Origin of the sequence: Serratia sp. root2 (assembly GCF_031931805.1) — a bacterium.
GTDB classification, from domain to species: Bacteria; Pseudomonadota; Gammaproteobacteria; order Enterobacterales; family Enterobacteriaceae; genus Serratia; species Serratia inhibens.
Genome location: NZ_JAUJXB010000009.1, coordinates 56,961 through 113,709, shown reverse-complemented (window position 1 = coordinate 113,709; position 56,749 = coordinate 56,961). Strand labels below are relative to the sequence as shown.

Here is a 56,749-nt window from a genome sequence, read left to right as displayed (position 1 = left end):
CCTGAATCAGCACTTCCTGTCCGGCGGCCATCACGGTCAACCAGCGACAGGTATTTTCCAACTGACGCACGTTCCCTGGCCATGGCAGGCGGGTCAGTGCGGTTTCGGTTTCCGGATGCAGATTCTTCGCTTCAACGCCCAGCTCTTTTGCCGCCACCTGTAGGAAGTAGCGCGCCAGACGCGGGATATCCTCACGGCGCTCGCGCAGAGGCGGCAGGTGCACGCGGATCACATTCAGGCGATGGAACAAGTCCTCGCGGAATTTGCCTTCCTGGACCCGCAGTTCCAGGTTCTGGTGCGTGGCGGCGATGATACGCACGTCCACCTTCACCGGCGCATAACCGCCGACCCGATAGAATTGACCGTCTGCCAGCACGCGCAGTAAGCGGGTTTGAACGTCCAGCGGCATATCGCCGATTTCGTCCAGGAACAGCGTGCCGCCGTCGGCCTGCTCAAAACGGCCCTGGCGGATCTGATTGGCGCCGGTAAAGGCCCCTTTCTCATGGCCGAACAGTTCGGATTCGATCAGGTCTTTGGGGATCGCCGCCATGTTCAGCGCGATAAAAGGCGATTTGGCGCGCGGGCTGTGGCGATGCAAGGCATGGGCCACCAACTCTTTACCGGTCCCTGATTCACCGTTGATCAGCACGCTGATCGACGAACGCGACAGGCGGCCGATGATGCGGAAAACATCCTGCATCGCCGGCGCCTCGCCGATAATGTCCGCCGCCGGATCGTTGGCAGGCTGGCTGCGCGCCGGCTGTTGCTGTTCCTGATAGTGGCTGATGGCGCGTTCTACCAGCGCCACCGCTTCATCGATATCAAAGGGTTTGGGCAGATAATCGAACGCCCCTTGTTGATAGGCGCTGACGGCGGCGTCCAGATCCGAATGTGCGGTCATTATGATGACCGGCAACATAGGGTGGCGCTGTTTGATCTGCTTGAGTAACGCTAAACCATCCATACCCGGCATGCGGATGTCAGACAGCAACACGTCGGGAGTTTGCGTGGCCAATGCTTCCAGCACTGCATTGCCACTGTCGAAGGTGGCGCAGCTCACACCCGCTCCAGTGAGCGCGCGTTCAAGCACCCAGCGGATGGAGCTATCGTCATCGACGATCCAGACTATCCCTCGTTGCATAGAAAACCTCACTGGCGAATAGGCAGGTAAACCGAGAATTCGGTATGTCCTGGCCAACTGTTAAATTCAATTTTTCCGCAATGTTGATCGATAAGATTACGGGCGATGGATAAACCCAGGCCGGTACCGCCTTCGCGGCCGCTGACCATCGGGTAGAACAGGGTGTCCTGTAACTGCGCCGGTACGCCGGGGCCGTCATCTTCTATATCGATACGTGCCGCCAATCGGTAGCGAGTGCCGTGCAGGGTTATCTGGAACGCGGTGCGGGTGCGCAGCGTGATAGTGCCACCTTCATCGCCCAGCGCCTGTAGAGCATTGCGGGTAATGTTCAGTAATACCTGTTCGATCTGGTCCGGATCGTGCGCCATTTCCGGCAGGCTGGGGTCATAGTCGCGCACCAGCGTCACGTTGTCCGGTTTCTCAAGCGACACCAACTGGCATACTCGTTCCGCCACTTGATGAATGCTCTGGGTAATGTGCTGGCCTGGCCGTTGCGGCCCCAGCAAACGATCGACCAGATTGCGCAGGCGGTCGGCCTGTTCAATGATCACTTTGGTGTATTCGGTCAGCGCCGGGTCGGGGAGTGCTTTGGCCAGCAATTGTGCCGCGCCGCGCAGGCCGCCAAGCGGATTTTTGATTTCGTGCGCCAGGCCGCGTACCAGATCGCGGGCCGCCACCTGCTGGGCGTGTTGCAATTGTTCCTGGCTCAGACGCCGTTGGTTATCCATTGGTGCCAGCTCAACCAGAATAAAGCCTTCAGGCAGCGCCTGAGCGGTCAGGGAGAGGATATGCGCACGGCCGTCAACCACCAGGGTTACTTCGCTATCGGTAAAGCCCTGACCGGCACGCAGGCTCTCACGCATCAGATCGACGTTCAGTGAGAAATAACCTAGCAGGTCGGGTAATGGTGTACCGAAAAGTTTACGGGAACTTTGCGCCAGCAGTTGTTGTGCCGCCGGATTGGCGTAATGAACCGCCAGATCATCATCCAACAGCAGGATGCTGTTGATGAGAGAATTGAGGATCTGCCCAGCATCGGGCAGCTTGCCAGTTGCCATACAGCAGACTCCTGCACCTTTTTAGTGCATCTATGCTACCCCATCTGCGATGCGTGCGGTATGGAATAGTTTTGCAGAAAATACGGTGGAGAAAAAAACCCATCCGAAGATGGGCTGAAAGTTTCCACGGCAACAAAAAAACGACAACTAAAATGTGGTGCGCCATCCGCAGATGGCGCGGTAAGGCTTAAACGCTGTAGTACAGTTCGAACTCGACCGGATGCGGCGTCATGCGAACGCGGTCCATTTCTTCTTTGCGCAGGTCTATGTAAGCGTCGATTGCGTCGTCGGTGAATACGCCACCACGGGTCAGGAACTCGCGGTCTTCGCTCAGTGCAGCCAACGCTTCGTCCAGGGAGCCTGCAACTTTTGGAATTTCAGCTTCTTCTTCCGGCGGCAGGTCATACAGGTTTTTGTCCATCGCATCGCCAGGGTGGATTTTGTTAATCACGCCATCCAGGCCTGCCATCAGCAGAGCCGCGAAGCACAGGTATGGGTTAGCCGCTGGATCCGGGAAACGGGCTTCGATACGGCGCGCTTTCGGGCTGGCAACCACTGGGATACGGATGGAAGCGGAACGGTTACGGGCTGAATAAGCCAGCATGACCGGCGCTTCGTAGCCTGGGACCAGACGCTTGTAAGAGTTGGTGGTCGGGTTGGCCAGGGCATTGATAGCTTTAGCGTGCTTGATGATACCGCCGATGTAGAACAGGGCAGTTTCAGACAGGCCGCCGTATTTGTCGCCTGCGAACAGGTTAGTGCCGTTCTTGGACAGCGACATGTGGCAGTGCATACCTGAACCGTTATCACCGAACATAGGTTTCGGCATGAAGGTCGCGGTTTTGCCAAATGCGTGAGCCACGTTGTGAACCACGTACTTGTAGATTTGGATTTCGTCGGCTTTCTTGGTCATGGTGTTGAAGCGGGTTGCCACTTCGTTCTGACCCGCAGTTGCCACTTCGTGGTGGTGCGCTTCAACCACCAGACCCATTTCTTCCATGGTCAGACACATGGTTGAACGGATGTCCTGTGAGGAATCGACCGGAGGAACCGGGAAGTAACCGCCTTTTACTGCCGGACGGTGGCCTTTGTTGCCGCCATCGTATTTGGTGCCGGAGTTCCATGCGCCTTCGACATCGTCGATAGCCACGTGAGAACCACGGATGCTGCTGCCGAAACGGATATCGTCGAACAGGAAGAATTCAGGCTCTGGCCCGAACAGCACGGTGTCCGCGATGCCTGAAGAGCGCAGGAAGTCTTCTGCACGCTTGGAAATTGAGCGCGGGTCACGGTCGTAGCCCTGCATGGTGCCTGGCTCGAGAATATCGCAGCGAATAATCAGGGTGGATTCTTCGAAGAACGGATCCAGCACCGCAGTGCTGGCGTCTGGCATCAGCACCATGTCAGATTCGTTGATGCCTTTCCAACCGCCGATCGAGGAGCCGTCAAACATTTTACCTTCTTCGAAGAAGTCGGCATTCACCTGGTGAGCAGGGATGGTGACGTGTTGTTCTTTACCCTTGGTGTCAGTGAAACGCAGGTCTACGAATTTCACTTCATGCTCATTCAGCATCGTCAAAACGTGTTCAGCGGACATACTTAACTCTCCCGGATTTATCATTGTCGTCGTCGTGGAACGAATCTGTGGAACTGGCTGTTTTTGCCTTGAATAGACTAAAGCGAAAACTGTGCCAACTTTGCAAAAGCGCTTTAATCGCCTTCCTGCGCGGGTTTTGCACAGAATCAGTATGCACCATTAGTGATGCATTGCACTTAAATGGTGCAATTCGGGCGATGTGGGGCACTGTAATGGTGCAAAAGTGCACCAACTGCTGCTTTTTGCACCGTGAAAGGGATCACAAACTGACCTGTACACAGTTGTTTATAAGAGACTGTTGTGATCTTGTTTAGTACCTCGCTTAATACGTGTACAATAGCGCGCTATTTCTAATGCCTGAGGCAAAGCTGTGATCGAAAATTTGCGTAACATCGCCATTATTGCCCACGTTGACCATGGTAAAACCACCCTGGTTGATAAGCTGCTGCAACAATCCGGTACTTTCGGAGAGCGTGTAGAAGCCACCGAACGCGTAATGGACTCCAACGATTTGGAGAAAGAGCGTGGGATTACCATCCTCGCAAAAAACACCGCCATTAATTGGAAAGACTACCGCATCAACATCGTGGATACCCCAGGACACGCCGACTTCGGCGGTGAGGTTGAGCGTGTGATGTCAATGGTTGACTCGGTGCTGCTGGTTGTGGATGCAATGGATGGCCCAATGCCGCAAACCCGCTTCGTGACCAAAAAAGCCTTCGCTAATGGTCTGAAGCCGATCGTGGTAATCAACAAGGTTGACCGTCCGGGCGCACGTCCTGACTGGGTTGTTGATCAGGTCTTCGACCTGTTCGTTAACCTCGACGCGACTGATGAGCAGCTCGACTTCCCAATCATCTATGCTTCTGCATTGATGGGTATCGCGGGCACCGACCACAACGAGATGGCGGAAGACATGACTCCGCTGTATCAGGCGATCGTAGACCACGTGTCTGCGCCGCAGGTTGAGCTCGAAGCGCCGTTCCAGATGCAGATCTCTCAGCTGGACTACAACAACTACGTTGGCGTTATCGGTATCGGCCGTATCAAGCGCGGTAAGGTCAAACCTAACCAGCAGATCACTATCATTGATAGCGAAGGCAAAACCCGTAACGGTAAAGTCGCAAAAGTTCTGACCCACATGGGTCTGGAGCGTATCGAAGCGGCCGTGGCTGAAGCTGGCGACATCATCGCTATCACCGGTCTGGGCGAGTTGAACATCTCCGACACCATCTGTGACACCACTGCGGTTGAAGCGCTGCCGGCACTGTCTGTTGATGAACCGACCGTAACCATGTACTTCAACGTCAACACCTCTCCGTTCTGTGGTAAAGAAGGCAAGTACGTGACTTCACGTCAGATCCTCGACCGCCTGAACAAAGAGCTGGTGCACAACGTTGCGCTGCGCGTTGAAGAAACCGAAGATGCTGACGCGTTCCGCGTATCGGGCCGTGGTGAACTTCACCTGTCGGTTCTGATCGAAAACATGCGTCGTGAAGGTTTCGAGCTGGCGGTTTCCCGTCCTAAAGTTATCAACCGTAAAATCGATGGCCGCATGCAAGAGCCATTCGAGAACGTGACGCTGGATATCGAAGAACAGCACCAGGGTTCAGTCATGCAAGCCATGGGTGAGCGCAAAGGTGACGTTAAGGACATGATCCCAGACGGCAAAGGTCGTATTCGCCTGGATTACCTGATCCCTGCGCGTGGCCTGATCGGCTTCCGTACCGAGTTCATGACCATGACTTCCGGTACCGGTCTGCTGTACTCCACCTTCAGCCACTACGACGATGTACGCCAGGGCGAAATCGGCCAGCGTCAGAACGGCGTGCTGATCTCCAACGGCCAGGGTAAAGCGGTAGCGTTCGCCCTGTTCGGTCTGCAAGATCGCGGCAAGCTGTTCCTGGGCCACGGTGCGGAAGTGTATGAAGGCCAGATCATCGGTATTCACTCACGCTCCAACGACCTGACCGTAAACTGCCTGACCGGTAAGAAGCTGACCAACATGCGTGCTTCCGGTACTGACGAAGCCACGACTCTGGTTCCGGCTATCAAGATGTCTCTGGAGCAAGCTCTGGAATTCATCGATGATGACGAACTGGTAGAAGTAACGCCAACGTCCGTACGTATTCGTAAACGTCACCTGACGGAAAACGATCGTAAGCGTGCAAGCCGCGGTCCTAAAGACGCTTAATCGCTGATTTAGTGTCCCATGCTTAGGGCGCAGTTCATTCTTGCGCCCTGAGTTTTTTCCTCTACCTTTCCCCATTTCTGCCGCGCGCTATGCGCTTTTCCATCTGCTCTCTGTTCAGCTCCTTCTTTTCCCGCTACAGTGAAATCTCGCCGGCCCATCAGGAGAGGACTATGCTGTATATCTTTGATTTAGGTAATGTGATTGTCGATATCGATTTCAAACGTGTACTGGGTGTATGGAGCAATTTGAGTGGCACGCCGCTGGCGGTACTGTCCGAGCGTTTCGCCATGGGCGAGCTGTTCCAGCAGCATGAGCGCGGTGAAATCAGCGACGAAGATTTTGCCGAACGGCTGAGTGATGAAATGGGGGTCGCCCTCAGTTTTGAGCAGTTCGCCACTGGCTGGCAGGCGGTGTTTGTCGCCCTGCGCCCAGAGGTGATCGACATCATGAAACGCCTGCGCAGCGAAGGTCACCGGGTGGTGGTGTTGTCGAATACCAATCGTCTGCACTGCAACTATTGGCCACAACACTATCCCGAAGTGGCCGAGGCCGCCGATCATCTGTACCTGTCTCAGGACATCGGCATGCGCAAGCCGGACGCCAACATCTATCTGCACGTTTTAAACGCCGAAAATACGTCGCCGGAAGCCGCAGTGTTCTTTGACGATCATCCGGCCAACGTCGCCGCTGCACAGGCGCTGGGCATCAAAACGGTACATGTGACCGATCGTGACGTAGTGCCGGCTTATTTTGCCCAATGACCGCGAAGAGTTAAGCTTAAGGCGTACAAACTGACATCAAGGAGTGACCATGTCGTTTTTCCGCCGTAAAAAGCTGCCTTCTGCGATCAAGCCCGGCGTCACCTTCGGGCGATTGCTGTTCAAACGCGTCGACAGCGACGGCCTGACCATGCTGGCGGGCCATTTGGCCTATGTTTCCCTGCTGTCGCTGGTGCCGTTGATTACCGTAGTGTTCGCGTTGTTTGCCGCGTTCCCGATGTTTTCCGACATCAGCGTTCAGTTGAAAAGTTTTATCTTCTCTAATTTCATGCCGGCCGCCGGCAACGTGATCCAAAGCTATCTGGAACAGTTTGTCGCCAACTCCAACAAGATGACCGCCGTCGGGACCTGCGGGCTGATTGTCACCGCGTTGCTGCTGATTTCCTCGGTCGATAGCGTGCTGAACACCATCTGGCGCAGCAAGAACAAACGGCCAATCGTATTCTCGTTTGCGGTGTATTGGATGGTGCTGACTCTGGGGCCGCTGTTGGTGGGCGCCAGCATGGCTATCAGCTCTTACCTGCTGTCGCTCAACTGGCTGGCGCAGGCTGGCGTGAACAGCCTGGTGGATCAAGTACTGCGAATTTTCCCGCTGATCCTGTCCTGGATATCGTTCTGGCTGCTGTATTGCATCGTGCCGACGGTTCGCGTACCGCCTAAAGATGCGCTGATCGGTGCGTTGGTGGCCGGGGTGTTATTCGAACTCGGCAAGAAGGGTTTTGCGCTGTATATCACCATGTTCCCGTCTTATCAGCTGATTTACGGCGTGCTGGCGGTGATCCCGATTTTATTCCTGTGGGTCTACTGGAGCTGGTGTATCGTGTTACTCGGCGCGGAAATCACCGTTACCCTGGGGGAATATCGTGACTACCGCCGGCAAAAGACGGAGCAAGAGGATCAGACACAAGAAGGGCAGTTATGATTGCGTTAATTCAACGGGTGCTAAACGCCAGCGTCACGGTCAAGGGAGAGACGGTAGGCAAGATTGGCCCAGGTTTGTTAGTGTTATTGGGCGTGGAGCAGGACGATAACGAGCAAAAAGCCGTGCGCCTGTGTGAGCGTGTACTGGGGTACCGCATCTTTGGCGACGAGAACGACAAGATGAATCTCAATGTCCGGCAGGCGGGAGGCAGCCTGTTGGTGGTTTCGCAGTTCACGCTGGTGGCCGATACCCAAAAAGGCATGCGCCCAAGTTTCTCACGCGGTGCAGTACCGCAGGAAGCCGATCGGTTGTATCAATATTTTGTTGGTCAGTGCCGCGAACGCGGCGTAGAAACCCAGACCGGCGAGTTCGCCGCCGACATGCAAGTGGCGCTGGTGAACGACGGGCCGGTGACGTTTTGGCTTCAAGTCTAAGTATTTTGAGAGAGAAGGCGTCTATGTATCACCTACGAGTACCCGTAACAGAACAAGAGCTGAAGGATTATTACCAGTTTCGTTGGGAAATGCTGCGCAAGCCATTGCACCAACCGGTGGGTTCGGAAAAGGATGCCTACGACGCCATGGCGCACCATCAGATGGTGGTGGATGAGGGCGGTAAAATCGTCGCTATCGGGCGACTGTATATTAATGCCGACAACGAGGCGGCGATCCGCTTTATGGCGGTAGACCCTACGGTGCAGGACAAAGGCCTTGGCACGCTGGTGGCGATGACGCTGGAGTCCGTGGCACGCCAGGAAGGGGTAAAACGGGTAGTGTGTAGCGCCCGTGAGGATGCGGTGGCGTTCTTTGCCAAGCTTGGTTTCGTTAATCAGGGCGAGATCACCGCGCCGCAAACCACCCCGATCCGCCACTTCCTGATGATTAAACCGGTGGCGACGCTGGACGATATTTTGCATCGCCCCGACTGGTGCGGCCAATTGCAGCAGGCTTGGTACGATCATATCCCGCTCAGCGAGAAAATGGGGGTGCGCATCAGCCAGTATACCGGCCAGCGTTTCGTCACCACCATGCCGGAGATTGGCAATCAGAATCCGCACCATACGCTGTTTGCCGGCAGCCTGTTCTCTCTGGCCACGCTGACCGCCTGGGGACTTATCTGGCTATTGCTGCGTGAGCGCCATCTGGGCGGCACCATTATTCTTGCAGATGCGCATATCCGCTACAGCAAACCGATCACCGGCAGACCGCGGGCGGTGGCGGATCTCAGCTCGTTGAGCGGCGATCTGGCTCGTCTGGCGCGGGGCCGCCGTGCACGCGTGCAGGCTGAGGTGCATTTGTTCGGTGACGACGATAAAGGCGCGGTATTTGAAGGCACTTATATGGTGCTGCCTGCCGAGTCGGACGTGCCGCTGGATCAGGGCGGCTCTGAGGCGATAGAAAGCTGAGTCATCGGCCCTCTTCCCCGGGAAGAGGGCTTGAAAGACTAGGGGAACTGTTGGTTGACCGTGCGGCCATCACCGGCGGTGGCCTGCAGTTCGCCCTTAAGTGAAGATTTAAACGGCCCATCGCTGTTCAGCAACCCTTTCAATTGCAACTGCAGATTCCCGTCGCCTTCTAGCGGAACCTGCTGCCATCCCCATTGCTGCAAGGTATTCACCGGCACCGAGCGCCCGTTCAACGACAGCGCAAACGGCTTGCCCGGCAACTGATTGACCGTGACTTTGGCTTCCAGTAATCCCTTTGGCATAAAGGCGCTTAGCTCGGTGACGTTGATCTGCCCGTCATTGGCGTTTAGCGCTAACGATGGGCGCCGAACGTCGATTTTGTTGAAGGTGGCTTCGCTGCCATTCAGGTTCAGCGTGCCGGACCAAATACCCCACTGGTGGTCGCGCGCCAACAGCAGATTGCCGCCGTAGCCGTCCAGCGCGGTGATCTGGAACGGGAAGTCCGGATTAATGTCGATGATCAGGTTGCGATTGGTGGTCAGTTTGTTGACGTACACCTCCGCCAACCAGTGCGGCAGCGGTTGCAGCCACAACGCGCGCCAGTCTTGCGGCAAGGTGTATTCGAGTGCGGCGATGGCCACTTCGTCCAGTTGCAGGCGGTTGTTGGTGCGCAGCCAGCTGCCGGAGGTACGCAGCAGCCCGCCTTCCCAGCGGGTGGTGAACTGTTGAATGGCGATACCGGCCGGTGAAAGCCGCATATTCATGATCGGATCGATCAGGTGGAAGCCGCCGTTGATCAGATCGCTGGCGTTGAAGTTCAGCGATCCGTCCTCGCTGCTCCAGTCTCCCTGCTGGAAGGTAACGTTCTGCAGCGACAGATCGAGATCGTTGAACGCCCACTCTTTGCCTTCCAGCCGCGCGTCGATCAGATCAAAACGTTTGAGAGTGACCGGCGGCAGGGCCGTAAAGCGTTGCCAAAACTCAGCCAGCGTCAGCGGGGTTTGCATGCGTACGCCACTCAGCCGCAGGCGTTCCACCTGCCAGCTACCGTCGGCGGCGCGGCTGGCTACCCCGGTCAGGTCGCCCTGCGCCAGATCGGCGCCGAAGTTGTTGAGCTTCAGCTGGTTTTGTTTAAGCTCACCCTGTACCAGCACCTGCGAAGCCGGGATGCCATTCAGCGTCATCGAGCCGGCACTGAACTGGAACTGATTATTTTCTCCCAGCAGATGTCCGGCTTTGGGCTGCCAGGGCGTAATGCCGGCATTGACTTGCTGCGCGTTGAGCTGCCAGGTTTCATCGTTGGATTGCAGCGCCATATTGCTCAACTGCAGCACATCGGCCTGCACCGGCAGTGTCGCGGCTTGCGGTTGAACGGTAAGCGTACCGTCGCGCAGCGTTACGTTGTGAAAATAGCGCGGTTCGGTGATTTGGCGCAGGCTAAGGCCGAGATCGACCCGTTTGGCGACCAACGCCTGCGGCTGATTCTTTTTGGCCAGTTGGACGTCTTCCAGGCTGATTTGGCCCGGCTGATTCCATGAGTGCGAGATTTTTGCCACCGACAGGCGGTATTCACTGTTATCGCTGATCCAACGACTTAACCAGCCCGCTGCCCAGCCGGTTTGCCCAACGACGTACAACAGCACAATGGCAAGCACTACCAGCAGCAGCAACGTCAGCAACAGTTTTCCGATAAATTTCATCGTTTACCTCCGCGTCGGTCAAAAAAGATACCCTGTTTATGCCGCAATTGGCCGGGCATCTCAAGTGCAATGGTCTGATAGGCAATAAAAAACGGCCGCAGGCGGCCGTTTGAGGTTGATGACAACGTTGCCTTTGAGCCCGAGATACCCGGGCCTAGCGCACCGAGGGGCGCTCCGGCGGCAAGCCGCTACGACCCTTTCGGCACGCTCTCCCTAATAACAGGCTTTGTCAGCAGTCTGAAACGGCCGCAAGCGGCCGTTTGTGGCAGGCAGCGCGGCGGATTATGGCTTCTCGTGTTCGTGTGGGAACACCAGGTTAAGCACGATGGCGGTGATGCCGCCGGCGGCAATGCCGGAAGAGAGCAGGGTTTTCAGCCAGTCGGGCGCGAACTGCAGGATCAGCGGTTGCTGGGATACGCCCATGCCGACGGCCAGCGACAGTGCCATGATCATGATCGCGCGGCGGTTCAGCCTTTCGCGTGACACGATGCGCACGCCGGAGGCGGCTATGGTGCCGAACATTACCAGGGTAGCGCCGCCAAGCACGGGTTCAGGAATATGTTGCACGAAACCGGCCACCGCCGGGAACAAGCCCAGCGCGATCAGCATCAGCGCCACCACAAAGCCGACGTAACGGCTGGCAACCCCGGTCAGTTGGATCACGCCGTTGTTCTGACCAAAGCAGGAGTTGGGGAAGGTGTTGAACACCGCCGACAGCATCGAGTTCAGGCCGTTGGCCAGCACGCCACCCTTCAGGCGCTTCATATACAGCGGGCCGCTGACCGGCTGTTCCGACACGTCTGAGGTGGCGGTGATGTCGCCGATGGTTTCCAGCGAGGTCACCATAAAGATCAGCATCAGCGGCAGCAGCAGGTTCCAGTCAAAGCCCAGGCCGTAATACAGCGGAGTGGGGAGAGTGATCGCCGCCGTATGGGGAACCGGTTGGCTTGCCGGCAGCATGTCCATCGCCCAGGCCAGCAGGTAGCCGACCGCCATGGCGATCACCAGCGAGGCGACGCGCAGGTACGGGTTGCGCTGGCGGTTAAGCAGAATAATCACCGCCAGCACCGCGCCGGCCAACAGCAGATTTTTCGGCGCGCCGAAGCTGCCCCCGTTCATCGCGGCATAACCGCCGCCGATGGAGGTCAGCCCGACCTGAATCAACGACAAACCGATAATCATCACCACAATGCCGGAGACCAGCGGGGTGATGATACGCCGCGCCAGGTGCAGCACGCGCGACAGGAGGATTTCGGTGCAGGAGGCGACCATCAGCGTACCGAACAGGGCAGCCATCATGGTGGGAACGTCGGCACCGCCGTTTTTCAGCGCCATCCCGCCCATAATCAGCGGTGAAACAAAGTTAAAACTGGTGCCCTGAATCGACAGCAGGCCCGAACCGACCGGCCCCCAGGTTTTAATTTGCAGAATAGAGGCCAGGCCGGAGGCAAACAGCGACATGCTGATAATGTGCTGAGTATCCTGCGCCGGCAGACCGAGCGCCTGACAGATCAACAGAGCCGGGGTGATTACCGCCACGAACATCGCCAGCAAATGCTGACCGGCGGCAAACAGCGTTTGCGGCAGCGGCGGGCGGTCTTCCAGGCGATAAATCAGCTCGCTGGTGTGGGAAGTGACGGAGGCTTTTTGCACTGCATCAAGCTCGGTGGATGGCATGGTCATGATGTGGCATTTCCAGAAACGGCAAAGCAGGCATTTTAATGATCCACCCCGCAAAAGCAAACGGTTGCGCTCAGAGATTACGCCAGGGATATCCAAGCTTATGTCGCATTTTCGTTCATTTTTTCTTGTCTTATCAGCATTTTTTACTTCTAATCCCGCACTCATCAAGTTTTAAAAACTAAGTGGTTTTCTATAACTTATTATTTCTTATTGGATCTTTTCCATTACAGGGAGTACCTGGATGTTTCATCTCGATACTTATGGCACGTTAGTCGCGGCAACGCTGGTTTTGCTCCTTGGGGGCAAATGCGTCAGAAGCATTCCGCTGTTGCGAAAATACACTATTCCCGCACCTGTCGCCGGAGGTTTGCTGGTGGCGCTCCTGTTGTTAGCCTTGAAAAAGTTTGCTAACTGGGAAATCAGCTTCGATATGTCGCTGAAAGACCCGCTGATGCTGGCCTTCTTTGCCACCATAGGTCTGAACGCCAACCTGGCGCGGTTGCGCGCGGGCGGCAAGGCGCTGATGGTATTCCTGTTTGTGGTGCTGGGCCTGTTGGTGGTGCAGAACGCCATCGGCATCGGCATGGCGAAAATGTTGGGCCTGGATCCGTTGATGGGCCTGATCGCCGGTTCAATTACGTTATCCGGTGGTCACGGTACCGGCGCAGCCTGGAGCAAGCTGTTCATCGAGCGTTATGGGTTTGAAAACGCCACTGAAGTCGCGATGGCTTGCGCGACTTTCGGCCTGGTGCTGGGCGGTCTGATCGGCGGCCCGGTGGCACGTTACCTGGTAAAACACTCCTCCACACCGGAAGGCACGCCGGAAGATAGCGTGCAACCGAGCGGTTTTGAAAAGCCGGAGAGCGGCCGGCTGATCACCTCGCTGGTGATGATCGAAACTATCGCGATGATCGCCATCTGTTTGAGCCTGGGGCAGTTTATTGCTGGCCTGTTGAATGGCACGGTGTTTGAATTGCCAAACTTTGTCTGTGTGCTGTTTGTCGGGGTGATCCTCAGCAATACGCTGGCGTTCAGCGGTTTTTATACCGTATTCGAGCGGGCGGTATCGGTGCTGGGCAACGTCAGCCTGTCGCTGTTCCTGGCGATGGCGCTGATGAGCTTGCGCCTGTGGGAACTGGCGTCGCTGGCGCTGCCGATGTTGGCGATTCTGGCGGTGCAGACGTTGGTGATGGCGCTGTATGCGATTTTCGTCACTTACCGGGTGATGGGCAAAAACTACGATGCGGCGGTACTGGCGGCGGGCCACTGTGGTTTTGGCATGGGCGCTACGCCAACGGCGATCGCCAATATGCAGGCGATTACCGATCGCTTCGGTCCATCGCACCTGGCGTTTCTGGTGGTGCCGATGGTGGGGGCGTTCTTTATCGATATCGCCAACGCGATCGTGATTAAGCTGTATCTGCTGTTGCCGGTGTTCCCGGCTGTGGGCTGAATAACGTTCAAGATATAAAGCAAGGGCGCCATTGGCGCCCTTGTTTCTGGCAGAGGGTCAGGCGTTGGAGTAGCGCGCTTTCTCCGGTAGCCAGCGTTCAATCAGGGCGCGGGCATGTTCCGGGTACTGCTGATGAATATGGCGGGCGACGCGTTGCACTTCCGGTATCATCGCCTGGTCGCGCAGCAAATCGGCCACCTTGAATTCCGCACTGCCAGTCTGGCGCGTGCCGAGCAGCTCGCCTGGGCCTCGAATTTCCAGATCGCGCTGGGCAATCACAAAACCGTCATTGCTGTCGCGCAGCACCTGCAGACGTTTCTGCGCCGTTTTACTCAGCGGGGTTTTGTACAGCAGCACGCAATGTGACGCCACGGCGCCACGGCCAACGCGACCGCGCAACTGATGCAGCTGCGCCAACCCAAGTCGCTCCGGGTTTTCGATGATCATCAGGCTGGCGTTCGGTACGTCGACACCTACTTCGATCACCGTGGTTGCCACCAACAGCTGTAACTCACCCTGTTTAAAGGCCTGCATTACCGCCTGCTTTTCCTGCGCTTTCATGCGGCCGTGAACCAGCGCGACTTTCAACTCGGGTAGCGCAGTTTTCAACTCTTCCCAGGTAGCTTCCGCCGCCTGCGCTTCCAACAGCTCCGACTCTTCGATCAGCGTACAGACCCAGTACGCCTGCCGGCCTTCTTCCATACAGGCGCTTTTCACCCGTTGGATAATATCGGCACGCCGGGTGTCTGGAATGGCGACGGTGGTGACCGGCGTCCTGCCTGGCGGCAGCTCGTCGATTACCGAAGTATCGAGATCGGCATAGGCGGTCATTGCCAGCGTGCGTGGGATTGGCGTGGCGGTCATGATCAGCTGGTGGGCATGGAAGCCTTGCTCCTCGCCCTTTTCCCACAGAGCAAGCCGCTGGTGCACGCCAAACCGGTGTTGTTCGTCGATGATCACCAGCGCCAGTCCGGAAAACTGCACCTGTTCCTGGAAGATGGCGTGCGTACCGACCACCATCGACACTTTTCCGCTGGCGATCGCTTCCTGTTGCGCAGCACGAGCCTTGCCTTTTTGCTTGCCGGCCAGCCAGCCGACTTCAAGCCCCAGCGGTTCAAACCACTGGCGGAAGTTATTGGCATGTTGTTCGGCCAGCAGCTCGGTGGGCGCCATCAATGCCACCTGTTTGCCGTGGGCGATGGCGCGTAGCGCCGCCAGTGCCGCCACCAGCGTTTTGCCTGAGCCGACATCACCTTGAACCAGCCGCATCATCGGGAAGCCTTTTTGCATATCGGCTTCGATATCGGCCACCACGCGATCTTGCGCGCCGGTCGGTGCGAATGGCAATTCGGCAAGAAACCGTTTTTTCAGACGGTCATCCGGCATCAGCGGCAGCGCCTGATAACTTTGCGCCCCGGCGCGCACCGCCAACATGCTGAGGTTATGCGCCAGCAGTTCTTCCAGGATCAGGCGTTTTTGCGCCGGATGCTTGCCCTGCTCCAAATCTTCCAGCTGGATATCCGGCGGTGGGCGGTGCAGGGTGTGCAGCGCCTGCGGTAGGCTCATCAGCCCGCCACTGAGTTCCGGTGGCAGCAGTTCGGCGATGGCGCAGGTGTCCAGCAGCTCCAGAGCCTGATCGGTCAGCTTGCGCAGCGTGGCCTGCCTGATGCCTTCGGTGGTCGGATAAACCGGCGTCAGTGATTCCTGCAGCTCAACCTCGCTGCTTTCCCCCTGAATGCGGTATTCCGGGTGGATGATTTCTGCGCCGTGGTTGCCGCGTTTGATCTCACCGTAAGCGGTGACGCGCCGGCCTGCGGCCAGGCTGTTTTTCATCGCCGCGTTGAAGTTAAAGAAACGCATGGTGAGCAGGCCGGTGCCGTCGCTGATCTGGCAGGTCAGCATACGCCGACGACCAAAACTGATATCACTGCGCAGTACTTCGCCTTCCACCGTGGCAAAAATGCCCGGCAGCAGGTCGTTGATCGGATAGAGACGGGTGCGGTCTTCATAACGCAGCGGGAGGTGCAGCAGCAGGTCCTGAATGGTTTCCAGGCCAATTTTTGCCAGTTTTCCCGCCTGGCTGGCTCCAACCCCGGAAAGCGTGGTGAGAGGGACGGCGTCCAGCAGGCGGCCTTTCATCGGCGTACCGTTGCCTGCATGGTTGCCCACCATTCGGCGTTGGCGACCACCTGACCCTGTTGGTCAATCTGCGGACGCGGCAGCCCTTTGCGCTTGGCGACGTTGGCCAGCACCGGGTAACCGCCCTCGAACAGCAGGCGTTGCTGTTCTTCTTCGTCCAGCGCGCTGTGGGTGCGCAGGTACATGCCGGCGTTGTGGCGTTGGCGCTGCGCTTCGTACAGGATCAAGGCGGAGGCGACCGACACGTTGAGGGATTGCACCATGCCGATCATCGGAATGATGATGTCCTGGTCGGCCAGGGCCAGCGCTTCTTCGGTGATACCGGTTTTTTCCTGACCTAGTAGCACGCAGGTTGGGCGGGTGTAATCCACCTCGCGGAAATCAACCGCGCGGGCGGAAAGGTGGGTCGCCAGAATCTGCATACCTTGATCTTTCAGGTGGGTCACAGCGTCAGAGATGGTGCGGTGGGTTTTTACATTGACCCAGCTGTTGCTGCCGGCCGCGGAGGAAACCAGGGTACGCATGCGTGAGGTCGGCCACACGGCATGCACCTGATGCACGCCGACGGCGTCGGCGGTGCGGATAATGGCGGAGACGTTATGCGGTTTGTGTACCTGTTCCAGGCAAACCGTCAGATCCGGCTGCCGGGTTGCCAGCATTTCACAAATCCGCGCATAGCGTTCAGGGCTCATAGGCGCTAATTTCGGTTACGGTTAACTTTAATCACATCCGGCATGATACGGATTTTACGCATAATATTTGCCAGATGGATGCGATCGCGGGTGGTCAGGCGGATAAAGGCGCTATAAACCCGGCCGTCTTTCTCTTCGGTATTCAGGCTCTGAATATTGGACTCGGCCGCGTTGATGGCCGCCGTCAGGTTGGCCAGCGCGCCCTGATGGTTAAACATGTCCACTTTGATCTCGGCGATGAATTCCTGCTCGATGTCCTTATCCCACTCTACCGCCATGAATTTCTCTGGCTCTTTCTGGTAGCCGCGGATGTTTCGGCAGGATTCATGGTGGATCACCAGCCCTTTGCCCGGGCTGACGTGGGCAATGATCGGGTCGCCCGGAATAGGCCGGCAGCATTTGGCGAAGGTGATCAGCACGCCGTCTGCGCCTTTTATCGCCAGGTTACGAACGCCGGAGGAGGTGCCCAGGTTGGATTGGTCACCTTGCAGGTTTTTCGCCACCACCACGCTCATGGCATTGCCGAGGCCGATTTCAGCCAGCAAATCATCCAGCGTTGCCAGCTTCATGCGATCCAGTTCGTGCTGGATATTTTCCGGTGGGATCTCTGCCAGTTTGCGGCTGCCGCCCAATGCATGGTTCAGCAAGCGGCGGCCGAGACCGACCGAATCATCGCGCTTGAGGTTCTTCAGCATCTGGCGGATTTTGGCGCGCGCTTTTGAGCTGACAACAAAATTCAACCAGGCGGCGTTTGGTCGGGCACCCGGTGCGGTGATGATTTCCACCGTCTGGCCGCTGCTCAGTGACTGCGACAGCGGATAGGGCTGGCGATCGACGCGGGCGCCAACGCAGGCATGACCGATATCGGTATGCACCGCATAGGCGAAGTCGACCGGCGTTGCGCCCGCAGGCAATTCAACAATGCGGCCTTCCGGGGTGAAAACGTAAATCTCATCCGGGAACAGATCGGATTTGACGCTCTCGATAAATTCAAATGAACTGCCGGCGCTTTGCTGCAATTCCAGCAAGCTTTGCATCCAGCGCTGGGCGCGGATTTGCGCGGTGGTGCCGGTTTCGCCCTGTTCTTTTTCTTTATAAGCCCAGTGCGCGGCCACCCCCATTTCTGCCATCTGATCCATATCTTCGGTACGGATCTGCACCTCAACCGGCACGCCGTGAGGGCCGATCAGGGACGTGTGCAGCGATTGGTAGCCGTTGGCCTTGGGAATGGCGATATAGTCTTTGACCCTGCCCGGGCGCGGCTTATACAGGCTGTGAGCCTGGCCCAGCACGCGGTAACAGGTATCGACTTCCTTCACGATCACCCGGAACGCGTAGATGTCCATAATCGAATGGAAACGCTGTTCTTTCAGGTGCATCTTGAGGTAGATGGAATACAGATGTTTTTCTCGCCCGCTGACGCGGCAAGGAATGCCGGCTTCGTTCAACCGGCCTTCGATCTCGGAGAGAATCTTTTGGATCATCTCTTTACGGTTACCGCGAGCGGCTTTCACCACTTCTTTGATTACACGGTAGCGGTTCGGGTACAACGCCTCAAAACCCAGCTCTTCCAGCTCGGTCTTCAGGTGGTGGATACCCAGGCGATGGGCCAGTGGGCTGTAGATTTCCAGGGTTTCGCGCGCGATACGCCGCCGTTTGTCAGGGCGCAGCGAACCCAGGGTACGCATATTGTGCGTGCGGTCGGCAAGCTTGATCAGCACGACGCGGATATCCTGCACCATCGCCATGATCATTTTGCGGAAGTTTTCCGCCTGGGCTTCTTTTTTATCCTGGAACTTCAGCTTGTCGAGCTTGGATACGCCTTCAACCAGTTCAGCGACGCTCTTGCCGAACAGCTGTTCCATATCCTGGTAGGTGGCTGGGGTGTCTTCGATGACGTCATGCAGTAGCGCCGCCATCAGCGTCTCATGATCGAGACGCATCTCCGCCAGAATGCAGGCCACGGCGACCGGGTGAGTAATGTAGGGCTCACCGCTGGAGCGTGTCTGTCCCTCGTGAGCATCACGTGCAACGAGGTATGCCTGTTTGAGGCGCTTAATCTGCTCCTCAGGCAGGTAACGTTGAATCAGCAGATTCAGGCTTTCAAACAGGTACAAGGCAGACTCGCAGTCTAATTAACGACGACCTTCAGCAATTGCGGTAACCGCTTGAATTTCTGCGGCTTCCTGCTCTTGCTGCTCCTGACGATCACGAACATCGAGGATTTGGCTGGTGATCAGGCCTTCTTCGATTTCGCGCAGCGCGATAACGGTGTACTTGTCGTTTTCTTCCGGAACAAGTGCATCTTTACCGCCAGTCTGGATTTGACGTGCCCGACGAGCAGCGACCAACACCAGGTCAAAACGGTTACCAATTTTCTCTACAGCGTCTTGAACAGTTACGCGTGCCATATTTGTGCTACTCCACAGGTGACGAAAAGACTGGGCATAATACTGAAACTGTCTTCAGTCTGCCAATAGTTTGCTGATTAAAGCGTCATGCCGCAGTAATTGCCGGCCTAAACGCAGGCGCTCGGCGCGAATAATGGTTTTCAGATCGGACAGGGCCAGATCGAAATCATCGTTCACGATTAAATAATCATACTCCGCGTAGTGCGTCATTTCCGCCACGGCTTGCGCCATGCGTTTGGCGATCACCTCTTCAGAGTCTTGCCCACGGCCACGCAGGCGGCGGCCGAGTTCATCCTTCGACGGCGGCAAAATAAAGATGCTGCGCGCCTGCGGCATTTTAGCGCGGATCTGCTGCGCACCCTGCCAATCGATATCCAGGAAGACGTCTACGCCGGTCGACAGCACCTGCTCAATGGCGGCGCGTGAGGTTCCGTAATAGTTGCCGAACACTTCGGCGTGCTCAAGAAACTCATCCTGCTCAATCATCCGGCGGAATTCATCTTTTGAGACGAAGAAATAATGCTCGCCGTGATGTTCACCCGGGCGGCTGTCGCGCGTGGTGTGCGAAACCGAAACCTGCGTGTCGTACAGCGGTTGCGTCTTTAACAAAGCCTGAATCAGACTTGATTTCCCTGCGCCACTGGGTGCAGAGACAATAAAAAGCGTGCCTTGAGCCATGATGATGTTCGTTGATAGCGGTTGATGTGCCAATAACAGCGGATGTGTATTTTCTCCGCACAGTATACACGGCTAACGCGTCGGGTGCAGCGTTAGCTCGCATTTTGCCCGTCGCTTTGTGCTGAAAAAACCTCTAAACGGCGGTTTTGCGCAGCAGATCGGTAAATTTCCGCGGTTTCATGCAACGTAATCTGCCTTTCTCGGGCCGCTCGGCAGATCGGGCAATTGACCGTTGCCGAAGCCTCGTCATCCGGTTTTACTGCCGGTTATCAGGGAGGTGAAGTATGCGAAAATGCGGAATGCGGATCGGAACGGCGCTGTTGGGCGGGTTGATGTTTTGTGGTGTGCTGCGGGCAGAAAGTTGCCCGGCGTGGCGACCGGAGCGGCTGCAACTGGAGATAACCACGTTAAAAAACCAGCTGGAACGCTGGGATGTGGCTTATTACCAACAGGGCGACAGTTTAATTGAAGATGGGGTCTATGACAGCCTGCGGCAAAAGCTGCAGCTATGGCATCGTTGCGCCGGGCTGGAAAGGGCTGAGGAGCCCAGACCGCTTTTACCTGCGGGTAAAACGCCTCACCCGGTGGCGCATACCGGTCTGCATAAATTGGCGGATTCTGCCGCCGTGGCCCAATGGCTGCGTGGTCGCAGCGATGTCTGGGTTCAGCCTAAGGTGGACGGCGTAGCCGTTACTTTGGTGTATCGCGATGGCGAGCTGGCGGCGGCTGTCAGCCGGGGAAATGGGCTGAAGGGGGAAGATTGGCTGGAAAAGGTGCGCGCTATTCCATCGATACCGGCAGCGGTGAAGGGCGCTCCGGCGACGTTGATTCTGCAGGGTGAGCTGTTTTTGATGGTGAACGATCATCAGCAAAAGCTTCATGGCGGCATCAATGCCCGAGCCAGGGTAGCCGGGGCGCTAATGAAAAACCGGCTTTCGCCGGTCTTGCAACAAATAGGCCTGTTTGTCTGGGCATGGCCGGATGGCCCACAAGAAATGACGCAGCTTTTACAGCAGCTTGCCGCAATGGGTTTCCCCCTCGCTTTGGCTTATTCACAGCCTGTGAGTTCACTGGAAGACGTGCGGCAATGGCGCGAGCGTTGGTATCGCGAAGCATTGCCCTTCGTCACGGATGGCGTAGTGATTCATCAGGCGCGGTCACCTTCGGGGCATTACTGGCAGGCAAAGCCCGGTGATTGGGCTGTTGCCTGGAAGTATCCGCCGGTGCGGCAGATTGCCAGGGTCAATGATGTCGAGTTCAGCGTAGGCCGCACCGGAAAGATTGCCGTGGTGCTGAAGCTTGATCCTCTCAGGATGGATGATAAATGGGTCTCGCGGGTTAACCTCGGATCGCTGCCCCGTTGGCGGCAGTGGGCGGTTGTGCCCGGTGACCAGGTGGCAATCAGCCTGATGGGGCACGGGATCCCGCGTCTGGATAAAGTAGTCTGGCGGGCCGCAGAAAGAGTAGAGCCTGATGCGCCGGCCGCGGAACGTTACCATTCTTTGAGTTGCTTTAGCTGGCTGCCGGAGTGCCGCCAGCAGTTTCTGGCCCGGCTGGTGTGGTTGGGCGGCCCACAGGGATTAGGTTTGCATGGCGTCAGTGAATCTACCTGGCAGGTGTTGATTGATCGGGGGCTGGTGCGGCATTTGCTGGATTGGCTGGTGTTGACGCCGGAGCAACTGATGTCAGCGCCCGGCATGGGGGAGAAACGCGGGCGTAGTATCCACCGGCAATTTCAGTTGGCGCGGCAACAACCCTTTGCTCGCTGGCTGATAGCGTTAGGCGTACCGCTGAACCTGCAACAAGCTCGGGCGTTGAAAAATTGGCCTCAGGTTCAGCAATTACCGGCTGGAGAGTGGCGGAAAATGACCGGGATTGGCGCGAGAAAGGCTGAGCAAATCGCCGGTTTTCTTCAACATCCGCCATTTCTGACGCTGGTCAGCACGCTGGAGGCACAAGAAATAACAGGTTTTGTCGGAACCCAGTGATGTGCTGTTACTCCGTAGATCTCTCGGCAAGTGAGTGTGCATCTGCCGTTTGTGGATGTGTGATTGGCGAGGGCGAGGCATGACGCAGGAAAATAAAAACGATGCCAGCTGAAATCGCCGTCGTTAGCGCCAGAATATACAGCAGATTATGAAATGCGGCTTCGTAGCCCTGTTTCAAGGCGGCAGTATCTGCGTTCAGCAATGCCGCAGCTTGCTGCAGGTCACCCATTGCCAGCCGGTGGGCACCGGCAGCAGCGTTGGTCAACGGGGAACCCGGTAGATGCCGTTCAACCAAGGCGGCCAGCAACGCGCCCACGATGGCAAGTGCGATACCTTCGCCCGCCACGCGGATAGTGCTGAAAATACCGGTGGCCATACCTGCGCGATCCTTCGGCACCACGCTGACTGCCAGGCCGTCCATTAATCCCCAGGGCAGGCTGATGCCGCAGCCAATGGTCAACAGCGGCAGGATCAATAGCAGGAAGGGCTGCCCAGGCGCATATTGCGCCAGCCATAACAGGCCTAAAGCGCAAATCAGCAGACCCAGGCTGGAAATTAGACCGGCGGAAAACCGGTGCGCCAACATGCCTGCCAGCAACGGCAATATCAGCATTGGCGCTGAGAGTGCGAACATAACGATACCCGCCTCCAGGGTGCCGTAACCTTCGATGCCAATAAAGCGCAGCGGGAGTAAAACCAGCAATACCACATAGGAATAGGCCGGGGCAGCCGCCAGAAACTGTACGCCGACGAAACGCGGATAGCGGAATAAAGACAGATCAAGCATCGGTCTGCGTACGCGTTTCTCGATCAGGATAAAGGCCGCCATGGAAAGTAAAGCGCCGCTGAACAGGGCTATGACTTCACGGCTGGCCCAACCGCTGTCGGGGGCTTGCAGTACGGCATAAGTCAGCAACGTAAGAGCCAGCGTAAAGGTGGCCGCTCCGGGCCAGTCGAGTTTGGCTGCTGCAGGATCGCGCGACTCATGCATATAGCGTATACCGGCGAACAGGGCTATGGCGCTGAGCAGCGACACGCTGATAAAAATCGCGTGCCAGCCAAAATGCTGTACCAAAAAACCGGCCAGCAGTGGGCCAAATGCCAGGCCGATGCCAAAAGTGGTTCCCAACAGGCTGAAGGCCTTGGCGCGTTCTGTGCCATCGAATACCTGAGCCAGGCCAGAGGTTCCTCCGGCAAACGCCGCTGCGGCGGCAATACCCTGCAGTGCACGTATCAAATCAAAGGCGATGATGTCCTGCACCATCAGCATAACCAGCGAGCTTAAGGTAAGCACCGCCAGGCCGCTGATGAACACGCGTTTTCGGCCAAAGCGATCGGCGAGTGCGCCGGCAATCATCAGGCTACAGCCAAAGGTCAGCATAAAGGCGTTGGTGACCCAACTGAGGGCGACTACGCTGCCCCCCAGGCTGGCGGCGATAGCGGGTAAAGAGACTGCCGGGCCGGTAAAGTTAATCGGCATGATCAACCCCGCCAGGCAGACGGAGAACAAAATCATCCAGCGCTGCGGATCGGGATACGGGTCTGGAAGGCGGTGAGGATTGTTCATGATGAGCTCCAGCGACAGTATTGTCGGTTGGGATGGATGATAAAGTGGATTCAATTGGCTAAAAATGGGGCTATATTCCACTCTTTAAGGACAATAACGCTCTAATTGGAGATCCTATGGACAGCCTCAGTGGCTTATTGGCTTTTGTGCGCGCTGCCGAGCTACGCAGTTTTGTCGCCGCAGGTGAACGGCTGGGCGTGTCCGCCTCTGCCGTCGGAAAAAGCGTGGCCAGGCTTGAGGAATCATTGGGCGTCAGGCTGTTTAACCGCAGCACCCGGCGCATCAATCTCACCGATGAGGGCGCGTTGTTTTTTGAACGCTGCCAACGCATCGTCAGCGAAATTGAAAATGCCGAAGCCGAAATGGCGAGGATCTCCGATGCGCCGCGCGGCAAGCTGCGCGTGAGCATGCCGGCTATCGGCTATCGAATGTTGGTACCTCTGCTTGCTGATTTCAGCGCGCTTTATCCCGAGGTTGAGTTGGACGTGGACTTCAATGACCGGATGGTAGATCTGATCGCCGAGGGAATCGACGTGGCTGTACGCAGCGGTGAGTTGGCGGATTCCCGGCTGATGGCCCGGCGGCTGGGGCCATTCCGGTTGATTCTGGCGGGTGCGCCCGAGTATTTACAGCGTCGGGGCGTGCCGCAAGGGCCGGAAGATTTGCTCAACCATGCCTGCCTGCGCTACCGCTACCCGGGGGGCCAGCAATTGCAGGAGTGGAGGTTGTTTGCCGATGGAAAGCCGGTTTCCCTGCGAATCCCGGTGACGCTGAGCTGCAACAGCATTGAAGCGCTGATCCACGCCACCCAGGAAGGATTGGGTATCGCTTACCTGCCGGATTTTACGCTGTGTCCGGCCGTTAACGCCGGGCAACTGGTGGCGGTGTTGGATCAACACACGCAGGAGCAGGGTTTTTTCTCTGCTCTGTGGCCGTCAAGCCGGCATATGCTGCCCAAGGTGAGGGTTTTTGTAGACTACCTGGCGCAGCATATGTTGCCTCTGAGGTGAGCCGTATTAATGGTCTGGATGCTGGTAGTTAAATACCGGTAGTCCCAGACGAAAGCGCAGGGCGATCAAGCGCGCGCTCAGGCCGGCGACCAACGTGATGATGACGACCAGATTGTGCGGCAGGCTGAAGTGTTGCAGGCCGATGTACAACCAGGCGGCGGCGAAGGAGATACCGGCATAGATTTCCTTCTGAAAAACCAGAGGGATGCGGTTGCAGAGCATATCGCGCAGCACGCCACCGAACACGCCGGTGATGACGGCCGCGATGGCGGCGATGATAGGGCCGTGGCCCATATCCAAAGCGACTTGAGCTCCGATGATTGAAAATACAATCAGGCCAACGGCGTCCAGCACCAGGAACAGGCGGCGCAAGTGGCGCATCAGAGGTGCTACCCAGGTAGTGACAATCGCGGCAATGGCGACAATCACGATATATTCAGGATGTTTGACCCACCCCAACGGAAAGTGCCCGAGCAGCATGTCGCGCACCGATCCGCCGCCAATCGCTGTGGCCGAAGCGATAATAATCACGCCAAACATATCCATCTGGCGGCGGCCGGCGGCCAGTGCGCCGGTCATGGCTTCGGCGGTGATGCCGATGATATAAAGAATGCTCAGTAACATAAGATATTCACAGGGTGGGCGGGAATGAGTGTAAGGCCGAAAGGGTAATCGCCGACGGGACAAGTTGCCACTGAGTTTTTCTAACCAATGCCAATTCGGATTAATTTAATTAATCTGACGGTGGTTTATCTGGCTTGTTATTAGCCTTTTTCAACCGTTCAATGCTCATACAAACATTAGATATTTCGTGTTAGTTTCTCTTGCTGACTATGCTTTTTGCATTCTATCTTTACGCCGTGCATCGGCGAGGCCTCTAAGGCCGATGACGGGGTTGTTCACCGAGGAATATGAAATGAAAAATACTCCCATGCTGGCGGCGGTCTTGGCGGCAGCCATACTGTTGAGCGGCTGTGTAGCAACGGCTCAGAATGCCGCGCAGCAAAAAACGAAGGTTTGCGGCACCGGAGATCCGATGGTCCAGACCACGCTTTATTTTGGTCTGAACCGCCCAACCGGGCCGGTGATTACCGCAGCAGAGTGGCAGGGTTTTGTCGATCGGCAGGTGACGCCGCGCTTTAAAGACGGCCTGTCGGTATTTGATGCCAAAGGGCAGTGGCTGGGCAATGATGGCAAGCTGGCACGCGAGAACAGCAAGGCATTGATGCTGATACATGCGCCGGGCCAAGACAGTGAAACCAGCATCGAGGCGCTGCGCAGCAGCTATAAGCAGCAGTTTGCGCAGGATTCGGTGATGCGCGTTGATGCGCCGGTGTGCGTTGCATTCTGAGGTTATCCCGGCCTGAGCCGGGATATTTACTTACAGCACCAACCCGGCAATGGCTGCCGAGAGCAGGCTGACCAGCGTTGAACCGTAGACCAGTTTCAGGCCAAAGCGGGATACTACGTTGCCTTGTTGTTCATTCAGCCCTTTGATCGCCCCGGCGATGATGCCGATAGAGGCAAAGTTGGCAAAGGAGACCAGGAACACGGACAGAATGCCCAGGCCGCGCGGCGACAGTTCCGCCGCAATCTTCTTCAGCTCGATCATCGCCACGAATTCATTGGCCACCAACTTGGTCGCCATGATGCTGCCGGCCCGCAACGCATCCTGCGCCGGGATGCCGATCAACCAGGCCAGTGGATAAAACACGTAGCCCAGAATTTGCTGGAAGCTGATGCCGAACACGGCGGAGAACAGGGCATTCACCGCAGAGATCAGCGCAATAAAGCCAATCAGCATCGCGGCGATAATAATCGCAATCTTGAAGCCCGCCAGAATGTATTCACCCAGCATTTCAAAGAAGCTCTGATCTTCATGCAGCTTGCTGAGTTTCAGCTCAGGCTCATCGTCCAGTTGATAAGGGTTGATGATCGACAGAATGATAAAGGTGCTGAACATATTGAGGATCAGTGCCGCGACCACGTATTGCGCATCGATCATCGACATGTAGGCGCCAACGATGGACATGGAGACCGTCGACATGGCGGTTGCAGCCATGGTGTACATACGGCGCGGCGAAATATCGCCGATAATACCCTTATAGGCGATAAAGTTTTCCGACTGACCGAGCACCAGCGTGCTGACGGCGTTGAAAGACTCCAGCTTGCCCATGCCGTTAACCTTGGACAGCAGGGTGCCGACCAGGCGGATAATCAGCGGCAGAATACGAAAGTGCTGCAAAATACCGATTAGCGCGGAAATAAAGATAATCGGGCACAAAACCCCCAGGAAAATGAACGCCAACCCGTCCTTGCTCATGCCACCGAAAACAAAGTCGGAGCCTTGCGCTGCGTAGGTCAGCAGCGTTTCAAAGAAGCCGGCGACGTGCCTGATTACGCTGAGGCCACTTTCTGAATGCAGAAAGAAATAGGCGAGTGCGCCTTCAATGACCAAGAGCTGAATAATATAGCGCAGGCGGATTTTCTTGCGATCGTTACTGACCAGCAGCGCCAGGGCGATGATCACCACCAGCGCGAAAATAAATTGCAGAATTTGCGGCATAAAGGGTCCGTACGGCTTGCGGGCGTGAAAAAAACACATTTAGCCACAGCTTAGCCTGCCTTTCATTACCTTACGTGATAATTAGAACAAAATACTTCGGGTGGCCGGTATGAGTTATGGATTGTCATTCTCCGGATGATCGTCGCAGTTTTTCGTAAAAGCCCCGCTTTTACGGCGGAGATGCCTGTAAACCCATCGCCGATGGGGCTGGCAGCTTGGAATCTTTCCCGCGTAATCTGAACGCCATCCCGCTTAAATATTGATTTTTTTCTCGCCGAGAGAGAAAAATAGTTCACTATTTAGCCGCACAAGACGGCCTACTTTCTCAGGATGAGGATGCTGATATGAAGACACAGGCAATGTTGCGGGCGCTGGCAAATGGCGTTCACCCCGAGACGGGTGAGGTGCTGGGTATGGCGTCAATGACCGGTTCGCCGGAGGCGATTCGGCTACTGTTTGCATTGGCCGAGGAGTTTCAGGCTGAGCCGGAGCGCCAGAAAAAAGTAAAGCTCTCACCGGAAGAGCGGCAGCAGAAGAACATTGCCGAGGGGCGGCCGGCGAAATCGTACTTCCCATGGGCAGAGGAAGAAAAACAGCGGCTGCAGGAGAGCTATGCAGCCGGCGGAACGCTTGAGGCATTGAGCAGCGAATTTGAGTGCACCACTTGGGCCATCGCCGTTCAACTGCAAAAAATGGGGCTAATTACCGAACAGCAGGCGGCCAGGTATGTATAGGGTTAATTCATAAAAAAACCCGCATAGCGCGGGTTTTGGTTAGTGAAGAAAACATCACTCGATATTCTGGATCTGCTCGCGCATTTGTTCGATCAGCACTTTCAGCTCGATAGCGGAAGTGGTGACTTCGGCATTAATCGACTTGGAGGCCAGCGTGTTCGATTCGCGGTTAAACTCCTGCATCATAAAGTCGAGGCGGCGGCCCACGGCCTCTTTCTTCTTCAGGATGTTATGCGTTTCTTTTACGTGGGCTTCCAGACGGTCCAGCTCTTCGGCAACGTCAATACGTTGCGCCATCAACACCAGCTCCTGTTCCAGGCGGGTGTTTTCCAATTGCACCTGAGCTTCTTCCAACTTGCTGACCAGGCGCTCACGCTGCCATTGCAGGATGTTTGGCATCTGGGCGCGCACTTTGGTCACTTCGGCGCTGACGCCGTCCAGGCGCTGTTCGATCAGGGCTTTCAGCGCGGTGCCTTCGCTTTCGCGAGCGGTGATGAAGTCATCCAGTGCGTCATCCAGAGCCTGCATCAGCTGTGCGCTGATGGCATCCAGATCCTGCTCCTGAGCAGACATCACGCCAGGCCAACGCAGTACGTCGATAGGATCGATTTCCCCTTCATCGCTCTGCATTTTCACCCAGTTGGCGGCTTCAACCAGCTGTTTAGCCAGTTTTTCGTTCAGGATCAGCGAGCTTTGCGCGCTCGGGTCCAGCTCGAAGCGCAGGTTGCATTCCACTTTGCCGCGGGTCAGACGGCCACGGATACGTTCGCGGATCACCGGCTCCAGGCTGCGAAATTGTTCCGGTAAACGGATGTAGGTTTCTAGATAGCGTTGGTTAACGGAACGCAGCTCCCAAGCTGCGCTGCCCCATTCACCCTTGATTTCACTCCGTGCGTAGGCGGTCATGCTGCGGATCATTGATGCGTACCCGTAATAGGAAAAGATGAAACGATTATAACGTTGGACCTCTGGGCAGGATAGGCATTACGTCACGAAGCCCGTATAATGCGCAGCCAATCGTAGATTAGAAGCCGGAGAGAGCCCATGCGTCCTGCAGGCAGAGCACCACAACAAGTTCGCCCACTGACATTGACCCGTCACTATACCAAACACGCTGAAGGCTCAGTGCTGGTTGAGTTTGGCGATACCAAAGTTTTGTGCACCGCCACGGTAGAAGAAGGCGTTCCGCGCTTCCTGAAAGGTCAGGGCCAGGGTTGGATTACCGCCGAGTACGGCATGCTGCCGCGCTCCACCCACAGCCGTAACGCTCGCGAGGCCGCAAAAGGCAAGCAGGGTGGCCGTACGCTGGAAATCCAGCGCCTGATCGCCCGTTCGCTGCGTGCGGCGGTCGATCTGAAAAAACTGGGCGAGTTCACCATTACCCTCGACTGCGATGTACTGCAGGCCGATGGCGGCACTCGTACCGCCTCCATTTCCGGTGCCTGCGTTGCGCTGGCTGATGCGCTTAATGCCTTGGTTGCTGCGGGCAAACTGAAGGCCAACCCAATGAAAGGGCTGGTGGCTGCAGTGTCTGTCGGCATCGTCAAGGGCGAAGCGCTGTGCGATCTGGAGTACGTTGAAGACTCTGCGGCAGAAACCGATATGAACGTGGTCATGATGGAAGACGGCCGCATGATCGAGGTGCAGGGCACCGCTGAGGGCGAACCCTTCAGCCACGATGAGTTGTTGGCGCTGTTGGCGCTGGCCCGAGGGGGCATCGAAACCATCTTCCAGGCGCAGAAAGTGGCGCTGGCAGAGTAATTTTTAAGGCGACTGAAGAGTCGCCTTTTTTACGCCCGACGATCGGGCGGCGGTAATAACAGATCTAACAGACCCAGACGAGGAGAAGCAGTAATGAAAGCCTATCAGCGCCAGTTTATCGAGTTCGCGCTTAACAAGCAGGTATTGAAATTCGGTGAGTTCACTCTGAAATCCGGCCGTACCAGCCCGTATTTCTTTAATGCCGGCCTGTTTAATACCGGGCGTGATCTCGCGCTGTTAGGGCGCTTCTACGCCGAAGCGTTGATGGATTCCGGTATCGATTTTGATCTGCTGTTTGGCCCGGCATACAAAGGTATCCCGATCGCCACCACCACGGCGGTAGCGCTGGCGGAACACCATGAGCGCGACGTACCTTACTGCTTTAATCGTAAAGAAGCCAAAACCCACGGCGAAGGTGGCACTTTGGTGGGCAGCCCACTGCAGGGCCGAGTGATGCTGGTGGACGATGTTATCACCGCCGGTACCGCAATCCGTGAGTCGATGGAAATCATCGGCGCCAGCGGTGCGACGTTGGCCGGGGTGTTGATCTCCCTGGACCGTCAGGAGCGCGGGCGCGCGGAGATTTCGGCTATTCAGGAAGTCGAGCGCGACTATCACTGTAAGGTGATTTCTATCGTGACGCTGAAGGATCTGATTGCTTATCTGGAAGAGAAACCGGAAATGGCGGCGAGTCTGGCGGCGGTGCGCGCCTATCGCGAACAGTACGGGGTTTAACGCGTTATTCACTTTGTCAGGCGCGCCAAAACGCGCCTGACAAAGGTTTATTGCAGCTGTGCTGCCAGCAGCGGCCAGCGGCCATCGAAGTCTTGCGTAGGGCGGTAACGGAACTCGGAGCGCACGTAGCGTGACAGCATACCTTCGCAGAATGCCAGCAGTTGGCTGGCCAGCAACGTTTCATCCACGATAAAGCCTTTGCCTTCCCGCAGTTTGCGCTCTTTCAGCACCTGCCGCAGCTGTGCCTCTATACGTTCAAACAGCTGGCTGATTCTGCCCTGCAAGCGATCCTGCTCAAACATCAGCGCATGGCCGGTCATGATGCGCGTCAGGCCAGGGTTACGTTCGGCAAACCCCAAGATCAGCAACAGGATCAGCCGCAGGCGGTTAAAGGTTTCTTTTTCGTCCTGCAGGATCAGGTTGATGCGCGTTATCAGGCTGTCTTCAATAAATTCGATCAGACTGTCGAACATCCGTGTTTTGCTGGGAAAATGCCGATACAACGCAGCTTCGGAGACACCGACGTTAGCGGCCAGCTTCGCGGTGGTGATACGCTGGCTGCCGTCGCTGGATTCCAGCATCTGGGCTAACGCCTGCAGTATTTCCTCGCGCCGGTTCCTTTTGGTATTTTCTTTTTCTGCCATGTCTGATTAGACCCTTGCTAAAACTGCTTAGACTTTCGGAAACCCGCGCACCGGCCATTGCAGAGAAATCTCTGTGCGGCTTATGTGATAGCTTTTTTACGATGCTGGGGTCAGCGGCCTTAACGACCTGTGTTCTCCGCGCGACCTGGTGTGCGCTGTAATCGTTGCCGGACAAACCTTGCCATATACCCGTCATACTTGAAGCTGCATCTGTGTTGGCTGCGTTATTCGACCCATCCCTGGGCCTCACCCCTGACGGGGCCGCTGCAAGCAGCGTTCAAATCTGCTCCCGGCTGATTTGTCACTCACCCGAATCACTTACCACAGTAAGCTCATTGGGATAAGCGTTCTTGCCGCGCTACTCGGCACAACCTCACCCCGTAGGGGCCAGCGCAAGCGCTGTTCAAAAAAGCCGTGGCTTTGTTGTGATGCAACTCCAATTATTTTGGATAGAGAGATGTCCTTCTCTCTCTGGGGGCTCGGTTTTGGGCGACATTTCCCTGCCGGCCATCAAGCCTTGGACTGCGCTTAGTGGCGGCCAGAGTGGCCAAAGCCACCCACGCCACGTTCGCTGCTGTCGAACTCTTCTACCAGATTGAACTCAGCTTGCACAACAGGCACAAAGACCATCTGCGCGATACGTTCGCCTGGTTCAATGGTGAAGGATTTTTGACCGCGGTTCCAGACGGAAACCATCAGTTGGCCCTGGTAGTCGGAGTCGATCAGGCCAACCAGGTTGCCCAACACTACGCCGTGCTTATGGCCCAAACCTGAGCGCGGCAAGATCACCGCTGCCAGATCGGTATCGGCAATGTGAATAGCCAGACCGGTAGGCAGCAACGTGGTTTCACCTGGGGCCAGCTCAACCGCGCTGTCCAGACAGGCGCGCAGATCGAGGCCGGCTGAACCTGGGGTGGCGTAGGTCGGTAAAGGGAAATCCTGTCCGATACGCGGGTCGAGGATTTTAACGTCGATTTTTTTCATCATAACGGCTGACTATCTCGTCTATTAAACGTTGGCCAAGGAGTGCCTTATCGCTCAGCGCCAGGCGCTTTTCTCCATCCTGCCAAAAAAGGTGCAAGGCATTGGTGTCACTGTTAAACCCGTGCTCTGCAAGCGATACATCGTTAGCGCAAATTAAATCCAGTTTCTTACGCGCCAGTTTTTGTCGCGCATATTCTTCCACATTCTGGGTTTCGGCGGCAAACCCCACGACAAAGGGTCGATTTTTAGTCATTGCGGCGACGCCGGCAACGATGTCGGGGTTTTTTACCATTTTGAGGATGATTTCATCACCCTGTTTTTTTATTTTTTCACCGGCGATCTGCTCGGCACGGTAATCGGCTACGGCGGCACAGGAAATGAAAATATCCTGCTGAGCGGCGCGCTGCTGCACCGCCTGCTCCATTTCCAGTGCGCTGACGACGTCTACCCGGGTTACCCACGGCGGCGTCGGCTGGTTGACCGGCCCGGTCACTAACGTGACTTGCGCACCTCGTGCGGCGGCGGCCCGGGCGATAGAGAAGCCCATTTTACCGGAGCTGTGGTTGCTGATGAAACGTACCGGGTCCAGCGCTTCACGCGTTGGACCGGCGGTGATCATAATCTTTAAATGTTGCAGATCTTGCGAAGCAGAGAAATAACCGTTCGCCAGATCGACGATGTCCAACGGATCGAGCATGCGGCCAGGGCCAACGTCACCACAAGCCTGGCTGCCGCTGTCCGGGCCCCACAGCAACATGCCACGCGCCTGCAGTGTTTGCAGATTGGCCTGGGTGGCGGCGGCGCGATACATCTGCTGGTTCATGGCGGGCGCTGCGGCTATCGGCGCGTCGGTTGCCAGGCAAAGGGTCGTCAGCAGATCGTTGGCCATGCCGGCGGCGGCGCGTGCCAGCAGATCGGCGGTGGCCGGGGCCAGAATCACTAAATCCGCCCATTTGCCGAGCTCTATATGGCCCATCGCGGCTTCGGCTGCGGGATCCAGCAGATCGTCGGAGACCGGATAGCCTGAAACTGCCTGCAGCGTCAGCGGCGTGATAAACGCTTTCGCCGCGTTGGTCATTACCACACGCACTTCCGCGCCTCTGTCACGCAGGCGGCGCACCAGCTCTGGGCATTTGTACGCGGCGATGCCGCCACTGATGCCAAGCACAATATGTTTGCCGGAAAGTCCCGTCATCATGATTGTCCGATTGAAAACCGAAAGATGTGCCATTTTAGCATAACCGTCCGGCAGGTGAGTGATTCCGCTGCTTCTGCAGCTCGTTACATTGCGCTTTGCGCAGTACTTCGCAATGTTATCAAACACCTGTCGTTGCCCTTCGCTCTGCGTGGCATGCTTTGACGCTTTCGGGGGGATGATGATGAGCAGTCAGGTAATAACCTTGTGGCCGGGAGCGCTTGCGCCCCGGGAAAAGCTGCTGCGTTACGGTGCGGCGGCGCTGTCCGATGTGGAGTTGCTGGCCATTTTTCTGCGCACCGGGTTCCCCGGTCTGCATGTCATGCAGCTGGCGGAACAGCTGTTGGAGCAGTTTGGCTCGCTGTACCACCTGATGTCGGCGGATCATCAGGTTTTCTGCAGCCACAAAGGGTTGGGCAATTCGAGCTATGCACAGCTGCAGGCGATTTCAGAATTGGCGTTTCGCTTCTTTTCCAGCCACCTGGCACAGGAAAACGCCATGCTCAACCCAAAAATAACTCAGCATTATTTGCAAAGCCTGCTGGCGCACCGTGAGCGAGAGGTATTTTTGGTATTATTTTTAGACAATCAGCACCGCGTTATTCGCCATCAGGAGATGTTTGCTGGTACCATCAGCAGCGTCGTCGTGCACCCGAGAGAAATTGTGCGTGAAGCGTTGAAGGCTAATGCGGCCGCCATTATTCTGGCGCATAATCACCCTTCGGGTAAGGCTGAACCCAGTCACGCCGACCGTTTGATAACAGAGCATGTGGTTAATGCCTGCCTGTTATTGGAGATCCGAGTGCTCGATCATTTGGTGATAGGTCGGGGTGAGTGCGTCTCTTTTGCCGAACGCGGATGGCTTTAAGCGATTTTTTCGCGATCCTTGAGGGATCTTTAGCTGTTCGGGACTTGAGCACTTACGCCTCAGAGCGTATACTACGCCACCTTTGAGAATCTTGGGTTTGGCGTAAGGGCCTATCTCAGCAGGTTTCTAACCTGATGTGTGGTTTCTGACCTGATGACGGGAGTCTCCTCAGTATGGAGTTTGCTGAGATGGGCTCTAAAAGCCTGACGAGGCGGCCATACCCTATACGAAGCTCGAGCTGATTTGATTTTTGGAGAATAGACATGTCCCGAGTCTGCCAAGTTACTGGCAAGCGCCCGGTGAGCGGTAACAACCGTTCCCACGCAATGAACGCGACCAAGCGCCGTTTTCTGCCGAACCTGCACTCACACCGTTTTTGGGTTGAGGCTGAGAAGCGCTTTGTAACGCTGCGTGTATCTGCTAAAGGTATGCGTGTTATCGATAAGAAGGGTATTGAGACGGTCTTGGCCGATCTGCGTGCCCGTGGTGAGAAGTATTAAGGAACTGCATCATGGCTAAAGGTGTTCGCGAGAAGATCAAGCTGGTTTCTTCTGCTGGTACTGGTCACTTCTATACCACCACGAAGAACAAGCGTACTAAGCCGGAAAAATTGGAACTGAAGAAATTCGATCCAGTTGTCCGTCAACACGTACTGTACAAAGAAGCTAAAATTAAATAATTTTAGTGGATTAATAAAAACCCGGCTTAGGCCGGGTTTTTTGTTTTATAAGGGTAGGAAACCGACGGGAGAGTGCCAGATGCCTGAATTACCAGAAGTTGAGACCAGCCGACGTGGGATTGAACCTTATCTTGTTGGCCATAGCATTCAATATGCTGTGGTGCGCAATGCGCGGCTGCGCTGGCCTGTTTCCGAGCAAATTCTGGCGCTGAGCGACCGGCCGGTACGCAGCGTACAACGCCGCGCCAAGTATCTGCTGATTGAACTGGACCAGGGCTGGATTATCGTCCATTTGGGGATGTCCGGCAGCCTACGCATGCTGGCTGAGGAAACCGAAGCCGGTAAGCATGACCACGTTGATCTGGTGATCAGTAACGGGATGACGCTGCGTTATACCGATCCCCGCCGTTTTGGCGCCTGGCTGTGGTGTGAAGACCTGGCGACCAGCAACGTGCTGGCGCATCTTGGGCCGGAACCGCTGAGTGAAGCCTTTACTGGCACCTACCTGTACGAAAAATCACGCAACAAGCGTACGTTGATCAAACCCTGGCTGATGGATAACAAGCTGGTGGTGGGGGTTGGCAATATCTACGCCAGCGAATCCCTGTTTACCGCCGGGATCCTGCCCGATCGTCCGGCCGGCTCGCTGAGTAAAGCGGAAGCTGAGTTGCTGGTGGAAACCATCAAAGCGGTATTGCTACGCTCGATTGAGCAAGGTGGGACCACGCTGCGCGATTTCCTGCAGTCGGACGGCAAACCAGGCTATTTCGCGCAGGAATTGCAGGTGTATGGCCGGGCGGGTGAACCTTGCCGGGCGTGTGGCACGCCGATTGAATCCGCTAAACACGGGCAGCGCAGCACCTTCTTCTGCCGGCGCTGCCAACGCTGATTATTGTGCGGCGAGTTTTTCCATCAGTGCCTGGGTGACCACGTCCGGCAGGAAAGGTGCGATATCGCCGCCGTGGCGCGCCACTTCCTTCACCAGAGAGGAAGAGATAAACGACCACTCTTCGGAAGGCATCAGGAACACGCTTTCCAGCGTTGGCATCAGGTGACGGTTCATGTTCGCCAACTGCAATTCATATTCAAAGTCAGAGACCGCACGCAGGCCGCGTACCAGAATGTTGGCATTTTGATGAGCGGCAAAATGCGCCATCAGCTCACTGAACCCCAACACTTCGACATTATCCAGATGCGATGTCACCTGGGTGGCTAACGCCACGCGTTCTTCCAGCGTGAACAGCGGTTTTTTGCTTGGGCTGGCGGCAATGGCCAGAATGACGTGATCGAACATCAATGACGCGCGCGTCACCAAATCCAGGTGGCCGTTGGTCAGGGGATCGAAAGTACCGGGATAAATGGCTTTACTGGTCATGATTCACTTCTCTGAAGAGTTGCGGCCCAATGCCCACAATGAGGCATATTTATTGAAGGTATATTGCGCGTTGACCACGGCTAACAGCAACCCCTGTTTACCGTCGAGGAAGCCGGCGCGCAACAGCCAGGTTTTGCAGAAGGCACCGAGAGTATGGGTCAATATTGAGGAATAACCGCAGCGCTTACCGGCCTGGTGACGTTGATTGGCCCATTCTTCGGCATAACGCAGCTGTTTGCGCTGGAAGGCGAAAAAGTCACGACAGGTCAGGTGCAGCAGATCGCCGCGGAGGGGCGCCACTTTAGCGGTGCCTATATCGAGCGATTCATGCACCAGATCGTCGTTATAGCGATAGCGTTGGTTGGCGTACAGCCGGTTGACGCGATCCGGATACCAGCCGCTGTGACGCATAAAACGCCCAAGGAACAGGTTGCGGCGCGCACAGCTGTAGACCTGATTGTCGTCAGGCGCGGCCAACGTCTGTTCAATTGACTGGCGCAGTTCGGGCGTGACGCGCTCATCGGCGTCGAGCATCAGAATATAGTCGTGGCTGGCGTAGCTTTGGGCCCGTTGGCGCTGTTTGCCGAAGCCTTGCCAGTCGGTATGGACGAACACTTTGGCACCTAGGCTTTCGGCAATGGCGATGCTGTCATCCTGGCTACCTGAATCGAGAATGACAATTTCGTCCGCCCAAGCCACAGAGTGCAGGCAATCCGGCAGCAGCCCGGCTTCGTTCTTGGCGATGATCACCACCGACAGGCTTTTGCGGTCGCTCATTTAATGGCTCCGTGGCGGCAGGTGCGGTTCCAGCAGTTGCAGCAGGCGCTGCAGCGCTCCCTGATTCTGATACAGCACTTCCACGGCGTGGCGACCGTAATAGCGGCGATAGTCTTCGTCGGTGAGCAGGGTGGCAACTTCCTTGACCAGAGAGTCTTCGTCGGTCACGGTGATCAACCCTTCGGCCTGCGACAGCTTGGCGCAGATATCCTTGAAGTTGAAGATATGCGGCCCCATCAGCACCGGAATTGCGTGTGCGGCGGCTTCCAGCGGATTATGCCCGCCGCGTTCTACCAGGCTACCGCCGACAAAGGCCAGATCGGCAATGCCGTACAGCAGCATCAGTTCACCCATGGTATCGCCAATCACCACCTGGGTGCTGCCGGAGGGGATTTCACCGCTGCTGCGCAGGGTGTAGCTGAAACCGGCTTTCTGCACCAGTTCTTTGGCGGTAGGGAAACGCTCAGGATGACGCGGCACCAGAATCAGCAGCAGGTCGGGGTGCTTTTCCAGTAACTTGCGGTGCGCCGCCAGCAGAATGCTTTCTTCGCCTTCATGGGTGCTGGTCGCGATCCACACCGGGCGACGCGGTGCCCATTGGCGGCGTAACGTGATCGCGCGAGCAGCCAGCTCGGGAGTGACGGAGATGTCGAATTTCAGGCTGCCGGTCACGGTCAGCTGTGAGCGCTTCAGGCCAAGTTCGATGAAGCGTTCGCCATCTTCCTGATTTTGCGCTGCGATCAGCGTGATGCGGCGCAACATGTCGCGTACAAAACCGCCGATTTTTTTATAACCGGCCGCAGAGCGGGCAGAAAGGCGTGCGTTGGCGATCACCAGCGGGATCTGACGCTGATGCAGCGCGTTAATCAGATTTGGCCACAGCTCGGTTTCCATGATGATAACCAGCTTGGGGTTGACCTGATCGAGGAAACGGCGCATGGAACCGGGCAGGTCGTAAGGCAGATAAACATGATGAACGTCTTTACCGAAAGCGGACTGAACGCGCTCTGAACCTGTTGGCGTCATCGTGGTCACAGTAATCGGTAAATAGGGATAGCGGTGGCGCAACGCGCGGACCAACGGGATAGCGGCCAGCGTTTCCCCCACGGAGACGGAGTGCAGCATGATGCCGCCCGGCACCACTTTTCCGGCGCAGAAGCCATAGCGTTCTGCCCAGCGTTTACGGTAGGCTGGAGCTTTGCGGCTGCGCAGCAGTAAGCGGAGCCAGATCAGGGGTTGGATGAGGTAGAGTAGTACCTGATATAAACGCAGCAACATTCTATCAATTTCATTTATATGGGTTAGTCAGAATAGTACCATAACCGGAAGGGAAAGGCGCTAATTTGGTAACCTTTGGTGTCAGTTTCAGACAACAGGCGAGAGATTTCGCTGATAGGCTTGGAATGAAGAATATTTTAATTATTCGCCGTGACAATATTGGCGATCTTGTTTGTACGACTCCTCTGATTGAAGGGGTGAAAATTGCCTATCCGGATGCCAAACTTTATCTGTTAATCAATAAAGTCAGCCAGGATGTTGTTAAAAACAACCCGCACCTTGAGAAGGTTTTCGTCTATAAAAAGGCAAAGCACAAGACGAAAAACGAAACCACATTCGGGGTTTATTTTGAACGGCTGATGATTTTTCTTAAGCTGCGTAAAATAAAATTCGACGCGGCGATCCTGGCCAATCCGGTTCCTTGCAGGTACAGCTTGCGGTTGGCGAAAATGGCGGGGGTAAGCAATATTATTGGCGCTGATTTAGGTACGCCTGATATTCATCATCCTTTCCGTAAGCAAGATTTCAGTGGCAAGCATCAGGTAGAACATACCTACAGCTACTTATCGGCGATTACCGAACAGCGCATCCCGATCCCGCCGGTCCGCGTGTTCCTGACCCCGGAAGAACGCCAACAGGCAGCGCAGCGTATGCAAAAACTCTTGCCGCCGGTCGAGCGAGTTTGCGCGGTTCATATCAGTAGTCGCAGCCCTAAACGACGCTGGCCGATAGAGCGCTATGCCGAAATTATCAATCGCTTAGTCGCCGATCAAAACACCGCAGTGCTGATTTTCTGGTCCCCGCAAGGCACGCTGACACCTGATGACATTGGTGACCAAAAACGTGCAGAACAGCTGTTGGCGCTGTGTCAGAATGAACGTATAGCGCTTTATCCGACGGCCTCGGTGCGGGAATTGCTCGCCGGTTTTGATTTATGCGACAGAGTGTTGTGCAGCGACGGCGGGCAGATGCATCTGGCCGCGGCGTTGAATAAAGATATGGTGGTGTTCTTTGGCGATACGAATAAAGAATCCTGGCACCCCTGGACGGGGCGTTATCACATTCTGCAAACCGAGTCGGGTGATTGCATTGATGTCACTGTTGATGATGTCTGGCAAAAAATAAAAACGTTCGATTAATTAAAATAAAGGCAGGGAATTCCCTGCCTTATTTATTTTTTAAGCGCCAAATAGCTCTGACAAATAGGTTCAAGTCCATAGCTAAGCAACTGCCGGTGGTTAATTTCAGGCGGTTTGGCGTAAATCTGCGCCATTTTTTCTGCCAACGATTTTTCATTGAGTTCTGCCAGTGCGTTACCCATCCCGGCATTTTCAAGGATTTCCGCAGGCCCACCCGGGCAGCGTGTACTGACCACCGGCGTGCCGCATAGCAACGCTTCCACCAGCACATTGCCAAAGCCTTCGCTGTCGGAACTGAGCACCAACAACGACGCGTGCCGAATAAACGGATAAGGGTTGGCCTGGAAACCGAGGAACAGTACGCGGTCGGCGATGCCCAACTGGCTTGCCAGCTGTTTCACTTCCCCTACGTTGGTTTCGCTGCCGGCGCCAATCAGTGCCAGCGGTGCCTGTATGCCCGATTGCGCATAGGCTTTCAGCAGGCGATCGTGCCGTTTGTGCGGATGAAAGCGCCCGACGTGCACCAGATACTCCTGGCCCGCCAGCTCACAGGGTTCCGCCGCCTGTTGTTCGATGGCGGCAATATCAAACGGATTGTTGATTACCGCCAACCGGTTCGGGTGGATAGGCAGGTTTTGTTGCAGATCTTCACCGACGGCTTTTGAGACGGCAACGATATTTTGGCCCTGGTAAACGCCGGCGATTTTCCGCTGTTTCAGCCAACGATCCAAGCCCTTGCGATGACCGAGATAAGAGGTCGATAACATGCCGTGGATACAAAACCACAGGCGATCCGAAGAGAGCAGCTTGCTGCGGCTGACGATGCGATCGGTTTTATGCAGGTTCGAGAACACCAAATCATAGGCGCCCTGCCGGCGTTCGTTGTCGGCAATCACCCGATCCAGCGCGGCGGCGCGGCGTGACAGTTCGGTCAGTTTGCGCCAGGGCGAGCGGCTGCGATCCGCCACCACCTGATAATGAACGCCAGGAGGGATAGGGTAGTTACAGACGTCGCGAAGCGAAATCAGGCTGACGTCATTACCCATTTCCTGCATGCCCTGGCACAGCGTCAGTACTACTTTTTCTGCGCCGCCGCCGGGCAGGCCGTCGATAATCATCAGAATACGCATCGTTAATCCAGCAACCGGTTATAGAGGGATATCAGTTGTTCCGACAGGTGCGCCGGGGTGGCAGACATAATACGCAACCTCGCGGCTTCGCCCATAGACGAACCTAATGCCTGACGAGGCAGTGCCTTGACCGCCGCGACCAGGGCGGGAACATCCAGCGCATCGGTTACGAAGCCGTTTTCTCCCTGGGCGATAAATTCCGCGCCACCGCAGGTGGTACTGGTGATGACGGGCAGACCGCAGGACATCGCCTCCAGAATCACATTGGGGAACGGGTCGTACAGTGTGGGCAGCAGCAGGGCATCAGCCATCTGATAGAACGGCAGCGTCTGTTTTTGCACGCCCATAAACCGTACGCGATCGCCGCATCCCAGCGACTGTGCCAGCGCCTGATAGCGCTTTTCAGCCTTATCTTTGCCGACGACCAGCAGATAGCTGTCCGTGGCAGCGACGGCGCGGATGGCGGCGGCCAGCCCTTTGCGTTCAAAGCCGGAACCAACAAAAATCAGGCAGTGTGCCTGTTGAGGGATCTGGTATTGCCGACGCAATTGCTGCCGCTGATCGGGCGTGGCGGGCAGAAATTTTTGATTATCGATGGCGTTGTAGATCACCGTGATTTTATCGGCCGGCACCCCAAAGTCGTCGATGATCTCCTGCTTAATCATTTCTGCGTTGCAGATGACCGCTTTCAGTTCCGGTGCGGCATACATCGCACGTTCCGCACACATTACGTAACGGTGATAGCGGTTGGAAAACAGCCATTTGCGGCGCCATTCGGGCAGCAAGCGCGCCCTCTGCAACAACCAGCGTCGGTGCACGCCATCACCGGCGCGGTAAATATCGCAGCCGGGAATGCGTTCGTGGCTCTGCACCAGATCGAATTTCTCTTTCTGCCATAGCGCTCTGGCGGCCTCGGCAAAGCCGCGTTCACGGCTGATGCGCCCAAGCTTTATCGGATTGCACAAATGAATATGCCAGTTCGGATGGGTGTCACCCTGCCATTCGCGGGTGATAACGTTCAGTTCGAGGTCCTGCTGCTCCAGCGCTTCCAGGGCGCGTGAGACGAAACGCTCCGCTCCACCGTCCGGGCGGTACTTTTGACGAACGATCGCCAAACGAAATGCTTTCATGCTAGCCGGCTCCGCGCGGCTGCAATCACCGCGTCTGTGGGTATAAGGTCCAGGTAACGTTCATCAGTGCCGGTATTGATGGCATCCGGATCGGGCAAGGTGCCGAAGTCACCGGCCCATATCACGCAGCCGTTAACCTGCCATGGGCGCCAAAACACCAGCTTGGAAGGGCCAAACAGTGCAATGCAGGGGGTCTGCAGCGCAGCGGCCATGTGCATGGGCACCGAATCTACACCGATAAACAGTTTAGCGTGGTCGATCAGGGCGGCAAGCTGACGCAGCGTTAACTGGCCGGCCAGCGAAACTACGCCCTGTGGGGGGCAGAGAGCCAGAATGCGCTCTACCATTTCCCGCTCTTTTGTGTCTGGCCCCGAGGTGATCACCAACCGGTGGCCGTCGGCCTGCAACGCGCTGATAGTGGCGGCCATTTTTTCTTCGCTCCAGCATTTGAAGAACCAGCGGGACGTGGGTTGTACCACGATATAATCGCCGGCAATGCCCCGTTGCCGTAACAACTGCTCGCAGGTTTGCCAATCCTGCGGCGGATAGCTCATGGTCACCTGCTGGTTGAGGGTGGGCAGGCCGAGCGGTTGTAACAGTGACAGATTCTGTTCAACGGTATGCAGCCGTGCGTGATCGCTTACCGGCACCAAATGCGTGTGGCAATGGCGCCATAAGAAGCCTCGCCGCTTGGGAAAATCGAACCCCAACCGAATACGCGCTCCGGTCAGGCGGGCGATAATGGCGCTACGCCACTGATCGGCCAGATTGACCACCAGATCGTAGCCTTGGCCTTTGAGCTGCCGGATCAGATTCAGCTCGTGGCGCAGATGGGCTTTCGTACCCTGTTTTTTCCATTGGCGATCGATAACGAAGATATTCGACAGCGCCGGGTGGCTGGCCAGCATATCCTGGGTTTCTTTATACAGCAGCACGTCGATCTGCGCCTGCGGGTAGTTTTGCTGCAGGGTATTGATGACCGGTGTGACCAGCAACATGTCGCCGTGATGGCGAAGTTTAACGATCAGAATACGCTGTATTGAGGTATCAGGAGCTAGGGCTGGCGCGTCGTTCATCATGAGTCGCTTTCAGGGAAACCAATCTTTGATTCTAAATGACCCGATCGCATGTGGCTACTGTTGCACGGTTTTCTTGCCGCGAAGTGAAAAAATAGCGTGAAGGAGAGACAAAAGGCCTTCAACGTTGTCCAAACCAGGCAGTAAAGTCGTTTGCCCTGGCGAACCGCCCTGCGTAACATGCATACCCTATGAATTTCAAGTTGCAGCCAGGCGACCAGCTTACTCACTCCTGGAGCTTATTGCGGTAAGTGACTGGGGTGACAAATCTGCCGGGAGCAGATTTGAACGCTGCTTGCAGCGGCCCCTTAAGGGGCGTGGCCCACGGATGGGCCACGTCACTGAGTGCAGTTAACAACCCTGCGGCTTGAAAGGCGACGGGTATAATGCATTTTGTTGATATCAGGCTCTATATTCATGACTAAACCGGCGTTTCTCATCACCATTGATACCGAAGGCGACAATCTGTGGCAAAACCACGATCGCATTTCGACCGAAAACACGCGCTTTTTGCCGCGCTTTCAAGCGTTGTGTGAGAAATATGGCTTCAAGCCGGTGTATCTCACCAACTATGAAATGGCGGTAGACGCCGAATATGTCGAGTTTGCCCGCGATGTGATTGCGCGCGGTACCGGGGAAGTAGGAATGCACCTGCACGCCTGGAACAGCCCGCCTCTGACGCCGTTGACCGACGATGACTGGCGGCACAAACCATATCTGATCGAATACCCGGCCGATCAAATACGCGCCAAGGTCGATCATATGACCAAGCTGCTGGAGGATGCTTTCCAGACCAAAATGCTCAGCCACCGCGCCGGACGCTGGGCGTTTAACGAATACTATGCGGCGTTGTTGCTGGAATACGGCTATCAGGTGGATTGCTCGGTCACGCCACGCGTCAACTGGCAATATTCGCCGGGAAACCCGCAAGGGAAAGGCGGCACCGACTACCGACACTTCCCGTCACAGGCCTATTTTATCGATCCGGAAAATATCGCCGAAGCAGGCGCCTCAACGCTGCTGGAAGTGCCGATGAGCATCCAGTATAAGCATTCGGCGCTGATGAATACGATCAAGCAGGGTTACGATCGACTGCGCGGCAAACAGCGTTCTCCGTCGGTAAACTGGCTGCGTCCAAGCGGCGCCAATCTGGAAAAAATGCAGCGTGTGGTTGAGCGTTGTTTGGCGCAGGGGCATGACTACGTTGAATTTATGCTGCACTCCTCCGAGTTTATGCCTGGTGGCAGCCCGACGTTTAAAACCGAGCAGGATATTGAAGGGCTGTATCGCGATTTGGAGCAACTGTTCGCCTGGCTGCAGCAGCGTACGGTGGGTATGACGCTAGCCGAGTACTATCAACTTAAAGTGAACTGAAATGTCGAAGCAATGGAAAGTAAAGCTGGCGAATGCCTGTCTGCGGCTTTATACGAACCTTGGCAGTAATTTTAGAGATAAAGACACGTTCGACAAAAAACGCGATTTTGACCGTATCGCCATCTTCTCAACCACCGCGCTGGGCGATTTGATGTTCAATACGCCTGCCATCCGCGCCATACGTGAACGCTATCCTGCAGCAAAAATCACGTTGATCTCCAGCTATAAGAACGGCGGCCTGGTGGGTACCAGCAGCTATTTTGACGACGTCATCTATTGGGATCATAAAGCCAAGGATATGCTCGGCGTTATCTGTCGGCTAAAGAAAAATCGGCCGCAGTTGGCGGTGATTCTGCATTCCAAAGCACCTTATGATGTGATCACCGCGATCTTGTCCGGCTGCGAATATCTGTTTAAAGATGCGTATAAAAACGATCTGACCGGCATGGAGCAATGGCTCACCGGTACCAGCATCCGTGGAAAAGGCCATCTGATTCAGCGCAAGTTGGATCTGGTGGGGCAGTTGGGTTGCGATACGCAAAACCGGGAAATGTTTATCCCGGTAGATTTCCCGTCGCAGCAAAAACAGCCAGGCGAAGTGGTGATTGGGTTCCAGATGGGTGCGTCCGAACCCTTGCGTTGTTGGCCGGTTAGCCGGTTTGTTGGATTGGCCAAAAAGTTGTTGGCCCGTTCGCCGGATTACCGGATAGCCCTGATTGGCACGCCGAAAGAAAAGGCGATTGAGCATGAGTTTATGGCGGGGTTGACGGTGGAAGAGCAAACCCGGGTTATCAGCCATATTGGTAAAACTACGTTGCCGCAACTGTTGGCGGTGATGAAAAATATGGAGGTGCTGGTTACCGGCGATACCGGGCCGCTGCATCTGGCCATAGCGCTGAAAACCAAAACCGTCAGCCTGTTCGTGACGGCGAATCCGAAGCAAACCGGGCCCTATCAGAATACCGAGCTGCATCAGGTGATGTATGTGCCGATAGATACGCAGAACCTCAGTGAAGAACAACGTCATCAGCCATTGAGCATTATCAGCAGTGAAGAAGTGATGGAAAGAGTGTTGCGAATAGTTGCCGAATAAAAAAACGTCGGTTTTATTGATCGCTGCAAGGGAAGGCATGACTGCCAAAAAAATGAGTTATCAACGATGAAGCTATTTGGCAAAGTTACTCGGGTAAAAAACCTTTTATTGAGAAAGGTAAAGTTACGGCTGCTCATTTCCTGGTGCCTAATGAGGAAAAGGGGCAACCGCAGCTTTGAACCTGCAAGCATGAAGAAAGTCTTGTTGTTACGCCTGGATGATAAAATAGGCGATATGGTGGTTGCTACCGGGGTGATAAAGAAACTCGCTGACTCCGGCCATCAGGTTTCTATCCTTTCCGGGGCGGCCTGCAAAAATATGTTGTCCGGCGTAAAGCACATTGCAAAATTCTATATTTACCAACGCCGAGAGTCGCTGAGGGCGCTGAAAAAGCAGCATTTTGATGTGGTGATTGATTTTGATGATGTCACCACTTATGAGCGCTGCCGATTAATTTATAAGCTTGGCGCCAGGCATACCATTGGTTTTAACAAACAAGGTTATCCAATGTATGACACCTCAATTGATTTCCTGGATGCCGAGACGCACGTCACTGAACGGCATAAACGGGTGCTGCGTTTGCTGGGCGTGGGTTGCGCGGAATATTGCTATGATCTGGAGCCGACGCCGGCGTCGGTCGATAAAGTCAGCGCTGCTCTGGCCGGATTGCGCTACAACTTTCTTGTTGCCATCAATCCCTTCACCGGCTCCGCGGACAAGGATTTATCCCGCCAGCAAACGCAGGACATTATCAGTCTCATAAAATCGCGGGCTAAAAATTCGCTGATTGTTCTTATTGGACAGGAAAGCAAAGTTGCGGCCCTTAACATGGCTGACTGCATTTACATTCCTGGCAGCACCGTAAACACGGCCGTAGAGATTGTTAAAAGAGCGGATTTGATCATTTCACCCGATACGTCGATCGTGCATATGGCCTGCGCTTTCAATAAACGTCTTGTTGCCATTTATAACCAGCGAAAACTTAAAGATACCGGACTGCCAGGTCATGTTATCTGGTCACCCAACTATGGCAATGCGGTGCAGATCGTGACGGAAAAGGAAAACGTGAGCGATGTGCCGGTTGAGGTTATCAATCAGCAGATTGGTGAGCAGATTGCATTGATGGAAAATGAGCGTTCACTGCGGCGTGAAGTGGCTCTCTAAGGCATAAAAGTGCCACCCGAAGGGTGGCACTGACGATCGGTCAACAGGTCTGTGGTCTCGGTTTGGGCGTTATGGCGACGCCTAACGTGAACCAGAACAGGTACCAGAATTCTGCCGGGTTGCCGATCATGAACATGCCCTGTGAGGAATAGAACAGCAGCATGAAAATGAACAGCGCAGCTTCAAGCCGCATACCGCTGCGCATATGGCGCACGGCCAGAGAACCGCAGTAGCTCAAGACAGCCAGCAGCAAACCCAACCCGACGATTCCCCCCTTCAGCAAAGCGCCCCAGTAAAGGCTGTGCGTGGTGCGAATATGCTCGCCGGAATAGTTGGTAAAATCCAACTCATAATTGAAACCGTAACCTAAATACGGTGCCTGGCTCACCAGTTCGAAGGTATGCCGCCAGATACTCAAACGCAAAAAGCTCTGCACATACATTTCTTCAAAGCGGGTGAGGAGCAAATGCCCGATGGGTGAGAACAGCACTGCCGCAGCCACGATGGCCAGAGCAATCAAAAAGTAAGCCAGATGCTTTAGCCTAAGCTGCCTGTGGGGTAGCGTCACCAGCAGCGCGATAAGCAATGAAAGCACTGGGCCACGGCTCTGGGTGAGCAGCATGGTGCCGAACAGTATCGGGATGGCGAGCAGGATCGCCGCGTTCTTTTTTTCGCGAAAAGCGATCAGGCTCAGTATCACGCCAATCCCGGCCAACCCCGCCAAATCGATCACATTCTCGGGACCAGGATTGTTTTTTGATACCACGCGGTTAATCAGAATGTCTTGGTAATCAAAGCATAATGAGTACAGACACAGGATCGTTAATCCCATTATTATGCTGATCAACAGCAGGTTACGCTGAGGCCCGCTCAGAACGGTGATCAGCATGCCCAGATACAGCAACAGATAAATACTGTGCGTCAGTGTCGACTCGATATTTCCTGGGTCGTCTGTCCACAGGTTACTGCAGGCAAAATAGAGCAACATCGCACCAATGAGCGCCAATCCCCAGCGAGTTTCTCTATGGCGGAAAAATGACATCCGCAGATCTTTATCGAGATACAGCGTGATAATGAATAGAATTGCCGAAAGGTGGAACAGATTATTAACTTTGGTAAAACCGCAGAATATGGCGCTGAAAAAAGAAAAAAGTAGAAAAAACAAAACGTATAGCTTTTTCGGATGAAAAGCATTACTTGAATACTGCATCAGGATCGGCCTTCTCGAAAATTTCATTGCTGATTGCGCTGGCTACGGAAAGGTTTTTTATGGCGATATCTTTTGCTTTCATTTGAAAGCTGGCATGGCGGAATGACGGCATCACCAGGTCGTCAACTTTGCTCTCCAAATCGGTGGAAAGCTTATTCTCTGCGGCTTCATAAAAACGTGGCTGGTGGAAATTATTCATGTCCAGACCGATGATAAATAACCGCTTGAAGCCGAGGAAGGTAAGGATCTGCAGCGCCCAGTAAATAACGGTGCCGGCATCAAAGATGCCGCTGCGAATATCGTGATTAAACGCGATGTCTTTTCGGCCATCGGCAAAAGTGACGTCGCGATTATTGCGGTAAGCCGGCCACAGTTCATCATGGGTAATTCTGGGCTGATAAATTTTAAACGCGGCGTCTTCGATCACGGCGAAACGGCACTTCACCTGCTCCAGGGTGAATCTGTCGATGATTTTCGCCACGCCGTGCACAGTGGTGAACAACGTTAGCCGATCGTCAGCGATAATACGGCCGATAATTTCCGGTTTCTGGTCGATAAATCCCATATCCACAATGACGTAGAATCTAAAGTCGACGCGGTCTTGCAAGGAGTAGGCGCCGTTGACCCCCATCGCCGGCATCGGGGGGAATTTTTCCAGGCACAGGTTTTTCACTGACGGGCCGGTTGCCGTCAACAGGATATCACCGGAAAAATGCCCCTGCAGCGTAGCCAGTGGCACCAACGGTACCTGTTGTCGTTTGTAATGCAGCGCGACGATTTCCCCGCTGGCGGCGCGCTTAATCTTTACGTATGGCCAGAGATTTTCGTTATGCCGAAAGGGTCTGGCATGCGTATAACGATATATTTGCTTGAAAAAAGTTCCCATTACACCGGCATCCTGTCGTGAATCAGTGCCGCGACTTGTTGCGCGGAGATCTCCGCCATGCTATTGCCTGACTCTGGTCGGCAGGCATATTGATTTTGCCCATAGCCGCCGATCAATCCCGGATCTGTCGGGCCGAACAGCGTAATGTTAGGCCTGTCGAGTGCTGCGGTCAGGTGGCTGAGACCGGTATCGACCGAGACCACGCCTTTCGCGCCTGCCAGCACCTCGGCTACCTGCTGCAGGCTGAGTTTTGGCAGCACCTCAACGTGGGGAAAGCCTTCCGCCAAGCGCAGCGCGCGTAGGCGTTCGTGCTCCGCGCCCCACGGCAATTTGATCTTCAAGCCACTTGGCGCCATCAGTTCAATCAGTTCCCGCCAGTGCGACTCTGGCCAATGTTTCTCATCGCGGGTCGTCGCGTGCAAAAACACCAGGTATTGCCCGGCGTCGGCCGGCAGGTGACTGAGAAAGCGCGCCGCAATGGCGTAATCGCCGTAGCTTTCCGGCTTGTCGTAGCCCAGGCTTTTGGCAAACAGCTCACGGGTGCGCTCCACGGCGTGCTGCTGTTTGGCGATGTCATGACGGTGATTGTAGAACCAGCTGGCAAAGGGTTCACGGGCGCTCTTGGCATCCTGGCCGTGCTTGCTGCCTTTGGCTATGCGGGTGATCAATGCGGCGCTTTTGATTAAACCCTGGGCGTCGATCACCACGTCGTAGGTGCGCTCCTGCACCAGACGTTTAAAATCGCAACGCTCCTGACGGGTCTCGCTGCCAAACCAGTTTTTGCGCCAGCGACGGATCGCCACCGGGATCACGCGGTCTACCGCCGGATGCCAGGAGGGGATCTGGCTGAACCCTTCCTCCACCACCCAATCGAAGCGGATGCCGGGGATCGCCCGCATGGCGTCGGTCAACGCCGGTAGCGTATGGAGCACGTCTCCCATCGAGGACGTTTTTACAATCAACACCTGCATGCTTATTTATTCCTCGCTGGCGGCAAGTAACGGCGTCAGCGCGTCCAACACCTGCTGTGGCTGAATATCGATCAGGCTCTGATGGTAACCCTGGTCGGCATCGCCTTTGCGTATCTTATGGTAACCACTGATTAAGCGGATCACTTTGGCTTTATCGGACAGCGGCGGCGTGAAATCCGGGCTGCTTGGCCCGTACAACGCTATCAGCGGCTTATTCAAGGCCGCTGCAACGTGCATCAGGCCTGAGTCGTTGCTGACCACGGCCTGGCAGGACGCCAGCAGGATCACAGCCTGTTCCAGCTGGGTTTCCCCAGCCAGATTCATACAAAATACTCGGGCGTCGTCATCCAGCGCCGCGCGGATTTGTTCGCCCGCTTCGTGATCCTTGGCTGAGCCAAACAGTGCGATTTGATAACCCCGGTCGATCAGCATCTGGGCCAGTCGGGCGTAGTGGTAGTGCGGCCAGCGCTTGGCCGGGCCAAATTCGGCCCCCGGGCAGAAACCGATAATCGGCCGGCTCCCGGTCAGGTTGAAGGCCGCGGTGGTTTCGGCAATTTCTTCGTCGCTCACTTGCAACTGCGGCCACAGCAACGGCTGCGGCAGATCTTCGGCGCGCTGAATGCGTTGCTTGTCATAAGCCAGCGCCACATAGCGCTGTACCATCAGCGGAAAGGCCGCCTTGTCCAGCACCCGGAGATCATTCAGCAGGCCGTAGCGCATTTCGCCGCGCCAACCGGTACGCTGCGGCACCTGAGCAAAGAACGGCACCAACGCGGATTTGAACGAGTTGGGCAGCACGTAAGCACGATCGTAGCCGTTGGCGCGCAGTGCGCGCCCCAATCGCCGGCGTTCACCGAGCGCCAGCGCCCCGTGGCCTAACGGCATAGACAGAGCCTGATTGACCTCCGGCATACGCGCCAGCAACGGACGGCACCAGGCGGGCGCCATCACGTCAATTTCCGCTGTCGGGTGCTCGGCCTTCAGGGTGCGGTAGAGACTTTGCGACATCATCATATCGCCAACCCACGAAGGGCCGATAACCAGTATTTTCATGCCCTGAATGATTTCCTTCAGCTTAAGCGGTACGGTTCAACCAGGCCATGTACTCTTTCACGCCTTCGGCGACCGTTTTGAACGGTGCATCATAGCCGGCAGCGCGCAGCTTGGTCAGGTCGGCCTGGGTAAACGCCTGGTAGCGGCCTTTGAGTTTTTCCGGGAACGGGATATTTTCCACCGCGCCTTTCTGGTGGAAATCGACTACCGCGTCGGCTACCGCCTGGAAGGTTTCTGCACGGCCGGTGCCGCAGTTGAAGATGCCGGACACGCCGCTTTTCCAGAACCACAGGTTTACCGCCGCCACGTCGCCAACGTAGATAAAGTCACGCTTAAAGTCCTGGCTGCCGTCGAACAGTTTCGGGTTCTCGCCGCGGTTGATCTGGTTATTCAGGTGGAATGCAACGCTGGCCATGCTGCCTTTGTGGCCTTCGCGAGGGCCATAAACGTTGAAGTAACGGAAGCCGCAGATCTGTGAATCCGCCTCAGGCAGAATTTCACGGACGTACTGATCGAACAGGAATTTGGAGTAACCGTATACGTTCAGCGGCTCTTCAAACTGGCGCTCTTCGATAAATTCTTCACGGCCGCCATAGGTGGCTGCCGATGAGGCGTACAGGAACGGGATTTCGCGATCCAGACAATAATGCAGCAGGTCTTTGGAGTACTGATAGTTGTTGTCCATCATGTACTTGCCGTCCCACTCGGTGGTGGACGAGCAGGCACCTTCATGGAACACCGCGTCGATTTCACCCAGATCGTCACCGGCCACGATGTTGGCGATAAAATCTTCTTTATCGATATAGTCGGCGATATCCAGATCGACCAGGTTGGCGAATTTGGTGCCGTCTTTCAGGTTATCTACCACCAGGATATCGCGATACCCTGTGTCATTCAGCGCCTTAATGATATTGCTGCCGATCATGCCGGCGCCACCAGTAACGATAATCATTGGGTTACCCCTATTATTCTGCCCGGTGGGACAGGGTGCCCCACGCTCAATGCCGCTTATAATAGCATTTCATGCCGCCGCAAACATCGGACGGGCTCTGAATATCCCGCGATGTCGAGCATCAAAGCACTTTGCCGTGATATATGCTGCAATTTTCATATTCTCTCCTGTGTATTGTCGTCAGTTTGGTTACAAATCAGTAAAATATGTGGAAAACAGACCCATCCTGGAGATAACCGAATGTCCGCGTCTTTTTATCAGCAGTTGGAACAACAGCTTGCAACCGCCCGTAGCGAAGGGTTGTTCAAGGAAGAGCGCATTATCACTACCGCTCAGCAGGCTGATATCGCCGTTGCCGACGGCCGCCATGTGATCAATTTCTGCGCCAACAACTACCTTGGCCTGGCCAACCATCCGGCGATGATCGCGGCGGCCAAGGCCGGTATGGACAGCCACGGTTTCGGCATGGCGTCGGTGCGCTTTATTTGCGGCACCCAGGACAGCCATAAGCAGCTGGAGCGGAAATTGGCCGATTTTCTCGGTATGGAAGACGCCATCCTGTATTCCTCTTGCTTCGATGCCAACGGCGGGCTGTTCGAAACGCTGCTTGGGCCGGAAGACGCGATTATCTCCGACACGCTGAACCACGCGTCGATCATCGATGGCGTACGTTTGTGCAAGGCGAAGCGTTACCGCTATGCCAATAACGACATGAACGAGCTGGCTGTGCAGCTGAAACAGGCCAAGGCCGATGGCGCGCGCCACATCATGATCGCTACCGACGGCGTGTTCTCCATGGACGGCGTGATCGCCAACCTGAAAGGGGTATGCGACCTGGCGGACCAGTATCAGGCGCTGGTGATGGTGGATGATTCTCATGCGGTAGGTTTCGTTGGCGCCAACGGGCGTGGCACCCACGAGTATTGTGAGGTGATGGGCCGCGTCGACATCATTACCGGCACCCTGGGCAAAGCGCTGGGCGGCGCTTCCGGCGGTTACACTGCGGCGAAGAAAGAGGTTGTGGAGTGGCTGCGTCAGCGGTCGCGCCCTTATCTGTTCTCCAACTCGCTGGCGCCGGCGATTGTCGCCGCGTCGATTAAAGTATTGGAATTGCTGGAAGAGGGCGATGCACTGCGCGATCGCCTGTGGGCTAATGCGAGCCTGTTCCGTGAAAAAATGACCGCGGCGGGCTTTGAGCTGGCCGGGGCCGATCACGCCATCATCCCGGTGATGTTGGGTGAAGCGAAGCTGGCGCAGGAGTTCGCCAACGCGCTGCTCAAGGAAGGCATTTATGTGACTGGTTTCTTCTATCCGGTGGTGCCGAAAGGCCAGGCGCGCATCCGTACCCAGATGTCTGCTGACCACACCCCGGAGCAAATTGAACGTGCGGTCGCGGCGTTCATTCGTATCGGTAAGGATCTTGGCGTTATTGCATAAGGTAAAACCATGAAAGCATTGTCAAAACTGAAAGCGGAAGAAGGAATTTGGATGACCGATGTGCCTCAGCCGGAGCTGGGTCATAACGACATCATGATTAAAATCCGTAAAACCGCGATCTGCGGTACCGATGTTCATATTTATAACTGGGATGAATGGTCGCAGAAAACCATTCCGGTACCTATGGTGGTCGGCCACGAGTATGTGGGCGAAGTGGTCGCCATTGGCCAGGAAGTTAAAGGGTTTAACGTCGGTGACCGCGTTTCCGGCGAAGGCCACATCACTTGCGGCCATTGCCGTAACTGCCGTGGCGGTCGTACCCATCTGTGCCGCAATACCATTGGCGTGGGTGTGAACCGCCCTGGCTCGTTTGCTGAATATCTGGTGATCCCGGCATTTAACGCTTTCAAGATCCCGGACAATATTTCCGATGAACTGGCGTCAATCTTCGATCCGTTCGGCAATGCGGTGCATACGGCGCTGTCGTTCGATCTGGTTGGCGAAGACGTGTTGGTTTCCGGTGCCGGTCCGATAGGCATTATGGCCGCTGCGGTGTGCAAGCACGTTGGTGCCCGCCACGTAGTGATCACCGACGTTAACGAATATCGGCTGGAACTGGCGCGTAAAATGGGCGTGACCCGTGCGGTGAACGTCAGCAAAGAAAACCTGAACGACGTGATGGCCGAACTGGGCATGACCGAAGGGTTCGACGTGGGGCTGGAAATGTCCGGCGCACCACCGGCTTTCCGCACGTTGCTGAACGCGATGAACCACGGTGGGCGCATCGCCATGCTGGGCATTCCACCGTCGGATATGTCGATCGACTGGAATCAGGTGATCTTCAAAGGGCTGTTTATCAAAGGGATTTATGGCAGAGAGATGTTTGAGACCTGGTATAAGATGGCGGCGCTGATCCAGTCTGGTCTGGATTTGACGCCTATCATCACCCATCGTTTCTCGATCGATCAGTTCCAACAGGGATTTGACGCAATGCGCTCCGGACAGTCCGGAAAAGTGGTTCTGAGCTGGGATTGACAGTAAAAAGGGCCGGAATTTTCCGGCCCTGATTTTATGCTTTCGGTTTGTCTGGCGCTGAGTCGGTCAAGCGATGCCACTGGCGTTTGATAAACTCGACCGCCGCGGACTGAGCTACGCTTTCGCCGATCACGCTTATCGCCTTGCCTGCGTTGACTTTTTCCTTCGGCAATTTGACCTTGCACTGCTTGATACCGCCGGTGAACGGGTTCTTCGGCTGCGGTTTTTGCGGCTTGACCGGTGGTGGAACGTAACTGCCGCCACCGCTGTTACCCTGGGGTTCATTCAGCAGCGAGCTGGGTTTCACCAGCACGATATCGGCCGGCAGCGTCGGCAACATTTGCTGTAGCACTTTCACCGTTGCCGGGCGTGGGTGGCCAATAGCAATGGCAGAGCCGTTGCGCCGTGCCAATTCGACCGCACGGTTGAACTGGCGGCGAATATCGGCCTCGTTGGCCGTATCGTCCAGGAATACCTTGCGTTTGATGACCTTCACTCCGGTGCCTGCGGCGGCGCGCGTGGCCTGGCTATTGCCGATGGTCATGCTATCGAGAAAATACAAACGGTAGCTTTCAAGCGCCTGCATGACTTTCTGCATGCCTGGCAGGTTGGAGGTCATGGCGCTGCCCATGTGGTTGTTCATCCCCACCGCGTAAGGCACGTTATTCACCGCATTGCGGATGATGCGCTGAATCTCTTCGCTGCTCATGGAGGGCTGCAGCGTATCGCGCTCCAACGGCTGTTTGCTGAGCGGTGCCATAGGCATATGAATTAGCACTTCGCGGCCCTGGCTGTGGGCGCGGGTGGCCATTAAACGGGCGTGAGGAGCGTTGGGCAGCACGGCAACGGAGATCGCCGTCGGCATTTGCAGCACGGCGCCTTCTTCGTGCGGCCTGTAACCCACGTCATCGATAACGATGGACAACTTCCCTGCCTGCGCAGCGTAAACCTGCAAGAGACAGCCAATCAATACGACAGTACGGGTTTTGATATAGCGCAAATCTATCTTCCCAACCACGGTAGTGGGTTAACCGCCTGACCCTGACGACGGATTTCGAAATAAAGCGACGGCGTTCCCTGACCCCCGCTGGTACCTACCAAGGCTATCGGCTGGCCGGTGCGGACCTGCGCCCCGACATTGACCAACGCACTTTGGTTATAGCCATACAGGCTCATGTCGCCCTTACCGTGCTCGACCACGACCACCAGACCGTAGCCTTGCAGCCAGTCGGCCAGCAATACGCGGCCGTCGGCAATGGCTTTCACTTCACTGCCTTCGGCGGCCGAGATCACCATACCTTTCCAGCGTAACTCACCCTGCAATTGTTCACCGAAGCTGTGCAAGGTGCGGCCACGAACCGGCCATATCGCCTGTCCGCCCGGTCTGCCGAGGCCACCGGTACGGGCCATCAGCGAGCGGTCGGCTTCGCTAGGTTTGTAGCTGGTGCCGGTTTTCTTCGCCTGTTGTTCTTTGGCGCGCACTTGCTCACGCACCTTGGCGGCTTCACGCGCTTCACGTTCGGCACGGGCGCGGGCTTCGCGTTCAGCACGGGCAATTTTATCGCGCATGCGGGTTTCGTTCTGACGCAGTTCCACCAGCCGCTGCTGATCTTTTTCCAGCGAGGCTTCCAGTGCGGTCAGGGTTTTTTTACGTGCCCCACGTGCCTGCTCCAGCTTCTGCTGTTGCGTCTGCTGTTCGCCCAACAGCGATTTCTGTTGACCCTGTTTGGCCACCAGCGTGGTTTTTTGCTTTGCCAGCTCGGCGCGGGTTTGCTTCAGCTCTTCGATGGTTTGCTGACGCGCCTCGTTCAGATAGCCGAAGTAAGCCAGAATACGCTCGCTGCGTTGGCTCTCCTCACCGCTGAGGATCAGTTGCACTGCGCTGTGTTGCCCCTGGCGGAAAGCGGCGTCGAGCTGTTTGGCGAGGATCTCTTGCTGAGTGGACTGCTGCTTTTGCAGCTTGGCGATGGAGGCATTCAGGCCGGAAATGTCTTTCCCCAGTTGGCTCAGCGTGCCCTGGGTGTCACGCAGCAGGCGGCTGGCCTGTGCGATGGTTTTTTCCTGCTGTTTAAGCTGATCCTGCAATGAGCTGCGTTGTTGCTGCTGCTGTTTAACCGCCTTCTCTTTTTCGGCGATGCTTTGCTGGATATCTTTGAGCTGGGATTTGTTGTCTTCCGCCGCCTGTCCGGCTAACGGCAACAGCAAGACGCCAGCGCAAAATACGCTGGCGCACATGGTGGTCAACTTCCTTGGCGCGGTGCGTTCAGGCAGCGGCTGGCTGCCTGCGTTTGCGCTTCGGGTTACCCTTGATAGTGCAAAAAACGCCTTCTCCCTCATGGAGAAGGATTATTCCACGATGAACAGCGGCTTACCAGTCATCTCTTTCGGGATTTCCATTCCCATCAGCGTCAGCATGGTTGGCGCGATGTCGGAAAGCTTGCCACCGCTGACCGCGTGAGCAGGCTTGCCGATGTAAATCAGCGGCACCGGCAGGCTGGTATGGGCGGTATGTGCCTGGCCGGTGGCCGGATCGCGCATTTGTTCGGCGTTGCCGTGATCGGCGGTGATCAACAGTTGCCCGTCGGCGGCCTTAACGGCTTCTACGACTTGCGCGATGCAGCTATCGAGGGTTTCGACCGCTTTTACTGCTGCGTCATAGACGCCGGTATGGCCCACCATGTCGCCGTTCGGGTAGTTGCAGATAATGGCGTCGTATTTGCCGCTGCCGATGGCGCTCAGCAGTTTGTCGGTCAGCTCGGCCGAACTCATTTCCGGTTGCAGATCGTAGGTGGCGACTTTGGGCGAGTTGATCAACACGCGTTCTTCGCCTTTGAACGGTTCTTCCACACCGCCGTTATAGAAGAAAGTGACGTGTGCGTATTTTTCGGTTTCCGAGATGCGCAACTGGGTTTTGTCGTGCTTCATCAGCCATTCGCCGAAGGTGTTGCTCAACGACGCTGGCGGGTAGGCGCAAGGGGCTTTGATGTCGGCGGCGTATTCGGTCAGCATCACGAAATCGCCGAGGTTCACCACCCTGGCGCGAGGAAAACCGTCGAAATCGGCATTCACGAAGGCGCGAACGATCT

General features: G+C 55.9%; 53 protein-coding genes (2 of these 53 only partly in view). 22 read left to right on the top strand and 31 right to left on the bottom strand.

All coding sequences use genetic code 11. The features are described 5' to 3' along the window. From glnG to glnA, 3 genes are all read right to left on the bottom strand, one after another. A protein-coding gene (gene glnG / locus QZQ97_RS23910; RefSeq protein WP_006320184.1) for a nitrogen regulation protein NR(I) crosses the window boundary here: on the bottom strand, positions 1–1,141 show its 5' portion. It extends 272 nt beyond the left edge of the window; only the first 1,141 of its 1,413 coding nucleotides appear in the window; the start codon lies at positions 1,139–1,141; its stop codon lies beyond the left edge, outside the window. A gap of 8 nt (positions 1,142–1,149) precedes the next feature. Further along, a complete protein-coding gene (gene glnL / locus QZQ97_RS23905) occupies positions 1,150–2,199 on the bottom strand; it encodes a nitrogen regulation protein NR(II) (RefSeq protein ID WP_311995452.1) in 1,050 nt (349 codons plus the stop codon). Between the two features lie 187 nt (positions 2,200–2,386). Continuing rightward, complete coding sequence (glnA, locus tag QZQ97_RS23900; RefSeq protein WP_004953429.1) at positions 2,387–3,796, bottom strand: glutamate--ammonia ligase; 1,410 nt, start codon at positions 3,794–3,796, stop codon at positions 2,387–2,389. A gap of 370 nt (positions 3,797–4,166) precedes the next feature. Here glnA and typA point away from each other — a divergent pair, with 370 nt between their 5' ends. From typA to fabY, 5 genes are all read left to right on the top strand, one after another. Further along, positions 4,167–5,990 (top strand): ribosome-dependent GTPase TypA, encoded by a 1,824-nt coding sequence (gene typA / locus QZQ97_RS23895; protein ID WP_006320180.1) that lies wholly within the window; start codon positions 4,167–4,169, stop codon positions 5,988–5,990. A gap of 170 nt (positions 5,991–6,160) precedes the next feature. Beyond that, complete coding sequence (gene yihX / locus QZQ97_RS23890; RefSeq protein WP_311995451.1) at positions 6,161–6,751, top strand: glucose-1-phosphatase; 591 nt, start codon at positions 6,161–6,163, stop codon at positions 6,749–6,751. A gap of 49 nt (positions 6,752–6,800) precedes the next feature. Next, positions 6,801–7,691: a virulence factor BrkB family protein gene (locus tag QZQ97_RS23885; protein ID WP_311995450.1), complete on the top strand. Its 891-nt coding sequence runs from the start codon at positions 6,801–6,803 to the stop codon at positions 7,689–7,691. Further along, a complete protein-coding gene (dtd, locus tag QZQ97_RS23880; RefSeq protein ID WP_311995449.1) occupies positions 7,688–8,125 on the top strand; it encodes a D-aminoacyl-tRNA deacylase in 438 nt (145 codons plus the stop codon). Before QZQ97_RS23885 ends, dtd begins: the two co-directional genes overlap by 4 nt. A gap of 23 nt (positions 8,126–8,148) precedes the next feature. Further along, complete coding sequence (gene fabY / locus QZQ97_RS23875) at positions 8,149–9,096, top strand: fatty acid biosynthesis protein FabY (RefSeq protein ID WP_311995448.1); 948 nt, start codon at positions 8,149–8,151, stop codon at positions 9,094–9,096. A 38-nt stretch (positions 9,097–9,134) separates the two neighbouring features. Here the strand turns inward: fabY and QZQ97_RS23870 are convergent, their stop codons facing one another. Further along, positions 9,135–10,796: an AsmA family protein gene (locus tag QZQ97_RS23870; protein ID WP_311995447.1), complete on the bottom strand. Its 1,662-nt coding sequence runs from the start codon at positions 10,794–10,796 to the stop codon at positions 9,135–9,137. Between the two features lie 282 nt (positions 10,797–11,078). Next, entirely contained in the window at positions 11,079–12,479 is a 1,401-nt protein-coding gene (locus QZQ97_RS23865) for a nucleobase:cation symporter-2 family protein (protein ID WP_311995446.1), read from the bottom strand. A 241-nt stretch (positions 12,480–12,720) separates the two neighbouring features. On the opposite strand from QZQ97_RS23865, the gene gltS reads away from it, so the two are divergent. Next, a complete protein-coding gene (gene gltS, locus QZQ97_RS23860) occupies positions 12,721–13,932 on the top strand; it encodes a sodium/glutamate symporter (RefSeq protein ID WP_311995445.1) in 1,212 nt (403 codons plus the stop codon). 57 nt (positions 13,933–13,989) lie between these two features. Here gltS and recG read toward each other — a convergent pair whose 3' ends face one another. Genes recG through gmk form a run of 5 tightly spaced genes read right to left on the bottom strand, consistent with a single transcriptional unit; the run spans position 13,990 to position 19,852 of the window. Next, a complete protein-coding gene (gene recG / locus QZQ97_RS23855) occupies positions 13,990–16,071 on the bottom strand; it encodes an ATP-dependent DNA helicase RecG (protein ID WP_311995459.1) in 2,082 nt (693 codons plus the stop codon). Then, positions 16,068–16,763 (bottom strand): tRNA (guanosine(18)-2'-O)-methyltransferase TrmH, encoded by a 696-nt coding sequence (trmH, locus tag QZQ97_RS23850; RefSeq protein WP_311995444.1) that lies wholly within the window; start codon positions 16,761–16,763, stop codon positions 16,068–16,070. Before trmH ends, recG begins: the two co-directional genes overlap by 4 nt. A gap of 5 nt (positions 16,764–16,768) precedes the next feature. Beyond that, on the bottom strand, positions 16,769–18,880 hold the full coding sequence (gene spoT / locus QZQ97_RS23845) for a bifunctional GTP diphosphokinase/guanosine-3',5'-bis pyrophosphate 3'-pyrophosphohydrolase (RefSeq protein WP_006320163.1): 2,112 nt from the start codon (positions 18,878–18,880) through the stop codon (positions 16,769–16,771). An 18-nt stretch (positions 18,881–18,898) separates the two neighbouring features. Next, complete coding sequence (gene rpoZ, locus QZQ97_RS23840) at positions 18,899–19,174, bottom strand: DNA-directed RNA polymerase subunit omega (protein WP_004953385.1); 276 nt, start codon at positions 19,172–19,174, stop codon at positions 18,899–18,901. Between the two features lie 54 nt (positions 19,175–19,228). After that, on the bottom strand, positions 19,229–19,852 hold the full coding sequence (gene gmk / locus QZQ97_RS23835) for a guanylate kinase (RefSeq protein WP_311995443.1): 624 nt from the start codon (positions 19,850–19,852) through the stop codon (positions 19,229–19,231). 284 nt (positions 19,853–20,136) lie between these two features. Here gmk and ligB point away from each other — a divergent pair, with 284 nt between their 5' ends. Then, positions 20,137–21,840 (top strand): NAD-dependent DNA ligase LigB, encoded by a 1,704-nt coding sequence (gene ligB / locus QZQ97_RS23830; protein ID WP_442995496.1) that lies wholly within the window; start codon positions 20,137–20,139, stop codon positions 21,838–21,840. A gap of 7 nt (positions 21,841–21,847) precedes the next feature. On the opposite strand, the gene QZQ97_RS23825 is transcribed toward ligB, so the two are convergent. Further along, the gene (locus tag QZQ97_RS23825; protein WP_311995441.1) at positions 21,848–23,407 is read right to left on the bottom strand and encodes an MFS transporter; all 1,560 of its coding nucleotides are present in this window, start codon (positions 23,405–23,407) and stop codon (positions 21,848–21,850) included. 116 nt (positions 23,408–23,523) lie between these two features. Here QZQ97_RS23825 and QZQ97_RS23820 point away from each other — a divergent pair, with 116 nt between their 5' ends. After that, positions 23,524–24,417, top strand: a complete 894-nt coding sequence (locus QZQ97_RS23820) for a LysR family transcriptional regulator (protein ID WP_311995440.1) — start codon at positions 23,524–23,526, stop codon at positions 24,415–24,417. Between the two features lie 6 nt (positions 24,418–24,423). Here the strand turns inward: QZQ97_RS23820 and QZQ97_RS23815 are convergent, their stop codons facing one another. Further along, positions 24,424–25,041: a trimeric intracellular cation channel family protein gene (locus QZQ97_RS23815; RefSeq protein ID WP_006320142.1), complete on the bottom strand. Its 618-nt coding sequence runs from the start codon at positions 25,039–25,041 to the stop codon at positions 24,424–24,426. A 292-nt stretch (positions 25,042–25,333) separates the two neighbouring features. On the opposite strand from QZQ97_RS23815, the gene QZQ97_RS23810 reads away from it, so the two are divergent. Beyond that, positions 25,334–25,768: a DUF3574 domain-containing protein gene (locus QZQ97_RS23810; RefSeq protein ID WP_311995439.1), complete on the top strand. Its 435-nt coding sequence runs from the start codon at positions 25,334–25,336 to the stop codon at positions 25,766–25,768. Between the two features lie 30 nt (positions 25,769–25,798). On the opposite strand, the gene QZQ97_RS23805 is transcribed toward QZQ97_RS23810, so the two are convergent. Continuing rightward, complete coding sequence (locus tag QZQ97_RS23805; RefSeq protein WP_311995438.1) at positions 25,799–26,983, bottom strand: NupC/NupG family nucleoside CNT transporter; 1,185 nt, start codon at positions 26,981–26,983, stop codon at positions 25,799–25,801. 344 nt (positions 26,984–27,327) lie between these two features. Between QZQ97_RS23805 and QZQ97_RS23800 the strand changes: the two genes are divergently transcribed. Then, the gene (locus QZQ97_RS23800) at positions 27,328–27,717 is read left to right on the top strand and encodes a hypothetical protein (RefSeq protein WP_311995437.1); all 390 of its coding nucleotides are present in this window, start codon (positions 27,328–27,330) and stop codon (positions 27,715–27,717) included. A gap of 54 nt (positions 27,718–27,771) precedes the next feature. Here the strand turns inward: QZQ97_RS23800 and QZQ97_RS23795 are convergent, their stop codons facing one another. Beyond that, complete coding sequence (locus QZQ97_RS23795; RefSeq protein ID WP_126486090.1) at positions 27,772–28,635, bottom strand: YicC/YloC family endoribonuclease; 864 nt, start codon at positions 28,633–28,635, stop codon at positions 27,772–27,774. Positions 28,636–28,761: 126 nt separating this feature from the next. On the opposite strand from QZQ97_RS23795, the gene rph reads away from it, so the two are divergent. Both rph and pyrE read left to right on the top strand, forming a co-directional pair. Further along, positions 28,762–29,478: a ribonuclease PH gene (rph, locus tag QZQ97_RS23790; RefSeq protein ID WP_311995436.1), complete on the top strand. Its 717-nt coding sequence runs from the start codon at positions 28,762–28,764 to the stop codon at positions 29,476–29,478. A 93-nt stretch (positions 29,479–29,571) separates the two neighbouring features. Beyond that, the gene (gene pyrE, locus QZQ97_RS23785; protein ID WP_004953362.1) at positions 29,572–30,213 is read left to right on the top strand and encodes an orotate phosphoribosyltransferase; all 642 of its coding nucleotides are present in this window, start codon (positions 29,572–29,574) and stop codon (positions 30,211–30,213) included. A 47-nt stretch (positions 30,214–30,260) separates the two neighbouring features. Here the strand turns inward: pyrE and slmA are convergent, their stop codons facing one another. From slmA to coaBC, 3 genes are all read right to left on the bottom strand, one after another. Then, a complete protein-coding gene (slmA, locus tag QZQ97_RS23780) occupies positions 30,261–30,857 on the bottom strand; it encodes a nucleoid occlusion factor SlmA (RefSeq protein ID WP_006320137.1) in 597 nt (198 codons plus the stop codon). 528 nt (positions 30,858–31,385) lie between these two features. Then, positions 31,386–31,844 (bottom strand): dUTP diphosphatase, encoded by a 459-nt coding sequence (gene dut / locus QZQ97_RS23775; RefSeq protein WP_311995435.1) that lies wholly within the window; start codon positions 31,842–31,844, stop codon positions 31,386–31,388. After that, complete coding sequence (coaBC, locus tag QZQ97_RS23770; protein ID WP_311995434.1) at positions 31,822–33,039, bottom strand: bifunctional phosphopantothenoylcysteine decarboxylase/phosphopantothenate--cysteine ligase CoaBC; 1,218 nt, start codon at positions 33,037–33,039, stop codon at positions 31,822–31,824. Before coaBC ends, dut begins: the two co-directional genes overlap by 23 nt. Before the next feature lie 181 nt (positions 33,040–33,220). On the opposite strand from coaBC, the gene radC reads away from it, so the two are divergent. From radC to mutM, 4 genes are all read left to right on the top strand, one after another. Then, the gene (gene radC, locus QZQ97_RS23765) at positions 33,221–33,904 is read left to right on the top strand and encodes a RadC family protein (RefSeq protein ID WP_311995433.1); all 684 of its coding nucleotides are present in this window, start codon (positions 33,221–33,223) and stop codon (positions 33,902–33,904) included. 263 nt (positions 33,905–34,167) lie between these two features. Then, positions 34,168–34,404: a 50S ribosomal protein L28 gene (gene rpmB, locus QZQ97_RS23760; RefSeq protein WP_004931195.1), complete on the top strand. Its 237-nt coding sequence runs from the start codon at positions 34,168–34,170 to the stop codon at positions 34,402–34,404. A gap of 11 nt (positions 34,405–34,415) precedes the next feature. Further along, positions 34,416–34,583 carry a 50S ribosomal protein L33 gene (rpmG, locus tag QZQ97_RS23755; protein ID WP_002208990.1) on the top strand — a complete coding sequence of 56 codons (168 nt, stop codon included), beginning with the start codon at positions 34,416–34,418 and terminating at the stop codon, positions 34,581–34,583. 79 nt (positions 34,584–34,662) lie between these two features. Next, positions 34,663–35,472 (top strand): bifunctional DNA-formamidopyrimidine glycosylase/DNA-(apurinic or apyrimidinic site) lyase, encoded by an 810-nt coding sequence (gene mutM / locus QZQ97_RS23750; protein WP_311995432.1) that lies wholly within the window; start codon positions 34,663–34,665, stop codon positions 35,470–35,472. Here mutM and coaD read toward each other — a convergent pair whose 3' ends face one another. Genes coaD through waaA form a run of 3 tightly spaced genes read right to left on the bottom strand, consistent with a single transcriptional unit; the run spans position 35,473 to position 38,013 of the window. After that, positions 35,473–35,958, bottom strand: coding sequence for a pantetheine-phosphate adenylyltransferase (gene coaD / locus QZQ97_RS23745; protein ID WP_006320126.1), 486 nt, complete (start codon positions 35,956–35,958; stop codon positions 35,473–35,475). Between the two features lie 3 nt (positions 35,959–35,961). After that, positions 35,962–36,735 carry a glycosyltransferase family 2 protein gene (locus QZQ97_RS23740; protein ID WP_311995431.1) on the bottom strand — a complete coding sequence of 258 codons (774 nt, stop codon included), beginning with the start codon at positions 36,733–36,735 and terminating at the stop codon, positions 35,962–35,964. Next, a complete protein-coding gene (gene waaA / locus QZQ97_RS23735) occupies positions 36,736–38,013 on the bottom strand; it encodes a lipid IV(A) 3-deoxy-D-manno-octulosonic acid transferase (protein WP_311995430.1) in 1,278 nt (425 codons plus the stop codon). 125 nt (positions 38,014–38,138) lie between these two features. On the opposite strand from waaA, the gene QZQ97_RS23730 reads away from it, so the two are divergent. Further along, positions 38,139–39,152, top strand: coding sequence for a glycosyltransferase family 9 protein (locus QZQ97_RS23730; RefSeq protein WP_311995429.1), 1,014 nt, complete (start codon positions 38,139–38,141; stop codon positions 39,150–39,152). 32 nt (positions 39,153–39,184) lie between these two features. Here QZQ97_RS23730 and QZQ97_RS23725 read toward each other — a convergent pair whose 3' ends face one another. The 3 genes from QZQ97_RS23725 to rfaQ are packed head-to-tail and all read right to left on the bottom strand — an operon-like array spanning position 39,185 to position 42,491. Further along, positions 39,185–40,282 carry a glycosyltransferase gene (locus tag QZQ97_RS23725; protein ID WP_311995428.1) on the bottom strand — a complete coding sequence of 366 codons (1,098 nt, stop codon included), beginning with the start codon at positions 40,280–40,282 and terminating at the stop codon, positions 39,185–39,187. Between the two features lie 2 nt (positions 40,283–40,284). Then, positions 40,285–41,412 (bottom strand): glycosyltransferase family 4 protein, encoded by a 1,128-nt coding sequence (locus QZQ97_RS23720; protein WP_311995427.1) that lies wholly within the window; start codon positions 41,410–41,412, stop codon positions 40,285–40,287. Next, on the bottom strand, positions 41,409–42,491 hold the full coding sequence (rfaQ, locus tag QZQ97_RS23715; RefSeq protein ID WP_311995426.1) for a putative lipopolysaccharide heptosyltransferase III: 1,083 nt from the start codon (positions 42,489–42,491) through the stop codon (positions 41,409–41,411). The genes QZQ97_RS23720 and rfaQ overlap by 4 nt, the downstream gene beginning before the upstream one ends. 414 nt (positions 42,492–42,905) lie before the next feature. Between rfaQ and QZQ97_RS23710 the strand changes: the two genes are divergently transcribed. The 3 genes from QZQ97_RS23710 (at position 42,906) to QZQ97_RS23700 (ending at position 46,119) form a co-directional block, all read left to right on the top strand. Further along, positions 42,906–43,862: a polysaccharide deacetylase family protein gene (locus tag QZQ97_RS23710; RefSeq protein WP_311995425.1), complete on the top strand. Its 957-nt coding sequence runs from the start codon at positions 42,906–42,908 to the stop codon at positions 43,860–43,862. Position 43,863: 1 nt separating this feature from the next. Continuing rightward, a complete protein-coding gene (locus QZQ97_RS23705; protein WP_311995424.1) occupies positions 43,864–44,955 on the top strand; it encodes a glycosyltransferase family 9 protein in 1,092 nt (363 codons plus the stop codon). A gap of 66 nt (positions 44,956–45,021) precedes the next feature. Beyond that, positions 45,022–46,119 carry a glycosyltransferase family 9 protein gene (locus QZQ97_RS23700; RefSeq protein WP_311995423.1) on the top strand — a complete coding sequence of 366 codons (1,098 nt, stop codon included), beginning with the start codon at positions 45,022–45,024 and terminating at the stop codon, positions 46,117–46,119. Between the two features lie 40 nt (positions 46,120–46,159). On the opposite strand, the gene QZQ97_RS23695 is transcribed toward QZQ97_RS23700, so the two are convergent. The 5 genes from QZQ97_RS23695 to rfaD form a co-directional block, all read right to left on the bottom strand. After that, a complete protein-coding gene (locus QZQ97_RS23695) occupies positions 46,160–47,161 on the bottom strand; it encodes an O-antigen ligase family protein (protein WP_311995422.1) in 1,002 nt (333 codons plus the stop codon). A 151-nt stretch (positions 47,162–47,312) separates the two neighbouring features. Further along, positions 47,313–48,215, bottom strand: a complete 903-nt coding sequence (locus QZQ97_RS23690) for a sugar glycosyltransferase (protein WP_311995421.1) — start codon at positions 48,213–48,215, stop codon at positions 47,313–47,315. Then, complete coding sequence (rfaC, locus tag QZQ97_RS23685; protein WP_311995420.1) at positions 48,215–49,186, bottom strand: lipopolysaccharide heptosyltransferase RfaC; 972 nt, start codon at positions 49,184–49,186, stop codon at positions 48,215–48,217. Before rfaC ends, QZQ97_RS23690 begins: the two co-directional genes overlap by 1 nt. Positions 49,187–49,192: 6 nt before the next feature. Further along, entirely contained in the window at positions 49,193–50,239 is a 1,047-nt protein-coding gene (gene rfaF, locus QZQ97_RS23680; RefSeq protein WP_311995419.1) for an ADP-heptose--LPS heptosyltransferase RfaF, read from the bottom strand. A gap of 22 nt (positions 50,240–50,261) precedes the next feature. Continuing rightward, positions 50,262–51,191 (bottom strand): ADP-glyceromanno-heptose 6-epimerase, encoded by a 930-nt coding sequence (rfaD, locus tag QZQ97_RS23675; RefSeq protein WP_311995418.1) that lies wholly within the window; start codon positions 51,189–51,191, stop codon positions 50,262–50,264. Between the two features lie 240 nt (positions 51,192–51,431). Here rfaD and kbl point away from each other — a divergent pair, with 240 nt between their 5' ends. Both kbl and tdh read left to right on the top strand, forming a co-directional pair. Continuing rightward, positions 51,432–52,628 carry a glycine C-acetyltransferase gene (gene kbl, locus QZQ97_RS23670; RefSeq protein ID WP_311995417.1) on the top strand — a complete coding sequence of 399 codons (1,197 nt, stop codon included), beginning with the start codon at positions 51,432–51,434 and terminating at the stop codon, positions 52,626–52,628. A 9-nt stretch (positions 52,629–52,637) separates the two neighbouring features. Continuing rightward, on the top strand, positions 52,638–53,663 hold the full coding sequence (gene tdh / locus QZQ97_RS23665; RefSeq protein ID WP_311995416.1) for an L-threonine 3-dehydrogenase: 1,026 nt from the start codon (positions 52,638–52,640) through the stop codon (positions 53,661–53,663). Positions 53,664–53,697: 34 nt separating this feature from the next. Here the strand turns inward: tdh and QZQ97_RS23660 are convergent, their stop codons facing one another. The 3 genes in view from QZQ97_RS23660 to gpmM are tightly spaced (at most 9 nt apart) and all read right to left on the bottom strand, a layout consistent with a single transcriptional unit that may run on beyond the window. Next, a complete protein-coding gene (locus QZQ97_RS23660) occupies positions 53,698–54,663 on the bottom strand; it encodes a divergent polysaccharide deacetylase family protein (protein ID WP_311995415.1) in 966 nt (321 codons plus the stop codon). Between the two features lie 2 nt (positions 54,664–54,665). Then, positions 54,666–56,000: a murein hydrolase activator EnvC gene (envC, locus tag QZQ97_RS23655; RefSeq protein ID WP_311995414.1), complete on the bottom strand. Its 1,335-nt coding sequence runs from the start codon at positions 55,998–56,000 to the stop codon at positions 54,666–54,668. A gap of 9 nt (positions 56,001–56,009) precedes the next feature. Continuing rightward, positions 56,010–56,749 carry the 3' portion of a 2,3-bisphosphoglycerate-independent phosphoglycerate mutase gene (gene gpmM, locus QZQ97_RS23650; protein ID WP_311995413.1) on the bottom strand. 805 nt of this gene lie beyond the right edge of the window, so the window shows 740 of its 1,545 coding nt (coding positions 806–1,545); its start codon lies off the right edge, out of view; its stop codon occupies positions 56,010–56,012.

Coding starts and splice junctions, on each gene's coding strand:
- QZQ97_RS23740 (WP_311995431.1), bottom strand. CDS start 36,735: ATGAGCGACCGCAAAAGCCTGTCGGTGGTGATCATCGCCAAGAACGAA.
- QZQ97_RS23710 (WP_311995425.1), top strand. CDS start 42,906: ATGACTAAACCGGCGTTTCTCATCACCATTGATACCGAAGGCGACAAT.
- QZQ97_RS23700 (WP_311995423.1), top strand. CDS start 45,022: ATGAAGCTATTTGGCAAAGTTACTCGGGTAAAAAACCTTTTATTGAGA.
- glnA (WP_004953429.1), bottom strand. CDS start 3,796: ATGTCCGCTGAACACGTTTTGACGATGCTGAATGAGCATGAAGTGAAA.
- QZQ97_RS23870 (WP_311995447.1), bottom strand. CDS start 10,796: ATGAAATTTATCGGAAAACTGTTGCTGACGTTGCTGCTGCTGGTAGTG.
- rpoZ (WP_004953385.1), bottom strand. CDS start 19,174: ATGGCACGCGTAACTGTTCAAGACGCTGTAGAGAAAATTGGTAACCGT.
- pyrE (WP_004953362.1), top strand. CDS start 29,572: ATGAAAGCCTATCAGCGCCAGTTTATCGAGTTCGCGCTTAACAAGCAG.
- radC (WP_311995433.1), top strand. CDS start 33,221: ATGAGCAGTCAGGTAATAACCTTGTGGCCGGGAGCGCTTGCGCCCCGG.
- rfaD (WP_311995418.1), bottom strand. CDS start 51,191: ATGATTATCGTTACTGGTGGCGCCGGCATGATCGGCAGCAATATCATT.
- QZQ97_RS23825 (WP_311995441.1), bottom strand. CDS start 23,407: ATGAACAATCCTCACCGCCTTCCAGACCCGTATCCCGATCCGCAGCGC.
- rfaC (WP_311995420.1), bottom strand. CDS start 49,186: ATGCAGGTGTTGATTGTAAAAACGTCCTCGATGGGAGACGTGCTCCAT.
- yihX (WP_311995451.1), top strand. CDS start 6,161: ATGCTGTATATCTTTGATTTAGGTAATGTGATTGTCGATATCGATTTC.
- coaD (WP_006320126.1), bottom strand. CDS start 35,958: ATGACCAGTAAAGCCATTTATCCCGGTACTTTCGATCCCCTGACCAAC.
- tdh (WP_311995416.1), top strand. CDS start 52,638: ATGAAAGCATTGTCAAAACTGAAAGCGGAAGAAGGAATTTGGATGACC.
- QZQ97_RS23730 (WP_311995429.1), top strand. CDS start 38,139: ATGAAGAATATTTTAATTATTCGCCGTGACAATATTGGCGATCTTGTT.
- QZQ97_RS23695 (WP_311995422.1), bottom strand. CDS start 47,161: ATGTCATTTTTCCGCCATAGAGAAACTCGCTGGGGATTGGCGCTCATT.
- envC (WP_311995414.1), bottom strand. CDS start 56,000: ATGAGGGAGAAGGCGTTTTTTGCACTATCAAGGGTAACCCGAAGCGCA.
- coaBC (WP_311995434.1), bottom strand. CDS start 33,039: ATGATGACGGGACTTTCCGGCAAACATATTGTGCTTGGCATCAGTGGC.
- rpmG (WP_002208990.1), top strand. CDS start 34,416: ATGGCTAAAGGTGTTCGCGAGAAGATCAAGCTGGTTTCTTCTGCTGGT.
- rpmB (WP_004931195.1), top strand. CDS start 34,168: ATGTCCCGAGTCTGCCAAGTTACTGGCAAGCGCCCGGTGAGCGGTAAC.
- QZQ97_RS23800 (WP_311995437.1), top strand. CDS start 27,328: ATGAAGACACAGGCAATGTTGCGGGCGCTGGCAAATGGCGTTCACCCC.
- QZQ97_RS23805 (WP_311995438.1), bottom strand. CDS start 26,983: ATGCCGCAAATTCTGCAATTTATTTTCGCGCTGGTGGTGATCATCGCC.
- dut (WP_311995435.1), bottom strand. CDS start 31,844: ATGATGAAAAAAATCGACGTTAAAATCCTCGACCCGCGTATCGGACAG.
- rfaQ (WP_311995426.1), bottom strand. CDS start 42,491: ATGATGAACGACGCGCCAGCCCTAGCTCCTGATACCTCAATACAGCGT.
- mutM (WP_311995432.1), top strand. CDS start 34,663: ATGCCTGAATTACCAGAAGTTGAGACCAGCCGACGTGGGATTGAACCT.
- fabY (WP_311995448.1), top strand. CDS start 8,149: ATGTATCACCTACGAGTACCCGTAACAGAACAAGAGCTGAAGGATTAT.
- trmH (WP_311995444.1), bottom strand. CDS start 16,763: ATGAGCCCTGAACGCTATGCGCGGATTTGTGAAATGCTGGCAACCCGG.
- ligB (WP_442995496.1), top strand. CDS start 20,137: ATGCGAAAATGCGGAATGCGGATCGGAACGGCGCTGTTGGGCGGGTTG.
- QZQ97_RS23865 (WP_311995446.1), bottom strand. CDS start 12,479: ATGACCATGCCATCCACCGAGCTTGATGCAGTGCAAAAAGCCTCCGTC.
- rfaF (WP_311995419.1), bottom strand. CDS start 50,239: ATGAAAATACTGGTTATCGGCCCTTCGTGGGTTGGCGATATGATGATG.
- waaA (WP_311995430.1), bottom strand. CDS start 38,013: ATGTTGCTGCGTTTATATCAGGTACTACTCTACCTCATCCAACCCCTG.
- QZQ97_RS23815 (WP_006320142.1), bottom strand. CDS start 25,041: ATGTTACTGAGCATTCTTTATATCATCGGCATCACCGCCGAAGCCATG.
- glnL (WP_311995452.1), bottom strand. CDS start 2,199: ATGGCAACTGGCAAGCTGCCCGATGCTGGGCAGATCCTCAATTCTCTC.
- rph (WP_311995436.1), top strand. CDS start 28,762: ATGCGTCCTGCAGGCAGAGCACCACAACAAGTTCGCCCACTGACATTG.
- gmk (WP_311995443.1), bottom strand. CDS start 19,852: ATGGCTCAAGGCACGCTTTTTATTGTCTCTGCACCCAGTGGCGCAGGG.
- dtd (WP_311995449.1), top strand. CDS start 7,688: ATGATTGCGTTAATTCAACGGGTGCTAAACGCCAGCGTCACGGTCAAG.
- QZQ97_RS23705 (WP_311995424.1), top strand. CDS start 43,864: ATGTCGAAGCAATGGAAAGTAAAGCTGGCGAATGCCTGTCTGCGGCTT.
- QZQ97_RS23885 (WP_311995450.1), top strand. CDS start 6,801: ATGTCGTTTTTCCGCCGTAAAAAGCTGCCTTCTGCGATCAAGCCCGGC.
- QZQ97_RS23720 (WP_311995427.1), bottom strand. CDS start 41,412: ATGAAAGCATTTCGTTTGGCGATCGTTCGTCAAAAGTACCGCCCGGAC.
- QZQ97_RS23820 (WP_311995440.1), top strand. CDS start 23,524: ATGGACAGCCTCAGTGGCTTATTGGCTTTTGTGCGCGCTGCCGAGCTA.
- slmA (WP_006320137.1), bottom strand. CDS start 30,857: ATGGCAGAAAAAGAAAATACCAAAAGGAACCGGCGCGAGGAAATACTG.
- QZQ97_RS23795 (WP_126486090.1), bottom strand. CDS start 28,635: ATGATCCGCAGCATGACCGCCTACGCACGGAGTGAAATCAAGGGTGAA.
- QZQ97_RS23690 (WP_311995421.1), bottom strand. CDS start 48,215: ATGGGAACTTTTTTCAAGCAAATATATCGTTATACGCATGCCAGACCC.
- QZQ97_RS23725 (WP_311995428.1), bottom strand. CDS start 40,282: ATGCGTATTCTGATGATTATCGACGGCCTGCCCGGCGGCGGCGCAGAA.
- gltS (WP_311995445.1), top strand. CDS start 12,721: ATGTTTCATCTCGATACTTATGGCACGTTAGTCGCGGCAACGCTGGTT.
- recG (WP_311995459.1), bottom strand. CDS start 16,071: ATGAAAGGCCGCCTGCTGGACGCCGTCCCTCTCACCACGCTTTCCGGG.
- kbl (WP_311995417.1), top strand. CDS start 51,432: ATGTCCGCGTCTTTTTATCAGCAGTTGGAACAACAGCTTGCAACCGCC.
- QZQ97_RS23810 (WP_311995439.1), top strand. CDS start 25,334: ATGAAAAATACTCCCATGCTGGCGGCGGTCTTGGCGGCAGCCATACTG.